The 57671-nt window shown below is 55.3% G+C and carries 52 protein-coding genes (2 of these 52 cut by a window edge); 25 read left to right on the top strand and 27 right to left on the bottom strand.

Features of this window, described 5'->3' with window-relative positions:
• From L881_RS0110715 to proP, 5 genes are all read left to right on the top strand, one after another.
• Positions 1-367, top strand: partial view of a GMC family oxidoreductase gene (locus tag L881_RS0110715; protein WP_025733694.1) — the 3' portion only. Its footprint begins 1400 nt before the window's first position; the window shows 367 of its 1767 coding nt (coding positions 1401-1767); its start codon lies off the left edge, out of view; it ends in the stop codon at positions 365-367.
• Entirely contained in the window at positions 364-1620 is a 1257-nt protein-coding gene (locus L881_RS0110710; RefSeq protein ID WP_025733693.1) for a cytochrome c, read from the top strand. The genes L881_RS0110715 and L881_RS0110710 overlap by 4 nt, the downstream gene beginning before the upstream one ends.
• Before the next feature lie 275 nt (positions 1621-1895).
• A complete protein-coding gene (gene purE, locus L881_RS0110705) occupies positions 1896-2387 on the top strand; it encodes a 5-(carboxyamino)imidazole ribonucleotide mutase (RefSeq protein WP_025733692.1) in 492 nt (163 codons plus the stop codon).
• Between the two features lie 223 nt (positions 2388-2610).
• Entirely contained in the window at positions 2611-3708 is a 1098-nt protein-coding gene (locus L881_RS0110700; protein ID WP_025733691.1) for a 5-(carboxyamino)imidazole ribonucleotide synthase, read from the top strand.
• A 140-nt stretch (positions 3709-3848) separates the two neighbouring features.
• Positions 3849-5420, top strand: coding sequence for a glycine betaine/L-proline transporter ProP (proP, locus tag L881_RS0110695; RefSeq protein WP_211238917.1), 1572 nt, complete (start codon positions 3849-3851; stop codon positions 5418-5420).
• A 150-nt stretch (positions 5421-5570) separates the two neighbouring features.
• Here proP and L881_RS0110690 read toward each other — a convergent pair whose 3' ends face one another.
• The 3 genes from L881_RS0110690 to L881_RS0110680 form a co-directional block, all read right to left on the bottom strand.
• Positions 5571-5822: a hypothetical protein gene (locus L881_RS0110690; RefSeq protein WP_025733689.1), complete on the bottom strand. Its 252-nt coding sequence runs from the start codon at positions 5820-5822 to the stop codon at positions 5571-5573.
• Positions 5822-6016, bottom strand: a complete 195-nt coding sequence (locus L881_RS0110685) for a hypothetical protein (protein ID WP_025733688.1) — start codon at positions 6014-6016, stop codon at positions 5822-5824. Before L881_RS0110685 ends, L881_RS0110690 begins: the two co-directional genes overlap by 1 nt.
• Before the next feature lie 311 nt (positions 6017-6327).
• Complete coding sequence (locus L881_RS0110680; protein WP_025733687.1) at positions 6328-6834, bottom strand: GNAT family N-acetyltransferase; 507 nt, start codon at positions 6832-6834, stop codon at positions 6328-6330.
• A gap of 63 nt (positions 6835-6897) precedes the next feature.
• Here L881_RS0110680 and cysE point away from each other — a divergent pair, with 63 nt between their 5' ends.
• Positions 6898-7674 carry a serine O-acetyltransferase gene (cysE, locus tag L881_RS0110675; RefSeq protein WP_025733686.1) on the top strand — a complete coding sequence of 259 codons (777 nt, stop codon included), beginning with the start codon at positions 6898-6900 and terminating at the stop codon, positions 7672-7674.
• 98 nt (positions 7675-7772) lie between these two features.
• On the opposite strand, the gene L881_RS0110670 is transcribed toward cysE, so the two are convergent.
• Positions 7773-8762 (bottom strand): aldo/keto reductase, encoded by a 990-nt coding sequence (locus L881_RS0110670; protein WP_025733685.1) that lies wholly within the window; start codon positions 8760-8762, stop codon positions 7773-7775.
• A 208-nt stretch (positions 8763-8970) separates the two neighbouring features.
• Here L881_RS0110670 and L881_RS0110665 point away from each other — a divergent pair, with 208 nt between their 5' ends.
• On the top strand, positions 8971-9258 hold the full coding sequence (locus L881_RS0110665) for a YciI family protein (protein WP_025733684.1): 288 nt from the start codon (positions 8971-8973) through the stop codon (positions 9256-9258).
• Positions 9259-9536: 278 nt separating this feature from the next.
• Complete coding sequence (yddG, locus tag L881_RS0110660; RefSeq protein ID WP_025733683.1) at positions 9537-10487, top strand: aromatic amino acid DMT transporter YddG; 951 nt, start codon at positions 9537-9539, stop codon at positions 10485-10487.
• 68 nt (positions 10488-10555) lie between these two features.
• Here yddG and L881_RS0110655 read toward each other — a convergent pair whose 3' ends face one another.
• From L881_RS0110655 to L881_RS0110640, 4 genes are all read right to left on the bottom strand, one after another.
• A complete protein-coding gene (locus L881_RS0110655) occupies positions 10556-10879 on the bottom strand; it encodes a diacylglycerol kinase (RefSeq protein ID WP_245587967.1) in 324 nt (107 codons plus the stop codon).
• Between the two features lie 64 nt (positions 10880-10943).
• Positions 10944-11687 (bottom strand): aspartyl/asparaginyl beta-hydroxylase domain-containing protein, encoded by a 744-nt coding sequence (locus L881_RS0110650; protein ID WP_025733681.1) that lies wholly within the window; start codon positions 11685-11687, stop codon positions 10944-10946.
• A 51-nt stretch (positions 11688-11738) separates the two neighbouring features.
• A complete protein-coding gene (locus L881_RS0110645; protein ID WP_025733680.1) occupies positions 11739-12464 on the bottom strand; it encodes a nucleoside/nucleotide kinase family protein in 726 nt (241 codons plus the stop codon).
• 71 nt (positions 12465-12535) lie between these two features.
• Complete coding sequence (locus tag L881_RS0110640) at positions 12536-13270, bottom strand: nucleoside/nucleotide kinase family protein (RefSeq protein WP_025733679.1); 735 nt, start codon at positions 13268-13270, stop codon at positions 12536-12538.
• Between the two features lie 178 nt (positions 13271-13448).
• Here L881_RS0110640 and L881_RS0110635 point away from each other — a divergent pair, with 178 nt between their 5' ends.
• Positions 13449-14192: a nucleoside/nucleotide kinase family protein gene (locus L881_RS0110635; RefSeq protein WP_025733678.1), complete on the top strand. Its 744-nt coding sequence runs from the start codon at positions 13449-13451 to the stop codon at positions 14190-14192.
• A 20-nt stretch (positions 14193-14212) separates the two neighbouring features.
• Complete coding sequence (locus tag L881_RS0110630; protein WP_211238916.1) at positions 14213-15373, top strand: hypothetical protein; 1161 nt, start codon at positions 14213-14215, stop codon at positions 15371-15373.
• Positions 15374-15396: 23 nt separating this feature from the next.
• Here the strand turns inward: L881_RS0110630 and L881_RS0110625 are convergent, their stop codons facing one another.
• From L881_RS0110625 to L881_RS0110605, 5 genes are all read right to left on the bottom strand, one after another.
• Positions 15397-16239 carry a hypothetical protein gene (locus tag L881_RS0110625; protein ID WP_025733676.1) on the bottom strand — a complete coding sequence of 281 codons (843 nt, stop codon included), beginning with the start codon at positions 16237-16239 and terminating at the stop codon, positions 15397-15399.
• Positions 16240-16465: 226 nt separating this feature from the next.
• Positions 16466-17650 (bottom strand): serine palmitoyltransferase, encoded by a 1185-nt coding sequence (spt, locus tag L881_RS0110620; RefSeq protein WP_025733675.1) that lies wholly within the window; start codon positions 17648-17650, stop codon positions 16466-16468.
• Positions 17647-17901 carry an acyl carrier protein gene (locus L881_RS0110615; RefSeq protein ID WP_025733674.1) on the bottom strand — a complete coding sequence of 85 codons (255 nt, stop codon included), beginning with the start codon at positions 17899-17901 and terminating at the stop codon, positions 17647-17649. The genes spt and L881_RS0110615 overlap by 4 nt, the downstream gene beginning before the upstream one ends.
• Positions 17898-18881, bottom strand: a complete 984-nt coding sequence (locus L881_RS0110610) for an NAD-dependent epimerase/dehydratase family protein (RefSeq protein WP_025733673.1) — start codon at positions 18879-18881, stop codon at positions 17898-17900. Before L881_RS0110610 ends, L881_RS0110615 begins: the two co-directional genes overlap by 4 nt.
• Positions 18882-18921: 40 nt before the next feature.
• Positions 18922-20700: a fatty acyl-AMP ligase gene (locus L881_RS0110605; protein WP_025733672.1), complete on the bottom strand. Its 1779-nt coding sequence runs from the start codon at positions 20698-20700 to the stop codon at positions 18922-18924.
• Positions 20701-21483: 783 nt separating this feature from the next.
• Here L881_RS0110605 and lptF point away from each other — a divergent pair.
• Positions 21484-22548, top strand: coding sequence for an LPS export ABC transporter permease LptF (gene lptF / locus L881_RS0110600; protein ID WP_025733671.1), 1065 nt, complete (start codon positions 21484-21486; stop codon positions 22546-22548).
• Positions 22548-23615 carry an LPS export ABC transporter permease LptG gene (lptG, locus tag L881_RS0110595; protein WP_025733670.1) on the top strand — a complete coding sequence of 356 codons (1068 nt, stop codon included), beginning with the start codon at positions 22548-22550 and terminating at the stop codon, positions 23613-23615. The genes lptF and lptG overlap by 1 nt, the downstream gene beginning before the upstream one ends.
• 213 nt (positions 23616-23828) lie before the next feature.
• On the opposite strand, the gene L881_RS0110590 is transcribed toward lptG, so the two are convergent.
• Positions 23829-24986: an FUSC family protein gene (locus tag L881_RS0110590; protein WP_025733669.1), complete on the bottom strand. Its 1158-nt coding sequence runs from the start codon at positions 24984-24986 to the stop codon at positions 23829-23831.
• Positions 24986-26047 (bottom strand): HlyD family secretion protein, encoded by a 1062-nt coding sequence (locus tag L881_RS0110585; RefSeq protein WP_025733668.1) that lies wholly within the window; start codon positions 26045-26047, stop codon positions 24986-24988. Before L881_RS0110585 ends, L881_RS0110590 begins: the two co-directional genes overlap by 1 nt.
• 153 nt (positions 26048-26200) lie before the next feature.
• On the opposite strand from L881_RS0110585, the gene L881_RS0110580 reads away from it, so the two are divergent.
• The gene (locus L881_RS0110580; RefSeq protein ID WP_025733667.1) at positions 26201-27118 is read left to right on the top strand and encodes a LysR substrate-binding domain-containing protein; all 918 of its coding nucleotides are present in this window, start codon (positions 26201-26203) and stop codon (positions 27116-27118) included.
• Positions 27119-27822: 704 nt separating this feature from the next.
• Here the strand turns inward: L881_RS0110580 and L881_RS13470 are convergent.
• Complete coding sequence (locus L881_RS13470; RefSeq protein WP_156926551.1) at positions 27823-28212, bottom strand: hypothetical protein; 390 nt, start codon at positions 28210-28212, stop codon at positions 27823-27825.
• 372 nt (positions 28213-28584) lie between these two features.
• Between L881_RS13470 and eco the strand changes: the two genes are divergently transcribed.
• Positions 28585-29097 carry a serine protease inhibitor ecotin gene (gene eco, locus L881_RS0110565; protein WP_025733665.1) on the top strand — a complete coding sequence of 171 codons (513 nt, stop codon included), beginning with the start codon at positions 28585-28587 and terminating at the stop codon, positions 29095-29097.
• A 17-nt stretch (positions 29098-29114) separates the two neighbouring features.
• Here the strand turns inward: eco and L881_RS0110560 are convergent, their stop codons facing one another.
• From L881_RS0110560 to L881_RS0110550, 3 genes are all read right to left on the bottom strand, one after another.
• Positions 29115-29678 (bottom strand): hypothetical protein, encoded by a 564-nt coding sequence (locus L881_RS0110560; RefSeq protein ID WP_034579315.1) that lies wholly within the window; start codon positions 29676-29678, stop codon positions 29115-29117.
• A 42-nt stretch (positions 29679-29720) separates the two neighbouring features.
• Entirely contained in the window at positions 29721-30611 is an 891-nt protein-coding gene (locus L881_RS0110555; RefSeq protein ID WP_156926550.1) for a hypothetical protein, read from the bottom strand.
• Positions 30612-31297: 686 nt separating this feature from the next.
• Positions 31298-32191, bottom strand: coding sequence for a LysR family transcriptional regulator (locus tag L881_RS0110550; RefSeq protein WP_025733662.1), 894 nt, complete (start codon positions 32189-32191; stop codon positions 31298-31300).
• 147 nt (positions 32192-32338) lie between these two features.
• Here L881_RS0110550 and L881_RS0110545 point away from each other — a divergent pair, with 147 nt between their 5' ends.
• A complete protein-coding gene (locus L881_RS0110545) occupies positions 32339-33412 on the top strand; it encodes an alkene reductase (protein WP_025733661.1) in 1074 nt (357 codons plus the stop codon).
• 178 nt (positions 33413-33590) lie between these two features.
• Here L881_RS0110545 and L881_RS0110540 read toward each other — a convergent pair whose 3' ends face one another.
• Both L881_RS0110540 and L881_RS0110535 read right to left on the bottom strand, forming a co-directional pair.
• Positions 33591-35090 carry a glycoside hydrolase family 32 protein gene (locus tag L881_RS0110540; RefSeq protein ID WP_025733660.1) on the bottom strand — a complete coding sequence of 500 codons (1500 nt, stop codon included), beginning with the start codon at positions 35088-35090 and terminating at the stop codon, positions 33591-33593.
• A gap of 42 nt (positions 35091-35132) precedes the next feature.
• A complete protein-coding gene (locus tag L881_RS0110535; RefSeq protein ID WP_025733659.1) occupies positions 35133-36413 on the bottom strand; it encodes an oligosaccharide MFS transporter in 1281 nt (426 codons plus the stop codon).
• 211 nt (positions 36414-36624) lie between these two features.
• On the opposite strand from L881_RS0110535, the gene L881_RS0110530 reads away from it, so the two are divergent.
• Positions 36625-37635, top strand: a complete 1011-nt coding sequence (locus L881_RS0110530) for a LacI family DNA-binding transcriptional regulator (RefSeq protein ID WP_025733658.1) — start codon at positions 36625-36627, stop codon at positions 37633-37635.
• A gap of 272 nt (positions 37636-37907) precedes the next feature.
• Here L881_RS0110530 and L881_RS0110525 read toward each other — a convergent pair whose 3' ends face one another.
• Positions 37908-39218: a GntP family permease gene (locus tag L881_RS0110525; RefSeq protein WP_025733657.1), complete on the bottom strand. Its 1311-nt coding sequence runs from the start codon at positions 39216-39218 to the stop codon at positions 37908-37910.
• 438 nt (positions 39219-39656) lie between these two features.
• Here L881_RS0110525 and L881_RS0110515 point away from each other — a divergent pair, with 438 nt between their 5' ends.
• From L881_RS0110515 to L881_RS0110505, 3 genes are all read left to right on the top strand, one after another.
• The gene (locus L881_RS0110515; RefSeq protein ID WP_025733655.1) at positions 39657-40823 is read left to right on the top strand and encodes an iron-containing alcohol dehydrogenase; all 1167 of its coding nucleotides are present in this window, start codon (positions 39657-39659) and stop codon (positions 40821-40823) included.
• Positions 40824-40864: 41 nt separating this feature from the next.
• Positions 40865-42361, top strand: coding sequence for a CoA-acylating methylmalonate-semialdehyde dehydrogenase (locus L881_RS0110510; RefSeq protein ID WP_025733654.1), 1497 nt, complete (start codon positions 40865-40867; stop codon positions 42359-42361).
• Positions 42362-42445: 84 nt separating this feature from the next.
• Positions 42446-43300 carry an IclR family transcriptional regulator gene (locus tag L881_RS0110505; protein WP_025733653.1) on the top strand — a complete coding sequence of 285 codons (855 nt, stop codon included), beginning with the start codon at positions 42446-42448 and terminating at the stop codon, positions 43298-43300.
• Between the two features lie 141 nt (positions 43301-43441).
• On the opposite strand, the gene L881_RS0110500 is transcribed toward L881_RS0110505, so the two are convergent.
• Complete coding sequence (locus L881_RS0110500) at positions 43442-44308, bottom strand: AraC family transcriptional regulator (protein ID WP_025733652.1); 867 nt, start codon at positions 44306-44308, stop codon at positions 43442-43444.
• A 376-nt stretch (positions 44309-44684) separates the two neighbouring features.
• On the opposite strand from L881_RS0110500, the gene L881_RS0110495 reads away from it, so the two are divergent.
• Both L881_RS0110495 and L881_RS0110490 read left to right on the top strand, forming a co-directional pair.
• Entirely contained in the window at positions 44685-45959 is a 1275-nt protein-coding gene (locus L881_RS0110495; RefSeq protein ID WP_051464878.1) for an oligosaccharide MFS transporter, read from the top strand.
• A gap of 39 nt (positions 45960-45998) precedes the next feature.
• Positions 45999-48128, top strand: coding sequence for an alpha-galactosidase (locus tag L881_RS0110490; protein WP_025733650.1), 2130 nt, complete (start codon positions 45999-46001; stop codon positions 48126-48128).
• Between the two features lie 231 nt (positions 48129-48359).
• On the opposite strand, the gene L881_RS0110485 is transcribed toward L881_RS0110490, so the two are convergent.
• Entirely contained in the window at positions 48360-49460 is a 1101-nt protein-coding gene (locus L881_RS0110485) for an alpha/beta hydrolase (RefSeq protein ID WP_025733649.1), read from the bottom strand.
• A gap of 67 nt (positions 49461-49527) precedes the next feature.
• Positions 49528-50649 carry an MFS transporter gene (locus L881_RS0110480; protein ID WP_211238915.1) on the bottom strand — a complete coding sequence of 374 codons (1122 nt, stop codon included), beginning with the start codon at positions 50647-50649 and terminating at the stop codon, positions 49528-49530.
• A 352-nt stretch (positions 50650-51001) separates the two neighbouring features.
• On the opposite strand from L881_RS0110480, the gene L881_RS0110475 reads away from it, so the two are divergent.
• Positions 51002-51907 (top strand): AraC family transcriptional regulator, encoded by a 906-nt coding sequence (locus L881_RS0110475; RefSeq protein ID WP_051464871.1) that lies wholly within the window; start codon positions 51002-51004, stop codon positions 51905-51907.
• Between the two features lie 126 nt (positions 51908-52033).
• On the opposite strand, the gene L881_RS0110470 is transcribed toward L881_RS0110475, so the two are convergent.
• Positions 52034-52534 (bottom strand): Lrp/AsnC family transcriptional regulator, encoded by a 501-nt coding sequence (locus tag L881_RS0110470; RefSeq protein ID WP_025733646.1) that lies wholly within the window; start codon positions 52532-52534, stop codon positions 52034-52036.
• Positions 52535-52621: 87 nt separating this feature from the next.
• Between L881_RS0110470 and L881_RS0110465 the strand changes: the two genes are divergently transcribed.
• From L881_RS0110465 to guaD, 3 genes are all read left to right on the top strand, one after another.
• Positions 52622-53716 (top strand): alkene reductase, encoded by a 1095-nt coding sequence (locus tag L881_RS0110465; RefSeq protein WP_025733645.1) that lies wholly within the window; start codon positions 52622-52624, stop codon positions 53714-53716.
• A 213-nt stretch (positions 53717-53929) separates the two neighbouring features.
• Positions 53930-55090: an MFS transporter gene (locus L881_RS0110460; RefSeq protein WP_025733644.1), complete on the top strand. Its 1161-nt coding sequence runs from the start codon at positions 53930-53932 to the stop codon at positions 55088-55090.
• 363 nt (positions 55091-55453) lie between these two features.
• The gene (gene guaD, locus L881_RS0110450) at positions 55454-56767 is read left to right on the top strand and encodes a guanine deaminase (protein ID WP_025733643.1); all 1314 of its coding nucleotides are present in this window, start codon (positions 55454-55456) and stop codon (positions 56765-56767) included.
• A gap of 451 nt (positions 56768-57218) precedes the next feature.
• Here guaD and L881_RS0110445 read toward each other — a convergent pair whose 3' ends face one another.
• Positions 57219-57671, bottom strand: the end of a protein-coding gene (locus tag L881_RS0110445; protein ID WP_025733642.1) for a D-mannose isomerase. Its footprint extends 810 nt past the window's final position; the window shows 453 of its 1263 coding nt (coding positions 811-1263); its start codon lies beyond the right edge, outside the window — the gene reads right to left on this strand; it ends in the stop codon at positions 57219-57221.

The following is a 57671-nucleotide window of genomic DNA, read 5'->3' as shown; positions in this document are numbered from 1 at the left end:
GACCTTCGACTTCCCCGATAACGACATGCGCATGGCGCAGTATGTCACCGACAAGATCGGCGAAATCGGTGAGCGCATGGGCGCTGATCAGGTAGTAAAAACACCGCGTACTCGTCCGTGGAACAACCTGAGCTATCAGTCTTCGCACATGACCGGCGGATTCCTGATGGGCAGCGACCCCAGCACCAGCTCCGTCAACAAGCACTTGCAGACCTGGGGTATTCCCAACCTGTTCGTGGTGGGCGCTTCCGCTGCGCCGCAAAACCCCGGCTTCAACCCTACCGGCACGGTAGGCGCGCTGGCCTATAAAGCCGCCGATGCGATTCGCCGTCTTTACTTGAAAAACCCGGGAGAGATGATCGGATGAACAAACTGCTGATGACTCTACTGGGCGGCTCCCTGGCGCTCACCGCAGCCACCTCGGCAAGCGCTGCCGGTAGCGAAGATGGCTACGGTATCTCGACCGATTACGATACCGTACAAAAAGGCCGCTATATCGCGACTCTGGGCGACTGTGCTGCCTGTCACACCAAGGAAGGTGGCAAGCCTCTGGCGGGGGGCGTGGCGCTCGCTACGCCGTTCGGCAAGCTGGTCGCTCCCAACATCACGCCGGACAAGGCGACCGGTATTGGCAACTGGAACTTCCAGCAGTTCAAGAGCGCCATGACGGAAGGCAAGGCACCGGTAGGCCACCTGTATGGCGCGATGCCCTACACCGCCTATACCAAGGTGAGCGATGAAGATCTGCGCGCCATGTGGTCGTATCTGCACACGGTCGAGCCGGTTGAAAACGATATTGTTGCCAACCAGCTACCGTTCCCGTTCAACATCCGCATGTCGCTGATTGGCTGGAACCTGATCAACTTCAATCAGGGCGAATTCAAACCCGATCCCAAAAAATCAGACGAGTGGAATCGCGGCGCCTACATTGTGGAAGGTCTTGGTCACTGCGGCACCTGCCATACGCCGAAAAACCTGATTGGCGGCGACAAGAACAGTCAGTTCCTCAAGGCCAGCGTGCTTGAAAACTGGACCGTGCCGGATATCTCCCCCGATAACCACAAGGGTATTGGTGAGTGGTCAAAACAGGATCTGGTCGATTACCTGAGAGATGGCAAGAACAAGTTTGACATCGCGTCAGGCCCGATGGCGGAAGAGGTCACCAACTCCTCGCAATACTGGACCGAGAAGGATTTGCAGGCGGTTGCTACCTACCTGAAGGAAGGCAGCGACGGTGATCATCAGACCACACCGCCCGAGCCGATTGCCAGCGACGACAACCGCATGCAGCCAGGTGGACAGATCTACGCGGATCGTTGCGCAGGCTGCCACACACCGGATGGCAAGGGTGTTGAAGGACTATTCCCGCGTCTGGCGAACAATTCGCTGATGCGTCAGGATGATCCCACTTCACTGATCCGTGTGGTACTGGCCGGTTCACGCGCAGGGTCCACCGATGCAGCGCCTACTGGCCCGTCGATGCCTGCCTTTGGCTGGAACATGAGCGATGAGCAGATCGCTAATGTACTGACCTTTGTGCGCAATAGCTGGGGCAACGCAGCCAATGCCGTCTCACCTTCCGACGTAGCGAAACTTCGCGACTCAATGAAGAATGACTGACGCCATTCCCCGCTAGCTCTCCAGGCGCCCTGAGGTGATACCTCGGGGCGCTTGCGTTTATAGGGAGTAGTCGTATGAAAACGGGGGGTGTAACCCGCCAGTGGTGCGTGAAGTTATCGCAATTCAGGTGGTAAACTAGCGGATTCCCTGGCCTGGCAGCCGTCAACCAGCCCGCTCCGCCATACGCGGCATTCAGGGCTACGGCTGCGGGGCCATCAGTGCATGCACACACCACCCGCCCCATACAGGGCACTCTGACTATCAGTGGAGCAACGATGAGTGTACGAGTAGGCATTATCATGGGTTCCAGCTCCGACTGGGACACCATGCACCACACCGCCAGCACGCTGGAACAGCTCGGCATAGAGCATGAAGTGCGGGTGGTGTCAGCACACCGCACTCCTGATCTGCTGTTTGAATACGCAGAACAGGCCGCTGACCGAGGGCTTCAGGTCATCATCGCAGGGGCCGGTGGTGCAGCGCATCTGCCAGGCATGTGTGCGGCCAAGACCTGGCTGCCGGTGCTGGGCGTGCCGGTAAAATCCAGTACGCTGTCGGGGGTCGATTCCCTGCTTTCGATTGTGCAGATGCCTGCTGGCGTGCCGACCGCTACCCTCGCAATTGGCCGCGCAGGCGCGATTAACGCTGCACTGCTGGCAGCTTCCATACTGGCAACCACTGACAGCGACGTGCGCACAGCTCTGCAAACCTTCCGCGAGCAGCAAACCCAGCGCGTACTGAACAATCCTGATCCGCGTACTGCCTGAGAGCCTGCTCAACGTCTCGCGAACTAACGCTATGCAAGGCAAAAACAGGCGAGGACGCGGCATTTATGCGCTGTAAATGAGCACTCCGAGCCTGTTTTTAACGCAGTAGAGCCAACGCGCAGCAGACTTTGAAAGGCTCTGAGCGTCGCGCACTCGATTGACGATTCACATGAAAGCACTCACCAGTGCGTAACCGCCGTTTATCAACAACAGGAGCAGAGCGATGCATATTGGTATCGTGGGCGCAGGGCAGCTAGGCCAAATGATGGCGCAAGCGGGCGCTCCGCTGAATATCGAATTTACCTTCCTTGATCCCGCCAAAGCCCCCTGTGCCGCCCCCTACGGCAGGCTGCTCACCGCCGACTGGGACGATGCCGATGCTCTGCATGCGCTGATCGAACGTGCGGATGCGATCACCTTCGAGTTCGAGAACGTTTCGCCGCGTGCCTTGGAGCAGCTCAGCAGCCATCGTCCCGCCTTCCCCCCGTCCAACGCACTGGAGACCTCGCGAGATCGCCTGCTGGAGAAGTCTCTTTTTGCATCGCTGGATATTCCGCTGCCGCCCATCGCTCGCATTGATAGCCAGAATGATCTGGAAGAGGCTGTTGCCAGGGTCGGGCTACCGGCGGTGCTTAAAACGCGCACGTTAGGCTATGACGGCAAGGGCCAGAAAGTGCTGCGCCACGAGCAGGATATTGCGGGAACGTTCGAAGAGCTGGGTGGCGTGCCGCTGATTCTGGAAGGCTTCGTCGATTTCGATCATGAGGTTTCTGTTATTGCGGTACGCGGACGCGATGGCGAGACGCGCTTCTGGGACATCAGCGAGAACGAACATCGCTCCGGCATTCTGCACTGCGCTATTCCCCGTCAGCAGCACCCTTGCCGTCAGGACGCCTTCCGCTATGCCGGTCAGGTCATGGATGCTCTTGATTACGTCGGTGTCATGGCGTTCGAGTTTTTTGTCACGGCCAATGGCCTGATCGCCAATGAAATTGCGCCGCGCGTACACAACTCCGGCCACTGGAGCATCGAAGGGGCGCAAACCAGCCAATTCGAAAACCATGTGCGCGCCGTGGCGGGATTACCGCTGGGCACCACCGATCTGCTCACGCCGTGCGCAATGCTGAACATCATTGGCGCCATGCCCCCTGCCGAGACGTTGCTGGCCCTTCCCGGCGTGCGTCTGCATGACTACAACAAGGCACCTCGACCCGGGCGCAAGATCGGCCATGTAACGGTGCTCGCCGACAGTGATGAGGAGCTTCAGCAGCGCATTACCCAGGTTGAAAACGCTCTGATCAATGATCTTGGCATATCCTGAGTGACCACTAACCTGACAGGAAGCGCGTGGTTGAGCGCCGCCTGCTTCCTTATGAAATCCTTATATTAAGCTGTTATACTAAAGCGCTTGCCCTGACTCTCTCCCCTTTGCAAGGGATAACCAGCATAAGGAGTGACTAAATGAGTTCAAGCGCGTCATTGGATGACAGCAAGAACATGCATAAAAAGCGCCGCCGCAAGAAGCGGTTGCGTCTTGAAGATATCACCGTTATTGATAGTCCCACGCTGAAGCGTGCGGTCGCCGCTGCGGCGCTAGGAAATGCCATGGAATGGTATGATTTCGGCGTCTACGCGTATCTCGCCGTCGTTATTGGTGATGTTTTCTTTACTGGCGCTGACCCTACCATTCGCCAGCTGGCTACTTTCGGTGCCTTCACCGTCGCCTTCCTGATCCGCCCCATTGGTGGCATGGTATTCGGGCCGCTGGGCGACAAGGTTGGCCGCAAGAAGATTCTTGCCCTGACCATGATCATGATGTCGGCCAGTACCTTCTGTATCGGCCTGATCCCGAGCTACGATTCAATTGGCGTCTGGGCTCCCATCCTGCTGCTGCTGGCCCGCCTGGTACAGGGCTTCTCTACCGGCGGTGAATACGGCGGCGCAGCGACCTTTATCGCGGAATACTCCCCCGACCGCAAACGCGGTCTGATGGGTAGCTGGCTCGAATTCGGTACTACCAGCGGTTATTTCCTTGGCGCGGCCATTGTCAGCATTCTGACAACACTGCTGCCTACCGGCGATCTACATTCGTGGGGCTGGCGTATTCCGTTCTTCGTCGCAGGGCCGCTCGGCATCATCGGTCTGTATATGCGTAGCAGGCTTGAAGAAACACCCGCTTTCCAGGATCAGTCCGAACAGGCTGCCTCCGAGCCGACGCAGAAGAACGAATTCGTCAACATGGTAACCGGTCACTGGAAGCCGCTGCTGGTCTGCATTGGACTGGTACTGGTGTTCAACGTTACCGACTACATGCTGCTGTCGTACATGCCTACTTATCTGTCGGCAAACCTCAATTACAGCCAAAGCCACGGTACTTATCTGGTGCTGGTCGTGATGCTGGTAATGCTGGTGATGCAGCCGATCGTCGGTGCGTTGAGCGACAAGATAGGTCGCAAGCCCATTATTCTGTTCGGCAGCATGGCCGCCCTGCTCCTGTCAGTGCCTGAGCTATGGTTGATCCAAAGCGGCAATGAAGCGTTCATTCTTATCGGTCTGATCATGATGGGCCTGACACTGAACTGCTTCACGGGCACCATGCCTTCGACACTGCCTGCACTGTTCCCCACCGCGATTCGTTATGGCGCGCTCGCCATTGCGTTTAACGTGTCGGTATCGCTGTTTGGTGGTACTACGCCTCTGGTGACCAGCTGGCTGATCAGCGCAAGCGGCAACCTCTATATGCCAGCCTTCTATCTGATGCTGGCCGGTGTCATCGGTGCCATCACTATTCTGTGCACCCGTGAAACCGCAGGCAAACGCCTGATCGGCTCCAAACCGGCTGCGGCAGACAAGGCGGAAGCCAAGGAGCTGCTGGCCGAGCACCATGAGACCATCGAAGAACAGGTTGAGGACATCAGCAGCGAAATCGAACGCCTGGAAGTTCGTCGTGACAATCTGATCTACGAACACCCTGAGCTTTATAAGCAGCAACAGGCTGAAGAGCAACAGCAGGCTGAGAAAGGCAAAGAGTAGTCAATGTTGCCACTTGTCTCGGTTCGCTGAGATGATACGTAAAAAGCCGAGGGCATACGCCTTCGGCTTTTTTATGTGTGCTAGCAAGGACACACCCTGTGCAGATTGATTAGGCTTCGCGAAAGCGCTATGCGGGAAGCTGCCTTCCCTCTATCGAGCAGGCTTGCACTGAATGGAGGACTGCCACTCAAGAAAGTCGCGATCCATCCACAACACCTGATAGCCATAAGGGCAGAGCGCCTGAGAAATACGATCAAGATTACCCGGGCTATTGGCCCGCACCGAATGCACGTCAGCGTGTGCCGCAAACTTGCCGTTCGATTGATCGAGCGATGCGCAGCCAGCACTCAGGCATAGCAATGTGACGGTAGCTCCCGTGCCCAACCGCTTCAGTATTCCCATCAGTACTGCTCATGATCCTTATCGCTTGGTTTCGGGCGGTTGCGAAGCAGACTATGCGCGATATAGCAGGCCATGCCCACTACTCCAAATGACAGCACAAAACGCGGCAACCAGTGAAGTTCGATAAAGCCTTGAAGCAACAGGCTGGCGATGGCGGCAACCAGCGCAACCGCGATGTAACGCTTCTCTCTCACGAGGTTCTCCCCCTGCTATTGATACGCCCAAGCATATCCCAGAAACGTCATTGTGCCACCGTTTTTGATCAAGAGTGGCCGACCTCTCGTACCTCACCTGCCATTTGTGCTGGCATGGTGAGATTTATATCGACGCCTGACCCTACAATTGAAGCGCGGATATATCTGCATGATGTAGAAGAAGCGCTATCCACTGCCCCCGCAGAAGTCTGCTCAACGAGAGCCTCCTGCGAGCGCTTCGAGCACCAGAAGTGAACAGACAAAAAAAGCGACCCGAAGATCGCTTCATTCCTGCGCAACCAGGCTCGCCGCTACTGTTCTTCCAGCATGAGTTGAAGAAAGACCAGATCCAGCCAGCGCCCAAACTTGGTACCCACTTCCGGCAGCATTCCTGTCTGCTTGAATCCCAGCCGCTCGTGCAGCGCGATTGAAGCGTGGTTGCTGGCATCAATACCGGCCACCATTATGTGCAGGCCCTGAGCCTGCGCGCGCTCAATCAAGGCCCGCATCAACTGCTTACCGATACCGCCACCGCGAGCGTCACGGTGAACGTACACCGAATGTTCCACAGTAAAACGGTAGCCATCGAACGCCCGCCACGCGCCATAGGTCGCATAGCCCACCGTCTGCTGCTGCTCATTCACAGCGACCAGCACTGGAAACCCTTGCTGTTCATGCTCGTACAGCCAGCGCAAGCGGTTGGCTTCATCGACCTGCTGGTCATTCCATATCGCGGTGGTATTAGCTACCGCGTCATTATATATCTCGGTAATGGTGGCGATGTCGGACGCGTTGGCGGCCCTGATAGTGGTGGTCATATCGTTGCTCTCTTCCACGGGTTATGCTGAATGATATTCCTATTATGCGGCGCGAGAGCAGCGATGTCCTTTTCCAATAATACTGATGTTTTATGGCAGCAAATACGTGCTGAAGCGCTGGCGCCCCTGGAGCAGGAGCCGCTGCTCACACCACTCATGCTGAGTGCCATCGTTGACCGCCATTCGCTCCCCGAGGCTCTGGCACACCGCCTTGCTCATCGACTGGCGGCTGCGGACTTTCCGGCAGCGCCACTGCTCGACCTCTTCTCTCGGCTACTCACTGACCACCCTGACATCGTTGGCGCTCTCGCCAGTGATATTAATGCGGTACTGGAGCGCGATCCTGCTGTCCATCAGGCAAGTGAAGTACTGCTCTACATGAAGGGCGTCCATGCGCTTACTACCCATCGCTTCGCACATGCGCTATGGAAACAAAGACGTCATCACCTGGCACGCTACCTACAGCATCGCTCCTCCGAGGTTTTTCAAACCGACATTCATCCAGCGGCGTGTCTGGGCTGCGGAATTTTTGTGGATCATGCGACCGGTGTAGTGATTGGCGAAACTGCCGTGATCGAGGACGATGTTACGCTCCTGCATAGTGTTACCCTGGGAGGGACTGGTGCACATACAGGGGATCGCCATCCGAAGGTGCGCCGAGGAGCATTTATCGGCGCCGATGCCAAGCTCCTGGGGAATATCGAGATTGGCGAAGCAGCACGCATTGGTGCAGGCTCGGTGGTATTGACAGAGATACCACCCCACGCGACTGCCGTTGGCATTCCTGCCAAGATCGTCAGCCGCGATACCGGCGATACACCTCATCACAGCGGCCGCTAGCACCGTGAAGCTAGCCATGCCTGAATTCGAGAAAGTATCCACTGCCTAAACCAAAATTAGTATGCCCGCACAGTGGCAGTTAAGGCAGATGGCTCTATTTAACGCCCCGTCGCTTTCATCAAGTCATCAGGATAACGCGCGCCCTCGATAGGAATGGCATCGGCGAGCCGAGTAATTTCTTCAACTTCACTGGCACTTAACTCCAGCGCCGCCGCGCCCAGATTCTCTTCCAGGCGGTGCAGTTTGGTGGTTCCCGGAATGGGCACTATCCAAGGCTTCTGTGCCAACAGCCACGCCAGTGCGATTTGTGCAGAAGTCGCTTGCTTGCTGTCGGCGATACGCTTGAGCAGGTCGAGCAGCGCCTGATTGCTCTGCATCGCTTCGGCGGTAAAGCGCGGCAGGCGACTGCGGAAATCACTGCTATCGAACGGTTGGCTGCCGGACAGAGCGCCGGTCAAAAATCCGCGCCCCAGCGGGCTATAGGGTACCAACCCAATGTTCAACTCTTCGCAGGCTGCCAGAATACCGTTGTGCTCGATATCTCGCGTCCATAGCGAATATTCGTTCTGAAGAGCGGTTACTGGCTGAACGGCATGGGCGCGACGCAAGGTTTCAACGCTCGGCTCCGACATACCGAAAAACCTGGCCTTGCCCTCGTCGATAAGCTGTTTGACCATGCCCGCGACTTCTTCAATCGGCACGTCGGGATCTACGCGATGCTGATACAGCAAATCAATCTGTTCGATACCCAAACGCTGCAAGGATGCCTCAACTACCTCCCTGATATGCTCGGGGCGACTGTTTACTCCTACTGAAGCACCGTCTTCTATACGAAAACCGAATTTGGTCGCAATCGTGACCTGATCTCGCACGGGTGCAAGCGCTTCGCCGACCAGCTTCTCATTGGTAAAAGGCCCATAGACTTCGGCGGTATCGAAAAAGGTGACGCCCCGATCAACGGCTGCGCGCAGCAGACGATTGGCTTCATCGCTGGAAAGAGCACTGCCGTAGCTGCTGTTGAGTCCCATGCAGCCATAACCAAGTGCAGATACTTCAAGCCCCTGCTGGCCTAACTGACGTTGTTGCATCACGTTGCCCTCTCGATTAGCTGATATTCACTACCACCATAACGGCTCTCGCGGATAGCGAATAGTGACAATATTGCAGCGACTGATCGCCACCTTCCCTATTGCTTGTTCAGCTTAATGCCATCAATGAGTTGCCTGAGCCGCACGATTACCGCTACCGTTAGCAGCAACGTCGATTGTCATTCAGCCAATAACGAGGGAGACGCTTATGTATGTCATAGAACTGACCTTCACCTGCCCTGTTGATGAAGTACAGCCACAGGTAGTGCCGCACCTTAACTATCTTGATGAACACTATGCGAAGCAGCATTTTATTGCGTCAGGAGCCAAGAACCCGCGCGATGGCGGCATTATCCTTGCTAATGGCAAGCTCTCTCGTGACGAGCTGGATGCCATTATCAGCGAAGATCCTTTCTACAAGCACAAAATGGCGGACTACCGCGTCATCGAATTTGTGGTGGATAAATATGATCCCGCCATCGAGTCGCTTCTGTAAGGAATTCCCCCCACTGCCGCTGCTCAGCAAAAGATAACCGCAGCGGCGGTGCCCCTTCTCAGCCGATGTGTGACCAGCAAGCGTTATAAAAACGTTCCCATCGTTTGAGACGCTGCCGAAAATAGCGACTACTACGAATGCAGTACGCCTTTCCACGAGAAACGGCGCTTCCACGCATTGGGGACGCCAGGGCAACGTGATACCTTTTACTACGGCATGAGGCATGGCCCCTCTCCCATCCGAAATAATTGATAACGTTTCAGCGGCAGGTAATTTTGATGAATCAGAGCACGCGATATACCGCGATTGGGCTATGTGCAGTGCTGCTGTGGAGCCTGCTGGTGGGACTCCTCAGGGTAGTGGCCGACGAATGGGGGGTTGTCGGTGGTGCTGCGCTGGTTTACACCGTGGCATCCGCGCTGCTGTGGGTGATTGCCAGGCCGCCTGCGCTCACGCAGTTTCCACGCCGCTATCTAGTCGTAGGGTGCGCACTTTTTGTATGTTATGAGCTGTGTTTGTCGCTTTCGATTGGTTACGCCAATAACAGCCGGGAAGCCATTGAAGCGGGAATGATCAATTATCTGTGGCCGGCGGTTACCATGGTCATGGCGGTAATCTTCAATAAACAGCGTGCCAGCCTTTTGATGCTGCCAGGTATCGGGCTTGCCTTGCTGGGTGTCTTCCAGGTACTGGGAGGCGATCATGGCCTCAGCATCACCACTCTGTTCGCTCATTTGCAAAGTAACCCTACCAGCTACCTGCTGGCCCTCGCGGGCGTTTTCATCTGGTCAACCTACTGCACCATCACCGTACGAATGTCAGGAGGCGCCAATGGCATTACGCTCTTTTTCAGCGCTACCGCTATTGTGCTATGGGCAGGATTTTTACTGGGAAACAGTAGTTTCAATGCGGTCACGCTCCATGGCATAGGCTACCTGCTGGCCGCAGGCGCTGCGCTGGGGCTTGGCTATGGCGCGTGGAATCTGGGCATGCTGCGTGGCAATATCACGCTGTTGGCGGGAGCGTCGTACTTCATTCCGGTTATCTCAGCGCTGCTGGCGGCAATTATGCTCAGCGCATCGCTAACCGCGGCCTTCTGGCAAGGGGCAGGACTGGTCGTGCTCGGGTCAATTCTGTGCTGGGTATCGACCCGCCAGGGGCAGCGACGCATGGCAAAACGCCACTCCTCTGAGGAGAGCATCGCCGCTTATTCCGAAGAAAAGCAGTAGCGTACCCTGCGGTGCTTTAGTGCCCTGCGGTGTTTTAGTGCTAGAACGTTGTCGCAACCGCAATGCCGCTAAATCAAGCGCATGACAATAAAGCTGCCCCACACCAATAGCGTAATCGCAATGCTGATCATTACCGCACCAGCCGCCAGATCCTTGGCACGGCCCGACAGTTCATGATGCTCGCTGCCAATACGATCCACCACGGCCTCGACAGCGGAGTTGAACAGCTCGCAGACCATTAGCTGCAACACGCTAATGACCAGAATCAGCCACTCGACCACGCCGTGTGCCAGCCAAAAGGAAGCGATAAAAAGCGGCACAAACAGCACCACTTCCAGACGAAAAGCCTCTTCGAAGCGCCATCCGTCGCGCAAGCCGTAGCATGAATACATAAATGCGCGCCTAAGGCGCGCAATACCTGAATAATTCTGTTTCATAGCATTCCGATACCAACCATCAGTGACGGTTGCGATTTTTGTTCCACGCAGCCACGTTCTTGATCGGCTGCTTAACGAAGGGGCTGGCGGCAATCAGGGCAAACAGAATGCGGTTGACCACAGTGCCCACCTTATCCATCGGGCGGTCGATATCGAGGAAGAGCACGGCACGATATTCATCGGTATCGTTGCGAACTTCATGCTCGTAGAAGTCGTCGAACAGTACCACCTTGCCCTCTTCCCAGTGCAGATACTCGTTATCAACACGCAGCCACACCTTGTCAGCCTGCTCAGGCACTTTCAGGCCAAGGTGCGCACGCACCACTGCTCGGGTAGGGCCACGGTGCGGCTCGATATGGTAGTGCGGCTTGAGAATGGAAAACATCGCTGTACGCATGCCCGGCAGCTTGTCGAGGATCGCAGCGGTATTGGGGCAGATGGCACAGTTGTCATCCACCCGCTGGCCATAGACGTAAAAGCCAAAGGTTTTCCAGTTATCGCCCTTGGAGATACGCTTCTGATCCGGCGATAGCTGGTGGAACGCAGGAATATCTTCAGGATGCTCAAGCAGGTGATCAAGCTCCTTGCGGATTTCCGGATAGGCAGCCTCAAGCTCGGGCACCCAGTCAAATATGTTGTTATCAAGTCGTGGCGTGGTCGGCACCAGCGAATGACGAGTCTGGAATTCACCGTTCCAGCGCAGAAAGCGCTTGCCCAGCTTGACCAGCCACTCGCGCCAGAAAGGACGTTTGCGTTCACTCATGATATCCCCCTGTTTTATCTACTTGCTGTTCTCACCGCTCCAGTCAATGATCTAGCAGGAGCTGGCTTTATTATGATCGCTCAGCGCAAAGCGGTGAATCGCCTCAAGCGCTCCCGCGACAACATCGTCATAGGATGCACGCGCATCGAGATCAATGATACGCGCTCCATTGTAATTCAATTGAGACATCACCGAGATCTTTTCCTGCAACTCTTCAGCATCATGATCGGGTTTGCGCGCGCTGGCGGTTTCCAGATCAATATCAAGACGAATAATCAGGCTGGGCTGAATCTTCTCAAGCTGCTGATAAATGTGGTGCTCGCGCTCCGCCATACGGCGCTTCCAGCCCGGCGAGACGCGCTGGATACCGATGCCAGGGCCATCAAACCGAAAGCCTTCGATCTGCGCCTGCGGATAGCGGTCGGCAATCACCAGCGTGCCACTTTCAGCAAGACGACACACTTTGCGCAGATTACCGGCGCGCCATTTGGAAAAGCCGTACATCACCAGCACCGCAAGCCAGGAAGGCTGCCGCGTGCGGAGGTTTTGCACCTTGGCGGTCTTGGCGGCCAAACGCCGCTCCAGCCAGGTGCCTATCAGAGGCAATTTCTTGATCTTGTCGCCCGACTCGCCGGAAACCAGCCCCAGATAGCGCCACTCGGTGGGGCGCTCCTGCTGCAAGCGCGCCACCAAATCGTGGGTCAGAGTAGACTTCCCCGTGCCATCGCACCCCACTACCGCCACCAGCCCGTTTACCACTGTGCAATGGTCAGTCATCTGTCGTGGTCGCGAAGAGGGTGGCTCAGGCTCGGTAGTAGCGGCTGCTAAAGCAGAAACAGTTTTATCATTCATACGCTTGAAGAAGTAGAGATGGCGCAACGGGGGTCGAGCCTGGCGATGGCTTCCAGAGATACCTGCAACACTTCCTGCGCAGGTCTGCGGCCATCAATATCAAGGATGGGCGCACCGTTAAAGGTGAGCGTCGGAATCACATCCAGCTTTTGGCGCAAGGCTTCCCTCTTGTGGTCGGGTTTACGCTGATGCGCCGTGTCGATATCCACATTGAGGCGGATCAATAATGCAGGAAGGTGGCCCGCCATCCATTGATAAAGCGTCTGCTCATGGCGGCGCAGCATGGCGACCCACCAATTGCCCCCTTCGGTTTTCGACAATTGCGGCCCATCAAAACGGAAGCCGGCCACCTCGGCCTGCGGATAGCGATCGGCAATGATGAGTGTGCCGCGCCGCGCCTTGCGCAGCATCCGCTTGAACTTGAACAGACGCCAGCGCGACAGCAGATAAATGACCAGCGCAGTGACATTGCCCGGCGGCGTGCTCGGTTTCTCGTGCACGCTATCGGATTTTTTCAGCAGATAACGACCAAAGGGGCCACCGATCACGGGCAGCTCCTGAATCCACTCGCCAATACGCCCTGATGACTGGCCCAGATAAACAAATTCTGCGGCGCACTTGTGCGCTAACTGTTTTTCCAGCGCGGCGGTCAGCGTCGACTTTCCCGAGCCATCACAACCGGTTACGGCGATGACACCCGGCACGCAAGAAGGAGACTTCGCAGCACTCATAGCAACTCAATATAGTTCTAGAAACGTCAAATACGCAGCAAACCACGCTCATTTGAGGTAAGCGCGGTACAATAAGCAGCAATTCATCATGGCCTTCAACGTTTAACCTCCAATATCGCTGAAAGTTCCTTAATGATATATTTCTTAGTTGAAACTTAATAGCACGGTGACAGAATCAATGCATTCCTCAATCGCGCCCATCATTGCCGTGATCGGCTGCGATGGCTCGGGTAAATCGACCGTCTGCGAACACCTCACTTCATGGATTGAGGGATTCGGCCCCGCTCAGCAGGTCCATCTGGGCAAGCAGTCGGGTAACGTCGGACGGGCTATCGCACAATGGCCCATTGTTGGCGGCTTTCTGCACAGAAAAATCGACAGCAAAAGCAAAAAAGCCAACACCAGCATGGATAAGCGCAAGCTCCCTGATCTGCTCCCTGCTCTTGTCATGAGCGCCTTCACCATACGCCGCTTGCGCCGCTTCAAGCGCATGCTCAAGCTGCGTGAAGAAGGCAATATCATCGTGGCGGACCGTTACCCGCAAACGGCCATTGACGGTGCCTACGATGGCCCGCGCTTCCCGCGCAGCGACGAAGGCAGTGCCATTGTACGCGCCCTGGCGCGCCATGAGCGTAAAGCCTTCGACTGGATGACCAGTGTACGCCCTACCCTGGTAGTACGCCTGAACGTTGATCTTGATGTCGCCTGCGCCCGCAAGCCTGACCACCAGCGCGCAGCCCTGGCACGCAAGATTGAGGTTACCCCCCAGCTCAGCTATAAAGGCGCTCCCATTGCTGACATTGATACCAATCAGGCGCTTGATAAAGTGCTGGCTGATGTCGAAGAAGCAGTCACAAAGGTCATGGAAGCGCAGGGCTATCACCTGCATGATAACACCTCTGCAAACCGGAAAACGGCCTAACTATCTACATGGAGTCTCCTTTGAGCGATAACGCCCCCTTGCGAATAACCCCTGTGGATGGCAAAGCCGATCTCAAGACGTTCATTACGTTGCCCAGCCGTCTATTCAATCGCGATCCTGCCTGGGTAGCGCCGCTTGCGCTTGAGCGTCGCCTGCACCTGACCCCCAAAACCAATCCGTGGTTCGAGCATGCCGACTTTCAGGCATGGATCGCGTGGCGCGGCAATACACCGGTCGGCAGAATCTCGGCCCAGGTCGATCGTCTGGCGCTGGAGACGCATCAGGATGCGACCGGTTTCTTCGGTATGCTTGACGCTGAAGATTCCCGGGAAACCTTCGCAGCACTGCTCACCACCGCTGAACAGTGGCTTGCCGAGCGCGGCATCCAGCGCGTTCGCGGCCCCTTCAGCCTGTCGATCAATGATGAAGTCGGCCTGCTGATCGACGGCTTTGATACCCCGCCGATGTTCATGATGGGCCATACCGCGCCTTACAGCGGGCCTGCCGTTGAAGAGTGCGGTTACACCAAGGCGATGGATCTGCTCGCTTATATTGTCGATACCAGCGAATTCAAGACCCCCAGGGTGGTGCAGTGGCTGCTTGGCAAGGCCACGGGCGAGATCAACGTTCGCCCGATGAACTTCAAGAAATTCGATGAAGAGCTTGTGACGGTACGTGAAATCTTCAACGATGCCTGGTCGGATAACTGGAGCTTTGTGCCGTTTACCGATGAGGAGTTCAACGATCTGGGCAAAACGCTGAAAATGCTGCTGTCGCCGGATCTGATTCAGATTGTCGAAGTGGATGGCGAAGCGGCCGCCTTTATTGTGGCGCTGCCCAACCTGAACGAAGTCATCAAGGATTTCAACGGCGGCCTGCTGCCCTTCAACTGGGCGAAGCTGCTGTGGAAACTCAAGGTGAAATTCCCGACGACGGCAAGGGTACCGCTGATGGGCGTGCGCAAGAAGCACCACAACACGCTCGGCCCCGCGCTATCCTTTCTGGCCATTGAAGCCGTTAAACAGCAGCTCGTTGATCGTGGTGTCAGAAAAATCGAGATGTCATGGATTCTCGAAACCAACAACGGCGTGCGCGGCATTATCGAATCAATCGGCGGTGAGGTGTACAAGACCTACCGCGTGTATGAAAAGACACTGTCCACGCCAGCCATTAACGCCTAACCCGCTATTACCGTCGAGCCGCGCTAGTCGCGGCTCATCGCTCCCACCAGCTGCTCAAGACGCCAGCGCACATCTTCACTGAGCGACTCGTTATCGTCATACGCGCGCTCTCCCTTCAGCGTCGCCTCGATAATTTCATCATGACGATCCCCCATCAAACCGTTGATGGCGGCCATAAACCGCGACATGCGCCTTGCCACCTCATTGTCAGGATAGAGCGTGCGGAAGGTGTCGTAATAGGCGACCTGCTGGCTCACAATCTTGCGGGTATCGTGGAAGCGCTTGCCATCAAGCACCGGTGATGCAATCGAGGGCGCAAGGCTTTGGAAACAGCGCTGACGGTAGTCGCAAATGGCGCTGGCACTATCAAGCGGCAAGCGGCAGGCATCACGCCGCATCAACGCCCAGACCGGCGGCAGCAGTAGCTGGCGTATCTTGCGAATACAGCGGTCCAGCTCAGCCTGATGCCCACCGCGAAACGCATCCTGCAGCTTGCCCATCATCACCGTAGTGCGATGCAACCGCCAGCCACATTCATGATTCTTGCTGAACAGGCGCTGGGCGAAACGCAGATGCTTGAACTTGGCCCGTATCGCTTTGAAACGCCGGCGCTCATCGGGCGTCAGGTCGCCGTGCTGCTTCAACGACATCACCAGTTCCAGCAGCGCACGGCGCGATACTCCATCGAGCCAGAGCTGCAAACACAGCGAGTAACACTGACGAATCTGTTGATCATTGGCACACAGCAGCGCGCCGCTGTCAGGCAATGACACCTGCTCATCAACCACATCATCGACTTCGATGGCGGCGAATAGCTGCTCAAGCGTATGCTGCGGAAAGTGTTGCCACCGGGACTCGGCACTCATCGAGAGGCTCCGTAGGCTAAAAGGCGTAAGTACGTATGACGCAACATGCACGTGGCTGCTGCTGTTATATAAAACACAGGGGAATGACTCTCACGGCTCATACAAGCACGTGACCAGATATCAACCGCGGAGTTCTCAACGCCAGCGCTGACAGGATCATCATGATCAGGCACGCAACCAGCAAAAAGAGGCGGTAGGGACACATAATTCCCTACCGCATATGGCGCTAGCTGTTACGGCTGCGCCACTCACCAAACGCATTGCAGAGCGCATCGATTTGCGCCGCCGAGTGAGCTGCACTGACGCTGCAGCGTAGCAGTGACTCCGAACCCGGCGTAGCGGGCGGCACCATCAGGTTAACGTAGACCCCGGCCTTCAACAGGTAATCCCACATGCTGAGCGCTTCGGACTTATCGCCGATCACCACCGCCACTACCGCGTTAACCGGCGCTCCCAGCGTGAAGCCGAAGGATTTCAGGCCATCGTGCAGACGCGTGGCGTTGTTGTGCAACCGTTTGCGCAGGTCGCTGCCCTTATCAAGCAGCTTGAGCGCCGCTCGCGTTGCCGCGATGGTGGCGGGCGGAAGGGATGCGGTGAATACGTAAGGGCGACTGGCATAGCGCAGTACCGCCATGTTATCGCTGCTGCTAACACAGAAGCCGCCAGTATTACCCAGGCTTTTACTGAAGGTACCGACGATAAAATCGACCTCATCAAGGACGTCAGCTTCTTCTACAACACCGCGGCCGCGCTCGCCCAGCACACCCAGTGAATGCGCTTCATCCACTATCAGTCGGGCGCCAAATTCATTTTTGACGCGCACAAATTCTTTCAGCGGCGCGCGATCGCCCAGCATGCTGTATACGCCTTCGACCACGATCAGCGCATCAGCGGCAGCCTCGCCCAATCTACGCAGGCGTTTAGCCAGATCTTCATAATCGTTGTGGCGGAAGCGTATAACGCTGGCACCACTTAGCTGGCATCCATCGTAAATACTGGCATGGCTATCTGCATCAATGAAGACGGTGTCACCCGGCCCAGCGATGGAGGAAATAGTGCCCAGATTCGCCTGATAGCCGGTAGAGAAGACAATAGCATCGCTTTTTTCATAAAAGGCTGCCAACTCTCTCTCAAGCTCGCGATGGCATGCGTAACTGCCATTCGCCATTCGCGAGCCGGTGGTACCGGTACCCTGTTCCTCAAGAGCCTTCTTCGCCGCTGCCACACAATCGGGGTGAAAGGTCAGCCCCAAATAGTTGTTGGTACCGGCCAGGATGGTAGGACGCCCTTGAATGATGCCACCGGTAGGCGACACGATCTCTTCGATCTCTACCGCAAACGGATCTACACCAAACTCAACCAGCTCCTGGTGAGCAGCTTCTATACTTGCCAGACGCTGATTGCTTTTCATGAATGACCGCTCATCAACTGCTCGATCTGGTTAGCCAGGTCTCCTACCGTTTTGATATCGGCCATTGCATTGACCGGGATAGAGATATCGAAGGCATCCTCAAGTTCCAGCAGCATGTTCATTACCTGCATCGAATCAAGCGCCAGCTCACCCGTAAGTTCGGTATCTTCGGTAATCTGCTCGACGCCCTTGTCTTTGACCAGCGGCGTTAGCACCTTGATGATCTCTGTCACAATATCTTGATGGTTCATTGCACGTTTCCAGAAGCATGGGAAGGAGAAAGTTGAAGCGTTTTGGCAAGTCCAGCCGCAAAGCGGACCTGCGGGCTCCACTCAAAGGTATGGCGGAAGGGAGTGCTATCGCATACCCAATCATTGTGAGTAAGCTCGCCCACCTTGCCTGGTGACAGCATGGGGGCGTAGCGAAACAGGCGAGCAGCCGCCAGATTGCCGGCCGCAATACCTTTGAGCAGGGCTACCGGCACATGTACCTGTCGAATTGGCCTGGAGCGCTGACATACCTGGGACACCGTCTCGATAAGAGTGTTCCAATCATAACCGCCAGACTGACCATCATCGACTTCATAAATATCACCGCTACGGCGGGTATCACCGCCCAGCCAGGCCAGCATGGCAGCGACCAGATCATCGACATAAATCAGCGAAAGACGGCCAGCGCCACTGCCCGGTATTAGCGCCCAGCCACGCTGCATGCTGCGGAAAAGCGGCAACATTTCACGGTCGCCGGGGCCATAGACCGCCGGAGGGCGCAGCGCGATCCAATCCAGCGTATCGGTAAACCGCACCAGCACCTGCTCGCCCTCGCGCTTGCTCGCCGCGTAGTGGGAGAGCTGCGGCTCGCGTGCCGCCAGCGATGACAGCGACAACAGACTCTGACAGTTGGCACGTTGGCAGGCTTCTGCCACTGCCTGCACGCCCGCCACATTCACGGCATCAAAATCCGCACGGGAAGCACCACGTACCGCGCCCGCGCAATGAATCACCGCAGCGGCGCCATCCAGCAGGGCATCCAACGCCTGCGCATCATCAAGGCTGCCAGCAACCCACTCCAGATCGTTGCTCGCCGCATATTCACGCCCCGGTCGGGGGCGATACAGTGCGCGCGTGCGATACCCCGCCTGCGCCAGCCGCTTGATCAGCGTCGATCCGATAAAGCCGGTGGCCCCTGTCAAGGCCACCAACTGACGTGTGTCGTGGTTCGCTTCGATCATACCTGATGGATCGCCATTCCATATCTATCGCAAGGCATTGCTAGACTGCGCGACGTACACCGTCAGCGCCTTTATCACCGTTCTTTTCTGCTTCGCGACGCTTCAGATAACCAACGCGCGTGCCGGAGCGCGACAGCTTGCCAGAAGATGTACGCGGCAGCGTGTGACGCGGCACCAGCTCCACCAGACAGGTGATGCCAAGCTCTTCATACACTTCGCGACGCAGCGACTGCACCAGTTCGGTACGCTCACTCTCTTCGAGATTATTGCACTGCACTACCACCACTGCCTGTTCACTGCCTTGTTCAGTCACGATCCCGAAGGCTGACGCATCACGGGAGCGGATATTGGGCTGGCGTTCGGCAATGGCTTCGATATCCTGCGGCCAGATATTACGGCCATTGATAATAATCATGTCCTTGTGACGCCCGGTCACGACGATTTCACCGTCGCTGAGATAACCGATATCACCGGTATCGTACCAACCGTCTGCTGACAGCACTTCCGCCGTTGCTTCAGGACGCTCGAAGTAGCCCGTCATCATGCTTGGCCCGCGAATCAGGATACGCCCGACCCCGAGTTCAGCCAATGCAGTGCCTTGCTCGTCAACAATCTTGACTTCATGGTCGGGAATCGGCTTGCCGCAGCGCACAAAGCCGCGCCCGGTGCCTGCATCCACGAATTTGACCTTGAGCTCTTCTGTCAGCTCATCAGGGTCGATCCAATCGACCTCATACGGTTTGTCTCTGGGAGCGAAGCTGACCGCCAGGGCATTTTCCGCCATACCGTAGGAAGGAATAAATGCCTCGGGCTTGAAGCCACACGAAGCAAATACCGAACAAAAGCGATCAAGTACCGCCGGGCTGATCGGCTCCGCTCCAACACCTGCAACACGCCACTTCGAAAAGTCGTACCCTTCGACATCCGCCGGACGCACGCGCTGGGCACACAGCTCGTAACCGAAGGGAGGGCCGTAGGTCACGGTCGCCTTGTTGGTGCTGATAAGCTCCAGCCAGCGGCGCGGGCGCATGGCAAATTCGCGCGTATCAATGAAATCAACCGAACGCTGGCTTGAGACAACGGTAAGAAGACAACCTATCAGCCCCATGTCGTGATAAAACGGCAGCCATGAAACGAAACGATCATCTTCGTTCATGCCGACACCGTACATCGACGAGCCATACATGTTGGCGCTCAGCGCACGCTCGGTCACCATGGCGGCCTTGGGGAATCCGGTACTGCCGGAGGTGAACTGCATATAGGCAGTTTCATCGGGGCCGGTAGGTGACAGCGCTGCATCGCTGAGAGGCAGTTCGCGGAAGGCTGCGGGCGTACCACAGAAGGCGATATCAACGCCCTGCACCGCTTCTTCAGCGAAGCCGATAAATTCGTTGGAAGCAACGACGATGGATGCCCCTGCGCCTTTCAACATGCCGCGCATTTTCTCAACGTAAGCAGCATGCCCTCCCAGGTTAACCGTGGCAGGCAGCGCTACCGGCACTAAACCGATGTACTGACAGGCAAAGAAGAAGCGCAGGAAGTCAGGCGTGGTTTCTCCCACAATGGCAACCCGCGCACCACGCGGCAGCTCCAGCGACAGCAATCGCTGCGCCAGTTGCTGTGCATCGGTACGCAGCTCTGAATACGGCAATACCGTATCGAGCTTGCCACGCACATAAAAATTGGCACCAGTGACACCTTTAGCGGCGTAGTCAAGCGCTTCCGCGAGTGTCGCAAAATCAGAGCGACGCAAGGGAAGCGTGTTACGAGTGGGTGTCACCGATTGGGCGGGTGACACGCAAAACGCTTCAGAACTCATTTGTTCAGCAATGCCTTCTCAAAACGATGGCATGGCTCTCTTGCGCTACTGGAAACCAGAGTCGACATGCCTTTATGATAAAATTGTGAAAGTAGAAAACCGGGCATCAAAATCACCCTACCACGTTGAACGTCAACTCTTTGTGAACTATTCAGTTAGGGCGATGGGATAGTGATGGCAACTGGGATCTACTGGGCTCAATTGGCCTATTATAATGCAAGCAGGGGGTAACCCCCCAATTTTAGCCTACAATTACACGGCACCTTATGCTCCCGCTCCTGACCGCGCGATAGCTTTTACGGAAAGCATGGGCATAACAACCGGCGTAACCACTCCTGTTGCTGCTGGCTTTCTCCATCTTTCCATGCCTCGGCGATCACCGTTCTTCAATGGTATCGCGATGCGCCCAGCCTTTTCATCAGGCCATTCGCGCCTCGCTCGAACAACGTTTTGTCGAGGGCATTACCACACGCGAGTTTCATTGTGGGCTTTAAGAAAACGATCATTTTCGCATATTTGCCGAAAAATGGAATGCCCCTCCCCCCGCTCTACCGGCCACCATGCGCAAACCATTCACAATTCATGGTGTGAATGAGACACAAGCCATGGCACTTCTGTATCATTGCGTTGTCTTGAAAAAGGCCATGTTAATTTTTCGCGCTGAATGCGCGGGCCACAGTACCCAGCACGCACTTCGCCGTTAACGCTACACCGCTGATACGGCTTGTATTGCGTCAGGCCACGCGCAACCACACGCATCATGAGACAGTACAGGATACCAATTTGATCATCTTTCGTTATTTGGTCCGCGAGATCCTGATCACCATGCTGGCGGTAACAGCCGTGCTGGTGCTGGTGGTGGTCGGCAGTCAGTTTATCCGCTTCTTTTCAGACGCAGCCGATGGTGATTTCCCCATCACCCTGGTAGGCAACATGATGCTCTATCAGTTGCCCAGCTTTATGCAGCTGATTTTGCCGATGGCCTTTTTCCTCGGCTTCCTGATGGCATTCGGGCAGCTTTATCTCAATAGTGAAATGACCGTACTGCAAGCGTGCGGCTACAGCCCTAAGCGGCTGTTCAAAATCGCGCTGTGGCCGTGTCTGCTCACTGCATTGATCGTCGGGCTGTGCTCGCTATGGCTCACCCCTGCCGGTATGTCCGGCAATACCCGTATGCTCAACGAACAGGCTTCGCGGCTTGATTTCAGCGTCCTCACGCCCGGTCGCTTCCAGGAAATTGGACAGGGGCGAACGGTCTATGCCGCCAGCCTGGGTGATCGCCACAGCACGCTGCACAATGTCTTTATCAGTGAAGAGCACAATGGACGGCGCGTTATATCTCGCGCTGAAACCGGCTATCAGTACACCTCCCCCACCAACGCGCGCTATCTACAGTTGGCAAATGGCTACCGGTACGAGGTAACACCAGGCAGTGCCAGCGCCGATCAGATGCAGTTCTCGACCTATTCGTCGCTGCTCAAGGCAAACCCTGCCAGCATTGATGACGATGATCTCTCCATGGTATCGACAGCCGAGCTTATCGCGATGGATAACCATCAGGGCTACGGTGAGCTTCAGTTTCGAATCAGCATCATTCTGATGCTCCCGATTCTGGCGCTGCTCGGTATTTCATTATCGAAGGTGAATCCGCGTCAGGGCCGCTTCGCCACCCTGCTGCCGGCGCTGATTCTGCATGTCATCTATATTCTTTCGCTGATTACCGCCAACAATATGATCCAGGCGGGTCGACTATCGCCGTGGGTCGGTATGTGGCCTATCCACCTTGTTTATCTGCTGCTTGGCTGGTGGCTGTTCCGTCGCACCTTCGGCCGTCAGGGAGCCCGTTAATGTTCAGTCGTTTTGATCGCTATATTGCACGCAATGTATTTACCGCGATGCTCGTCACGGAAGTGGCGCTGGTGGCGCTGAATCTGGCGATTGTCTTTATCGACAAGCTGGATGGTATGGAAGGCAACTACGGGGTCTTCGAATCCTTCGTCTATCAGTGCCTGCGACTGCCATGGCGTCTGTATGAATTCGCTCCGCTTGCGGTATTGCTGGGCGGACTGATCGGACTGGGCAACATGGCGGCCAGTAATGAGCTGACCGCCATGCGCGCCGCAGGTGCGTCGATCACCCGACTGACGCTAGCCGCATTGAAGCCAATGCTGGTGGTCAGCGTTATCGTCATGGCAATGGGTCAGTGGCTAGTGCCCAACGCGGAGCAGCTCGCGCAGTCCTATAAATCCGAGAAGCAGCAAAGCAGCGATGTTGCTTCTATCAGCGGCGGCGCCTGGGAGATCGACGGCGATACCTTCTTCAATTTCGGCGGTATTCGGCTCGATAACTCGCTGGTGGGCATTGAGCGCCTCGAATTTGACGGCAGCAAGCTGCGCTCCATCAGCTATGGCGCGCGCGGCGAATGGGATGCCGACAAGCAGAGCTGGCATATCGAAGATATCCAGACCACAAGCTTCCATGACGATCACACCACGGCGGAGCATCAGGATTCCGCCGAGTGGAAAACACGCTTCGATCCGGAATTTATCAGTCAGCTGATTCTGGACCTGGATACCCATTCGATCAGCGGCCTGTGGCAGCTAGCCCACTATCAGGACGCTCAGGGCGTGAGCAGTAACTCTGCCTGGCTCTATTTCTGGCAGAAGATCCTGCAACCGTTCTCGTTTATCAGCCTCATGCTGGTGGCTGCATCCTCGGTGTTCGGCCCGCTGCGTTCCAAAAGTGCAGGCACTCGTATCTTCATCGGCATTATCGTGGCGCTGTGCGTGAAGTACCTACAGGATCTGCTCGCCCCTGCGTCGCTGCTGTTTGGGTTTCCACCGCTATGGGCGGTGCTTATTCCCATATTGCTATGCGTAGCGGCGGGGATGTACCTATTCAGGCGCAACGGCTAGGCGTCACGAGCGTTTCTCTCCCCCGTTACCGTCCAGCCTGACCGGAATAACCTTCTGGAAGGGCTGGACTTCTCCTCAAAAGCGCGTCTTGTACGTTCTCTCTGCTCTCTACCCGTAGCTCACTTGAGCAGCAGGTATAGCGAACCGCGACGAAAGCTCTGCTACGCTGCAACCCTCGGATTCCTGCCCTTCAATCTTCGTGCTTCTTCATGCCTATGTCTGGGAATGAACGCCATGGCGCGCTCGGTACCTGGCCAATGACCACTCCACCGGCCAGCACTCCAGAATGCAGTAAACGCTAACAGCCCCAAAGATGATCCCGACCAGACGGTCCAGCCCCAGCGAAATACTCGTCGCCGGTGCCCCCATCTGAATGTAGGTCGTCATGAAGGCGAGCGCGAACTGCGTGCCCACATAATTGATCTTCGCCTCGCCATGCTCGATTTGTGAGCCAATCAGAATACCTGCCGTCAGCACCAGCGGCGTTACCAGTGCATTCTGCTCGAAAAGGCCCAGCATCAGCATGCCGAAGGCACTTCCCAATATGCACCCCGCCAGACGGTGCGCCATACGGGTATGAACCACCCGATGAGCACTTTTGTAGACGTTATCGGAGGTTGTCATCATCACCACAAAGGTGGTCGTTAACTGCTGCGTCAGATTGGTGTCGTGATTCAGATTGGCGAAGCTGGCAATCAGCGGTTGCAGCGCCACGACAATTCCCACTCTGGTGGCATAACCGACCAGTATCCAGTGCTGCGTGAGCCACGCTTCGTTGAACAGGAATTTCGCTCTGAAAGGATGACCGCTGGTGGACTGACAGGTAATTCTGGCGGGCTGGGCACCGGCACGAATGGCCGCAATCAACAGGCAGGCACCAGTGCCAATGACAATCTCGGCTACCCGAGTTTCAGCAAAATTGAACACATCATCAGGTGAAGTCAGCCCATAAGCCATCACCATGCTGGTCGTTAAAAAGAAGAACAGCCACGCATAGGAGTAACGGCTAAAGAAACAGTGCATGAAGGTGAGCCAGGCGACCACAAAGATAAACGCCATCATCACTATCGGGTAATCCGCCGATAATGCAGCCCCCACCAGCCCCAGCAAAGCGCCCAGCACAGTCCCCAAAACACGATGGGCACCGCGTTTGAACGACACGCCGATATCGGTACGCATGACCATGAAGCCGCTGAAACCGGCCCACACCAGATCATCAAGCTGAAGCAGCGTAGCGACGCCGATAGCCATCACTACCGAGGCACAGCGCCATAAGGCAAACTGAAAACGTTCTTCCCTGACACTGAATGAGCGCAGCTCCTGATGAAAGGCAGCGGGCGTATCGCGCAGCTCTTTCCATATCGTTTTCATCAGTAAAACGCCACCACACGGGCATCGGACCCCGCCACGGCATGAGGCGGAAGTTGATCGAAGGTCAAACGGACGGGGATACGCCGTGACAGCCTGATCCAATCCACGCTTGGATCAACATAGGGCACCAGTTTCTCCCGATGCCGCTCACGGGAAATGGCGTAGGAGATGCCTTGAACATGCGCCTTGTAAAAATGCCAGGGGTCAGCATCCACCCATACCCACACCGTCTGACCCGGTGAAAAGTGGCGTACAAAGTACTCCTTGTAGTTAGCCATCACCCGCCAGTTCCCCTGAGAGACCTCCGCCATCACGCTATCGTGGGATTCTGCGGTATCGCCCTCTTCAAGCGTCATATGTGTGATAACGCCATCCTGAGCCGCATACAGACGGGTACGGCTCAATCGCCACTGCGCCCGCCCTAGGCTCGCCTGCGCCGAAGTCAACTGCGCCTGATGCAACTTGAGCGTTCCTTCAGCCTCATCCAGATCGGCCCTGCTGGAGGAAGCCGCTGCTGCTGCCTGCTGCTGGACAGCGCGCTGCTGATCTAGCTGTTGCGTTGCATAAGCCCCGCGCTGCCACAGGTTCTGGGCACGGGTCAGGTTATGATTCGCCAGCGTAAGTTCGGCCTGATCGCTGGTGTGGTGACTTCGCGCACTTTCAATGGCTGCCTTATCGACGGCTACCTGCGCTCGCGCACTTTCAAGCGCGCCTTTGGCACTCTCGACCTGCAAACGGTACTCGGAATCATCCAGCGTAAAGAGCAGATCACCGCGCTTCACCTGCTGGTTATCCTGTACGTAAACGTGATCAACCTTGCCGGTAACCTCGGGAGCCACCTCAACAACATTGGCATCAACATAAGCGTCTGATGTATAGGCAATAAAGTAGCTTCCGCCCCATAACAGCAGCAGGAAGACCACAATGATCGTAATAAAGCGAATAACCTGAAAACGGTAACTACGCGCAATGGCCGTTTGCTCCCGCGCGGCATCGGCAGCGGCCTGCTGCTCCGAGGTTGACTTCTGATCCTGCGAGGCTTGTTTGGATTCGGTGCTCACACCACCCACCTTCTGAATTTATCAATTACGCACTTCGCGGTTCGTGATAAACACGGAAAGTACGGCAAGGGCGGTTATGGTGATTGAGCCTTCTTAACAAATAAAATAATATCTTTTTGATTATTGATAACATTTTCTGATTAAATATAAAAAATGCCTTTAGAATCAAGAGCGCTGCGCTATTTCGTGATACTCGCTGAAGAACTTCATTTTGGCCGCGCAGCCGCCCGCCTGAATATCGTGCAGCCCGCACTCTCCGCCCAGATCAAGACACTGGAAACGTCGCTGGGCACGGTACTGCTCCACCGCAGTCGGCGGCATGTCGAGCTAACCGCGGCGGGAGAACGCTTTCTCATTGAAGCGCGCCGCGCCGTGACGCAACTCGATCATGCAGAAGAAGTCGGCAGGCAGGTAGCGCTGGGCAGAGCGGGAGTGCTTAATATCGGTTTCGTCGGCTCAGCCCCCTTTGCCAAATGCCTGCCCTGGGTGATTTCCCGCTTTCGTCACACCTGGCCCGATGTCGAGCTGTCGCTGCAAGAGCAGAATGCCGACGATCAGATGCAGCACCTGCACGAGAGAACCCTTGATGTAGGCTTCGTCAGGCTGCCGCTGCCCGGCTCACTGGAAGGGCTGCAACTGCTCAAGCGAGTGCGCGAATCCATTATGGTTGCAGTGCCTGTCACTCATCCGCTGGCAAACGCACCGCAATTGAGGCCGAGCGATCTGGTCAACGAAACCTTCGTAGCGGCAATGTCCCATGAAAGTGCCGGCTGGGCGGCCACCCTGCGCCAAATCGGTATTGATAGCGGCGGCACCTCGCCTCGCATCATTCAATCATCGCCGCACCTGGCTACCGTGGTCAGTCTGGTAAATGCAGGGTTAGGCATCGCGCTGGTGCCCGACTCGCTGCATTCCCTCGATTTCGACAATGTTCGTTATATCCCGCTGGAAGGCGATCGCTACAGCTCTGATGTAGCAGTCCTTATGCGCGAGGAGCCTTCCACGCCGCTGATCGCCAACTTCCTTACCATTCTTGACCAGTTCGACACTCACAGCACGGAAGGTGTGTAGAAAAAGGGAAGTCATGTAAATACGACCCTCTTAATCGTAATCAGTTAATAACTTGCTTATACATAAAGATAAATTACGAGCACGGTTATAAACATAACAATCCAGGATACCGATTATCAGGAAACATTATGAAGATAACGATAATCGTGCTGGACATACGATTCAAACCTATGCATACGGAAACTATATTTAACATATATTTACAAATAAATAAACCAGTATCTATTTCTCTCAAAGCCGATGAAACATCCCACGAGCAATCCCTCATATCCATGTCAGGAGTGCTCGTGTCTACTTTTGAATAATGACATGATGAAGTATAATGTGGCTCTACCTTGCTCCCATAAATAATACCAGACTCGCCCATACGTGCTTCAATATTCTGGTCATAGGGAAGTTCAATACGATATATTGCGCTCGGCGGCAATCAGGAAAGCACACATCCAGTAGAGGAGATGGATAAGATACCGAAGGCGAATATTGATAGCATTCAAACTGTCATCAATGTTTCAACAGGTTTATTTTTGTGAATATATGCAAACGGCATAACTGATAAAGCCACTAACTGGATGGCTCTGATGCGCCCTCAAGCGTGAAGGCATAACCAGGAATGTCAAAAAAATTAAATAATACTTATTTTATCTTGAGAGTTAATTTTATGGCCTGTATTTCAAGGGGAATTATTTTTATTTCGCTCCTTTTAATTACATCGGTAGTTCAAGCACAGAGTTATCAATGGCAAGAGCAGCGGCGACAAGAACAGTGGCAAGAACATCAGCAACGGCGGCAAGAGCAGTGGCAGGAGCGGCAGAGGCTGCGACAAGAGCGGCAACGACAGCAGCAAGAGCGGCAAAGGCAACGACTAGAGCAACAGCAGCAGCGACGGCAAGCGCATTGGCAACGTCAACAAGAGCATCAACAGCGGCGGCAGGAGCAGTGGCAACGACGGCAAGAACACCAACAGTGGCGTCGACAAGAGCATTGGCAACGAGAGCAAGAACATTGGCAACGTCGCCAGGAAAAACATGAGCGGCGGCGGCAATTATTGAATGATATCTATCAAAGTTTGCGGCCATATTAAGAGCATGGCTCACCCAACGTTAAGTCAATGTTAAGACATGTTCGATGTAATGAGATAATCTCTCACCATCATCACACCCTGTGGCAGTAATACTGCCACAGGGTGTTACATGTATAACCATCGCCATGAACATAGCGGTACTGGCCAGCACTGCCCACCACTTCTACTTCCATAGCCAAAATAATCAGGGCCATAGAGTATTCAGCCCCCGAATGATGGCATTTTTTGTCAATCCCTTACCTTATGACGCTAGATTTAGACATAGCCCCATCAGCAACATTGGGGGGCAAAACGAGAGGTAGCCATAGATTTATTGCCCCAATGATTGCGATAATAAGCCTTCGCAATGCGTCAGGCATTACCTGTTTAGGCCGAGGAAATTCATATGAAACGTTACTTGTTTACCTTGCCCCTACTGCTGGGAGCCACCATGAGTCACGCTGCTGATACCAGCATGTATCCAGCCCCTGCCAAGGGCGAACGTGTGCACGTTATCGAAGTGCCGAAACAGGCTAACGAGAGCGATATGAAGGTGGAAGTGATGCCTGGCAAGCGTCTGAAGGTTGACTGCAACCGGCAGATGCTCAGCGGCTCCAGCGAGCAGCATGATGTGGAGGGCTGGGGATATTCGTACTATCGCGTTTCAAACCTTGAAAAAGGCGGTTCTACGCTGATGGCGTGCCCGGAAGGGTCCGAGAAGCAGCGTTTTGTCGCTGCGCATCACGCGAGCTTTAGCGTCGCCTATAACAGTCAGCTACCGATCGTGGTTTATGCACCTGCCGACGTGGATGTTCGCTATCGCGTGTGGAAGGCAGAACCCAATTGGCACAATAGCGCTGGTAAAAAGCAATTACCGAAAAGTGCTGCCAAACAGCAGAGCACTACCAGCGATCACTGATGGTTGAATAACTCATACTACCGGGCGATCTGATGGAGGGCATCCTGCTCAGGGTGCTCCTCAGCATCGCCCCCTTTTTTGTCTTTCTTTTTAGCGGTGCGCCGCTCGGCTTCCCGCAGCTTTTGATATTGCGCTTCGTTGAGATCAGGGCGCGCCGTTTTCCAGTAGGTATAGGAAGTAAACGGCATAAAGACAATGCTGAGATAGAGCGGCACTACCAGATTGGTATAGTGCGACAGCCACCACGCCAGCAGCGAGATAATCGCTCCGCCAATAACGCCCACCGCAATGTAATGGCGCGAGCTGTTCCAGCGGCAGACAAACATCATGAAATTAAGCGGCACGCACAGCACTACCAGAGCAATGGCCGTCACAAAAGCCACAAGACAGCTTAATAGTGCCGATGCCAACACACCCCACAGAAGACCAACCAGCAGGATGAAAATGCTGTCGGTAGGCTTGTAGATGAAGCCGAGCATTGATTGCGTAAGCGGATAGAACTGGGTCACAAAGGTGATGATCAATGAAATATCAATGATCCTCAGCCAAGCATCAATATAGCCCAACATCACGCGCTTCATGACCCGCCCCCGCTGCCGTACAGAGTTACGCTACCAAATCCTTCATTCCCCTACCTTACCACCTGCCACCACCCGAATGCGTGGTTTCTCGCGTGCAGCACTGGGCGCAGGCAGTTCCTTCTCAGGCTCAGGTGCCATTACCTCATCGAAGGGATGGAGAGAGTGCGGCAGTGCGTCTTCATCTTCGGAGACGATCTGCACCCAATCCGTCACGTCATCTTCATCCGACGTTTTGTTTGTCTCAACCCAGGGCGCTACTTCATGCCGAGTTGCCGTCAGGGTCATTTCCGGCATGGAAGGCTCATCGGGCAGTTCAGCGCTAATGGGGGCAGCCAGCGATTCGTCCGGCCCCTCCTGCTCAATGTCAGCGGCTACCTTGCCTAATGACGGTTCGCGCTCGCTCTTATCTACTGAGCGTGCGTCATGCTGAGCAGGGGGCGTTGATATCGGAACACCGACATCATCATCAGCGTCGCTGGCAGAAGCACCAATATAAGGCTCCTCGCCCTTTGCCGTCACAAAGCGCTCCCGTGGCGCTGACCACACCGCAGGTTCGTGACGTGCCGCCTTCGCTTGAGCCGGTGAAGGAGTGGCGCGCCGAGCACGCTCGCGCTCCTTCGGCGGGGCACGGCGACTTCTTTCATCATTACGTTCTGCACTGGTACGTCTGGCGGCCAGCCAGTGCGTTTTACCGAACAGCGCCAGGAGGTCGCGATAGCAGCGGCTCAACCCTAGCGCCGCCAGCAGCGCAACCACCAGACTGAACAGGGCCATGACATAGCCTGCACCGTTGTGTTCGGTGGTTTCGATCACCACACCCAGCACTATCAGAAGGGCGAAGATCGCAAGCACCGCAACACAAAACAGCCCCGCGGCAGCGCGCAGTTTGCTGTAGGAAGGAGCGCTTGAATCGTTGTTGGAAGACTCTTTCACGTACGAACCTGTTGAGTTGCGAAAATCGGCAAGCAGAGTGTACCAGTAGATATTAGCGAAGGCTTGATCTGAACGCATTTACCGCGCGCTCGGCACAGCGCTGACAAAAGCATCCGGAGTAAATGACAGGAAGGTGTCGTCGGCAAATGTTTTTCATGTCCATTTATCATCCTGGACATTCCACGCGATATCGGCGGCTTAGCGCCGGTTTATGCCGCGAGCTGAAGCTGTCATCTACGCTGGTCACTGCCTGAATCGGCGTTCCCCACACAAAAAAACCCCGGCGTTGAAGCCGGGGTGAACAGGGATTACTGCAAGGGAACTTATCTACTCTGACGATGGAGGCGCGCTATAGTTCCCGCTGTTGCGAAAAAATTTTGCCGCGAGTGCAACATCACTACCGCACCGGTACTTACCCCACCACTGCTGACAGTCGCGAGCGGCATGGCTGTCGTTACAGCGCCGTCACCGCGATGATCAAAACCGCATCAGCCTCACAAGCATGGCGACAGCTACGCGACGCAGAAGAATAGCGACATCGCGCCTCCTTCCATGCGCAGGGACGTTGTTCTTCCTTCTTCCCGCTAATATCCATCCAAGAGCCTGCTAACGCCACGCTCCCCCTCCAACAATCGCTACAAAGTGCCTATAGAAAGCTCATGAAAAGTCATTGGCAACAGAAGCGATTACTCTCTCATCGGATTAAGCTGATCCACCAGAAACAGGATGAATGCCGCCACTCGTCGCGAAGGCTGTTTCCCCCCAGGATATACCGCGTATAGATTGGTATCTTCATGGGAAAACGCATCGAGCGCCGTTTCCAGCCGTCCATTTTCCAGCTCTTCCCTGATATCAATGCTGGAGAGCAGCACCACACCGGCCCCTGCCATCGCCCAGTTTTCCAGCGCACTGCCGTCATTGACCGAGCGATCTCCCGACACGCGCACCGTGGTATCGCGACCATCTATTCGAAAACGCCAATGGCTCATCGGCGAACCGGGACGTGCCAGCACAATACAGTTGTAATTGACCAGCTCACGCGGATGCGCCGGCTTGCCATGGCGCTGCCAGAAGGCTGGCGATGCACAGACGCAGCGCTTGCCCGGCATCAGCAGGCGCGCCGTCAGGGTAGAATCCTTCAATGGCCCCATGCGCAGTGCCACATCCTGCCGCTCGGCTACCAAATCCATATTCGAGTCGCTTAACTGAAGCGCTACCCGCACGTCGGGGTACTCTTTCATAAAGAGATCAATCAACGGTGTGAGCCGATTACGGCCAAAATCGTTGGTCGCCGTCACGCGCAGCTCGCCCTGTACCTTGCCCTTGTCGGAAACGCCATCCAGCACATCGGTCACGTCCGTCAGAATGCGCCGGCATTCGGCCAGAAACAGCTCCCCTTCCTGGGTAAACGATAGCCGCCGCGTGGTACGCACAATCAGCGTCGCCCCTACGCGCTCCTCCAGCGTTTTCAAGGACTGAGTGACGGTTGCCGGAGAGATGGCATTGGCCCGCGCCACTGCCGAAAGGCTGCCCCGCTCCGCAATATCCACAAACAGTCGCAGCAAATTCAGTTGATCCATTATTTAACACAGCTAAAAAGTGGTTTTATATTTCAGGCAATTATTCATTCGAAAAATAGTGCTAAAGTCGAATTCATGCAATCCAGAGGCCGCGAAATGGCGTGCCTCTTTCGCTTTATCATGACTTATCAAAGGCAGGAGACTGATATGACAGACCTGTTCGACCCTATCGAGATTGGCTCCATTCATGCAGCCAACCGCATTGTGATGGCGCCGCTTACCCGTGCGCGTGCTACCCGCGACCATGTACCGACGCCGATCATGGTGGAATACTACAAACAGCGCGCCGAAGCTGGGCTGATTATCTCCGAAGCAACCGGCATCTCGCGTGAAGGACTCGGTTGGCCCTGGGCGCCGGGCATCTGGAGCGACGAGCAGGTCGAGGCGTGGAAGCCTATTACGCAGGCCGTCCACGAGGCAGGTGGCAAGATTGTCTGCCAGCTATGGCATATGGGCCGCCAGGTGCACTCCAGCGTCACCGGCCAGCAGCCCGTTGCTCCTTCGGCCATCGCCGCGCCGGGCCAGATTCATATTTATGAAGGCAAGGCGGATCACGAAGTACCGCGTGAGCTGGAAGCCGCAGAAATTCCACGTCTGCTGGATGACTACGAGAATGCCGCGCGCAATGCGCTGAAGGCTGGCTTTGACGGCGTGCAGATTCACGCTGCCAACGGCTACCTGATTGATGAATTTCTGAAAGACAGCACCAACAAGCGTACCGACAGCTATGGCGGCTCGCCGGAAAACCGTATTCGTCTGCTGCGTGAAGTAACCGAGCGCGTGATCTCAGTAGTCGGCAAGGAGCGTACCGGCGTGCGCCTGACGCCCACCGGTGACACGGTAGGCTGCGTTGATAGCGATCCGGAAGCGGTATTTATTCCCGCCGTGGAAACACTGCAAGCGCTGGATATCGCCTTCCTTGAAATGCGTGAGCCTGGCCCGGATGGCACCTTCGGCAAAACCGATCAGCCCAAGCTGTCGCCCAAAATCCGTCAGGTTTTCCATAAACCGCTGGGGCTTAATCAGGACTATACCCTTGAGGAAGCCCAGCAGGTGGTGCAAAGCGGTGGAGCCGACTTTATTGCCTTTGGCCGTCGCTTCATCTCCAACCCCGACCTGGTGACTCGCTTCAAGGAAGGGCTACCGCTGGCCGACGACAACATCAGCACCTGGTATAGCCAAACCAAAGAGGGCTATATCGACTACCCCACGGCACGTTAATCGCTCCCTATAGCCGTGAAAAAAATGACGCCGGCCAGTGTTTAAGCGCTGGCCGGCGTTATTTTCATGGGAGCTATTGCCCTTCCTGCCGCGTACTATTTCTCCTCATCATTCATTGACGAGCAGTGGCACTATTGGCCTGGCAGCAGAACAGCCTTTATGTCACGCCCGAAGCATCTCAGCTATTCCAGATGCTGCCGAGCTGATGCACGGTCACGGCATCAACGGTGGCTGCACCGGATTCTGCACGCAGGATAACGGAACGCGCTCCTTCGACAGGGAAGACGAAGGAAGTCACCGACGCCTGACCGTTATTGAGAAAGACCTCCACCGAGCCTTTATCAATCAGCACGCGCAATTCAAGCCTTCCTTCCGCAGAACAGGGCGCGGCTCGATAGCCACGATCGCCATTGAGGGCATTGCCGCGATCGACCACGACACGCTGCATCTGATCATCATACGCGACCAACACGCCATCGCCGCCCTCGGCCTGACCTATCCACAGCCCGATCCGCTCGGCACTGCTCTCGGCAAGGTTAATGCTGAGTTCAATTTCGCAGGGCTGACACTCCTGAACAATCACGCGCCCCTGGTTGGCATCCAGCGTGATAGCGCCCGCTTCTACCGTGTCAGTACGCAGTTGAGTGAATTCGTCGATGGGAGCGTTATAAAGATGCAGGTCATCATCAAGGCGTAGCTCGCGCGGCACCGTCAACTGGCCGCACCAGCCATCTTCAGTCTGAGTTGGGAGAACCATATCAAACGCCCCCATCCAGCCAAACAGAATGCGGCGACCATCGGGAGCTTCAAAGGTTTGCGGCGCGTAAAACTGATGGCCCCAATCGAGCGGCTGAAACGCGGTGAGCGGCGTGAAACCTTGTCCCGGCGCCCAATCTCCCACTACATAGCCCGCGTTATGGCCGTTGCGGCCTGTAAAGCCTTCCTTCGGCAGCCCCATAGGGCAGCAGAGCAGCACCCACTTATCGCCAAGCGGGAACATGTCAGGACACTCCAGCATGAATACGCCAGGCTCAGGCGCCTGAAAGAGCACACGATCAAACTGCCACTCGGTCAGATTGCTGGAGACATACAGCCACACCTCGCCACGCTGCTCAAGCGAGCTAATGCCTACCACCATCCACCAGCGCTCATCCTGATACCACACCTTGGGATCGCGGAAATGCTGAACTCCCTCAGGGCACTCAATCACCGTGCCACGCTTCTCGAAGGTGCAGCCATCTTGCGATACCGCCAGACACTGTACCTGAAGGTTGCCGTCATCTTCGTTATAGCCGTTACGCCAGCGATGACCGGTGTAGAAGGCGTAGAGCAGACCATCCGGCCCTTCTACTGCCGAGCCTGAAAAGACACCATCACGGTCTTCTTCCCGGTCAGGTGCCAATGCAATGGGATGGCGCTGCCAATGCACCAGATCCTGGCTCGACACATGCCCCCAGTGCATAGGCCCCCATTGGCTGCTGTAAGGGTGGTGCTGAAAATAGGTCTGATAGCGCCCATTGAAGAACGACAGCCCGTTGGGATCATTGATCCAGCCCGCCGCCGCTGCAATGTGGAAGTGCGGATACCAGCGTGACTTGCGTGTTTCCGCCAAAGCATTATTGGCAAGCTGTGCCCGCTCAAGCTGGGCAGCGTGATACGTTTGGTCGTTGGCTGACATGAAAGCCCCCTCTAACGTTGATGAATTCGGAAGAATATCGCTTCAGGAAGAAAGCGCACTGTTATCAGACGCATGCGACAAGTGCTGCTTGTCCCCTTTCAGGAAGCACAGCCCGTAAATGCCCGCCAGAAGCACAATACCGGCGATCAGATAGAAGGTCGGCTGGTAGCCAATGTCATCGCGCAGCGCCCCAAGTACCGGAGAAAGCAGAATATTGCCGACCTGAGAAGAGAGCTGGAATCCCACCATATACAAGGTGACAGACAGCACTGGATTAAAGTGCAGCGTGAAGTAGCGGAAAATGGGCAGTACACACAGCGCCACTTCAGGCGCATGAAGGAGCTTCACCAGTGAAATCAGCATCGGATCGGTGAAGAAGGCGCATCCGGCAATGCGCAAAAACATCACCAGTATGCCCAGCATCAGCGCCGGCTTGACGCCGATCCTGTGCATGAGCAGTGGCACCAGACCCAGCATGACGGCTTCCAGACAGACCTGTACCGAGTTCAGGATCGCGTACATGCGCTGCCCACGAGCGGGAGAGTCAAACAGATGCGTATAAAAGTCGGGGAACATCTGCTGATCGAACACTGTGTAGAAGGTCCACGACATCAATACGAAGATGACCATGGTCAACATGGGACGGCAGCACAAGCCGCGGATAATGTCCTTGAGGCCGGGAGTTTCCTGAGTGGTGCCGTGCATCCCCGCTGGTTCCACCGGGCTTCTCCACATAATATTCGCCACCAGGCAGCAGACACCAAGCAGCGACCCGCACCAGAAATTCAGTGCAGGATCGTAGGTAAACAGAAAACCGGCCAGCAGCGCAGCAATTGCATAGCCCACCGAACCCCACATACGCACCTGACCATACTCATCCCCATGCGCACGCGCAAAACGCTCCGAGAAGGCTTCAAACAGACCGGCGGCAGCAATGAACCCCGCTGCCAGCACCCATGCTCCGAGGATCACCCCGAGCATAAAGGAGGAACCACCGGCCATCAGCAGAGGCTGATAGACCCAGATCACAAAGGGCGCGACAAGGCTCATTAACACGCTGGCAAAGATGACCAGGTGACGTTTCATTTGCAGCTTGTCCTGCACGATGCCGTACACCAGCATGATGAGCAGCGTTGCGGCAGCGTTGGCAGAATAGACAATGCCTACCTGGTGACCGTTCAGCCCCAGTCCTGACTCCGGTGACGTGAGCCAGATTTGAAAAAATGACCACCAGACGCCCCATGACGCAAAAAACAGCAGCAGGGTCGTGGAGTTATGCAGATAGGCTGGGCGTTTTAAGTGTGTAAGGAAAGCGGATGACATAACGACTCCAAAAGATGAAGCGACACATGAAATCGTTGCCTAAACCATTTAGGTAAATCGATTTACCAGAGCAGATTATCAGGAGAAGCAAGCGCTGTAGTTAGCTATTTGGTCGTAAGCCCCCTAGCATATAAAGGCCCCGATAACAGACACCGTCATCGTCAGTGCTTCGTCCAGGTAGATTTGGTGGGAATCAAAAAGGAACCAGCCAGTGCAAAGGAAAGCGAGCCAGGCCGATGTTGCCCGTTTGGCAGGAGTATCAGTCACCACGGTCAACCTGGTGCTTAATCAGAGTCGTTCCGCACGCATCAGCGCAGCTACCGCCCAGCGGGTACAGGCTGCCGCTCAGCAGTTGGGCTACTCCACCGACGCCATCGGTCGAATGCTGCGCACCGGAGAGAGTCGCTCGCTCGGCTTTGTCTCCAACAATGTCACTACCACGCGCTACGCCTCGCTCATGATCAGCGGTGTGCTGAATGCAGCGGAGCAGCAGGGCTATACGGTGCTCATTGCCGAAGCCGAGAGTCACCAATTGCAGCGTACTCTTGCATCGTTGCAGGAGCGGCGCGTCGATGGCTTGCTGTTTGGCTTTATGCAGGCACGCCAGGTGGATATTCCCGACCTTAAACAACAGCGCGCGGTGCTTATCAACGGGGTCAGCAATGGGCTACCTAGCCTGCTGCCTGATGAATATGCCGCCGGCGTCAACGCCATTGAGTGCCTGTTAGCGCACAATCACCAGCGCATCGGCGTGATCGGACGCAACCACAAGGCGAAGGACCCTTACCACTCCGTTACCATCGAGAGCCGCTTTGCAGGCATTGATGACGCCATGCGCAACGCAGGGCTGTGTTTGGCGGGGGAAGTTCACGGTGACGAATGGGAGCCATCACTCGGCTACCAGGGCACGCTGACACTGCTCGATAGCGGTGCCGATATCACCGCACTGCTGGTTGCCAATGACAGGATTGCCTTCGGCGCCTACCGTGCCCTTCACGAGCGAGGTCTTCGCGTCGCCGATGATATCAGCATCATCTCGTTTGACGACGAACCGCTGGCGGGATACATGCACCCCACTCTCACCACCCTGCAACTGCCCTATTACGAGATGGGCAAGCTGGCGGTCGAAAGGCTGCTGAGCATGGACTCAGCCCCCTCTCACGCAACCTGCCAACGTGTCGCCATGCCACTGATCGAAAGAGAGTCAGTCAGGCGACTGTAGGGGAGGTTGGGGGTTTTGGAGGAAGAAATACAGCGACATGGTTAGACAGAATCGGGGCTACCTCGCTTCATAGGGTCATATTGAGACAGCTTGAGCCAATCCCGATCAGCCGGAATTGGCTCTGTTCCTTATAGCCTTGTGCTGGAGAACCATCAGGTGGAGCATGATTTCCTATGCGTGAAATGACGGCCCTTCATTTACCTATGGATGCTCATTTACGCTGAGCTCCAGAGTCTTCCCACACTCAGCCCCTGGCATCATCGTATCAAGCACTACATTCCCAACAGGAATAATCCGACCGCCAACACCACGCCAAGCAGCGGAATGGCTACCGTCAGGGCAGCAAATGCTGGGTAAGCCTGCTTGTGGGTTTCACCGGCAATGGCACGAATAATCGTCACCACATAGCCGCTGTGAGGCAGCGAATCCAGCGCACCTGAAGAGATTGCTGCAACCCGATGCAGCTCCTGCGGATTCACCCCTATGCTCAGATAGTGCGGCGCCAGCAGCGGCAGCGCAATTGCCTGGCCTCCTGAAGCCGAACCAGTGATCCCCGCAATCACGCAGATCGCCAGAGCACTTCCGATCAATGGATTACCCGGCAAATGAGTCATCCAGGTTACCGCAGTATCAAAAGCAGGTGTGGCTTTAGCAACTCCGCCGAAGCCAACCACAGCACAGGTGTTGGCAATAGCGATCAGAGCACCGAGTGCACCGCCTGAGAATGCGCTCCCCATATTGGTGAAATGACGCAAGTTAATCACGCATATCCCGATAACGCCTCCCAGCAGCGCAATCATAAGCGCAGACTTACCAAACTGCTCATGAAAGAAGAAGGTGATCACCAGCACGACCAGCAGCGGCAGCATGCTGATTAACGGATGCGGCAGCGAAGCGCGTTGCTCGTTATCATCATCCTCGCGAGCATGGAATGTCTCCCCCTTGGCTACAGCGCGCTTGATCATCCAGTTCAGCCAGAGCTGACCGGAAATCACCATGAATATCGCCACAACCAGACTCACCCCCCACGCTGCATAAGGTGAGGTGCCCAAATATTCGATCGGGATCCAATTCTGAATTTCGGGAGAGCCAGCCGAAGTCATCGTGAAGGTACCCACCCCAAAGCCGAGAGCTGCAGGAATGAAGCGACGAGGCAGCCCAGCCTCCCTGAAAAGCCCTACTGCCATTGGATAAACCGAAAAAGAGACGATAAACATGCTCACGCCACCATAGGTGAGCACTGCACAGGCGATAACCACCGCCAGCGGGGCATTTTTCATGCCGATATGCCCAACGATCCAGTGAGCAATGCTCTCGGCTGCCCCACTGTCCTGCATAAGCTTGCCGAAGATAGCCCCCAGCAAAAACATGAAGAACCAGTCGGCAAAGAAGCCTGTGAAGCCGTCCATGTACTGACTGACATATGACCCCGTCCCACCCTCGGCGCCGGGGAGCAAAGGCAGCCCACTGAGCATAGCCATTAAAAGTGCTGACACAGGGGCTGCGATTAGCAAATCAACGCCACGCATGGTCAGGAATATCAGTAGCGCCAGGCCTCCCACAAGGCCAATCAGACTCAACATGTCATCTCCTCAAATGATGCTCTGAAGGTCGTTCGACAGCCGCTAGACACCTTGAAATAGTCTCGGTAGTACCGGCAGTCACTACCTGGATCAATACAGATTGCATACGTTGCGCTACCAGGATCTCAGCGAAATCTTCGGTCACGGTATTTAGAAACGGCATCGGAAGGGTGAACCTGGCGTTATCAATCAACATATCCGTCATACTGCCCCTCCCTCATCCAGCAGATATCCTCTACGCCAGACAGACCCTAGACATTGCTCCAAAAATATCAAAAACGATATGTTTTATATCGGTATAGTCTATTTCACATCCATACGACAAAAGGATTTATTATCCTAAAGGTGTAAAAAACTCATCTTTTACTGCTTTGGTCTGATTTAATCAAAAATAAAAATAATACATTTTGTATCGAAATACAGATCAAGGAGGTAGACATGCCTGTGCAAGTAATTCTTCCACGCATCATGCATGTGGGTGCAGACGCTAGCCATAAGGTAGGTGAGGTGCTGGCCCAGCTGGGCTGTTCCCGCCCATTACTGGTAACCGACAAGATAATGGTCAAGCTTGGCTATGCTTCCGCTATACAGGACGTATTGGCGCAATCGGGTATTTCCTGTGAGGTATTCGACGACACCGTACCAGAACCCACCGATACCTCGATCACCGCAGGTGTCGAGAAAGTGCGCAGCGGCAATTATGACTCCGTCATCGCATTAGGTGGCGGTAGCCCGATTGATAGTGCCAAGGCAATTGCCATCCTTGGCAAGCATGGCGGTGTCATGCGTGATTACAAGTTTCCCCGCCAAGTAAACGAAGCAGGGCTGCCTATCATCGCCATTCCGACAACGGCTGGCACCGGGTCGGAATGTACCCGCTTCACTATTATTACTGATGAAGCCAACGACGAAAAAATGCTCTGCTCTGGGCTTGGCTTCATGCCGATAGCGGCATTGGTAGATTACAACCTCACCATCAGCGTTCCTGCCCGCACCACCGCGGACACCGGCATTGATGCGCTTACCCATGCAATGGAGGCCTATGTCAGCCAAAAGGCCAGCCCCTACAGCGATAGCCAGGCAGTTGCTGCCATGCGCCTGATTGGCCCCAATTTACGCCGTGCCTACCACGATGGTAGTGATCAGACTGCCCGCGAAGCAATGATGCTGGGCTCGACGCTCGCCGGTATCGCCTTTTCCAATGCATCCGTGGCCTTGGTGCACGGTATGAGCCGACCCATTGGGGCGTTTTTCCATGTGCCCCATGGGCTTTCCAACGCAATGCTATTACCTGCTGTCACCCAGTGGTCGTTGCCTGCTGCCCATTCGCGCTACGCAGATTGCGCCCGCTTCATTGGCACTGCCGATGCGCATGACGACGACGATACTGCCACGAAAAAACTCATCGCTTTTCTCTACGAAATCAATGATGAGCTACAGGTACCAACGCTTGAGGCATTTGGTGCTGAACACGAGCGCTTCTTCTCGCTGCTCCCAACAATGGCTGAACAAGCGCTGGCATCTGGCTCGCCGGGTAACAACCCCCGTGTTCCCAATGCTGACGAGATCATCGACATTTATCGCTCACTGTGGGCACAAAACTGACAAGAGGCCAACACATGACATCCCCAAACTCTGCCAACGACCTGCCAATCACTGGGCACCTGATCAACGGTCAACCTGTTGAAGATGCCGTTCGCGTGCAGGATGTATGGAATCCTTCTCTGGGAGCGGTAGGCAGCCGGGTAGCCATCGCTAGCAAGGAGACGGTAGAAGATGCGATTGCTGCTGCACAGGCTGCATTCCCTGCCTGGCGTGCAACGCCGCCCGCCAAACGTGCCCGTATCATGTTCCGTTACCGGGAGCTGCTGGAAGCCAACTCCGACAGGATCTGCGAGCTGATAGGACAAGAGCATGGCAAGATTTCCCACGATGCGGCAGGTGAATTGCAACGCGGTATCGAGAACGTAGAATTTGCCTGTGGAGCACCACAGATACTCAAGAGCGAATATAGCCGCAACGCTGGGCCTGGTATTGATTCATGGAGCGAGTTTCAGCCTCTTGGCGTGGTCGCTGGTATCACCCCCTTCAACTTCCCGGCCATGGTTCCCTTATGGATGTTTCCGTTGGCTCTGGTGTGCGGCAATACCTTCGTACTCAAGCCATCCGAGCGCGACCCTGGGGCCACCATGCTGATTGCCGAACTACTTCAGCAGGCTGGCCTGCCCGACGGTGTTTTCAACCTTGTTAATGGCGACAAGGAAGCCGTAGATACATTGCTTACAGACTCACGTGTACAGGCAGTCAGCTTTGTTGGCTCTACGCCCATTGCGGAATATGTCTATACCACCGCTACGGCACATGGCAAACGTTGCCAGGCACTGGGCGGTGCGAAGAACCACGCTATTGTAATGCCCGATGCGGATCTGGATAACGCCGTCAGCTCACTGCTGGGTGCAGCCTTCGGCTCCTCCGGTGAGCGCTGCATGGCGCTATCTGTCGCCGTTGCCGTAGGTGATGATATTGCAGACAAGCTGATTACTGGCCTGACCAAAGCCATGAAGAATCTTAAGGTCGGCGCATTCAGCGACAGCAACAACGACTTTGGCCCGGTAATCACCGCCCAGCATCGCGACAAGGTCGTTGGATTTATCGATAGCGCAGAGAAACAGGGTGCCACCATCGTTGTTGATGGCCGAACACCCTCCGTTGAAGACTATCAGGACGGCTTCTACGTGGGAGGCACCCTGATAGACAACGTCACAACTTCCATGGACAGCTATACCAGTGAAATCTTCGGCCCTGTACTGCAAGTCTTGCGGGTTTCCACCATGCAGGAGGCGATGGATATCATCGACGCACATGAATATGGCAACGGCACCTGTATTTATACCCGCGATGGTGAGGCTGCCCGCTACTTCAGTGACCATATCAAGGTCGGCATGGTAGGCATCAACGTACCTCTTCCAGTACCAGTGGCCTACCATAGCTTTGGCGGCTGGAAACGCTCACTCTTCGGTGACCTTTCTGCCTACGGCCCAGACGGTGTTCGCTTTTATACCCGCCGCAAAACGATCACCCAACGCTGGCCCTCTGCTGGTGTTCGTGAAGGTGTCCAGTTCTCAATGCCTACATTCGATTAATGATTCAGCATAGCTGACAGACTACCGGCGCCATTCTTCCCTTGAAGCAGTTATACAGGGAGGAATGGCTGTCGTTTGCATGTCATGCGGAAAATCATCCTCTATACTGAGGGCTATATAAGCTTATTTTTGCTGGATGTATCGCCGGTGACACAGTCAACTTCTTCGCATAATTCTCCTAGAACCAAAGGTTCGGCTGTCGAGCGTACCCTCGCTATTATTACCCTGGTAGCCGAGTCATCACTCCCGCCTTCGCCTGCCGATATCTCTTTCCAACTGGAAATCCCCAAGCCAACGGTGCATCGACTTCTTCAGCAACTGGAAGCTGAAGGATATGTTCAGCTCAACATGCGAGGGCAGATAGAACCTGGAGAGCGCATGATGATCATGGCGAGAGGAGTGCTCCATTCCAGTCGTTACAAGGCTCTACGTCAGTCTATTTTGCGCCGGCTTGCCGATGAGGTAGATGAAACGTGCGGTATATCGCTCGCCGATGGACTGGAGATGATCTATTACGATCGTGTTCAGGCAAATTGGCCACTCAGAATTCATCTGCCCATCGGTAGTCATTCGCCCATCTGGTGTACCGCCAGTGGCAAGCTATACCTAAGTACCCTTCCGCAGGAGCAGCGCAGACGCATTATTGAAAACCTGCCACTACAACGGATGACTCATCGCACCATTACCGATCCTGCTGCGCTAGAAGCCGAGACTCAAATCATTGCCCGGACAGAACTGGGAATTGATGACGAAGAATTTATAGCAGGAATGGTCGCAATATCCGTGCCGATCAAGGATGCTCAAGGAAGGTGCTATGCCTTTCTTTATATACACGCCCCCACGCTACGCAAAAGCATTGATGACTTGCGTGCATGCGAACCGGCTATGCGTTGTGCCGCCACAGAGTTGGGCGAACTGATTGACCTGGCCATCTTGTAGTGTTCCCCCGTCGATATTGACGGGGCTTTTGGACACGTCTCACCTTATGGGTAGCCCAACTTTGCTTTTTATTTATGCCAAGAGCATGCCCAAAAAAATATCTCTATAAAACTGATCATTTTGACCAAACTATCGCCTCCCCTACACAAACCCGTACTCATTTTCGACAATCGCGTGTGTCGCTGGGTTCAGGCGGCGCCATTCCGAGGGGGAGACGCCTACATGCTCCTTGAATACCCGGGAGAAATAGAGCTGGTCGTTATACCCTACCGAGCAGGCGATATATTTGATGGGTAGGCTACCTTCCTGTAGCAGATTTTTGGCGATACCCATCCTGAACTCCAGCAAATAGCGCTTGGGGCCCATTTCTACTTCGCTATGAAAAAGTCGGGTGAGATAACTGCGTTTCACGCCACAGTGTTCGGCTATATCCGCTGTTCCGATAGCTTCCCCGAAGCGCGCTTCGATGAACTGGATCGCTTTTCTGACATAGATGTTTTTATATTTATCGCTACCTGTATGGGCTGCGCTCTCGGCGCCATTGTTATTCGTCATGCTATCAAATAACAGGCATGTCAATCCCATCAATTTGAGAACGTTGCCTATACCCTCGGCGACAATGTTACTTAACAGCTCTTTTATTTCCTTCCAGCCGTCATCCTTGCTGGCTTGCCATATCGGTGTCGTTCGGCTGAGGCCCAACAATTCGAGCGTTCTTTCGGCAATCAGGCCGTCCACCTCTATCCACATATACTCCCATGGATAGCGATGATCGGCGGTGTAGGTGGTGATCTGATAGGGCGCAATATAAAAGACCGTGCCTGCCTCAAGCGCCCAATCCCCCTCGCTGGAGTGCAGGGTTCCCTTCCCCGAGATGACAAAGTGCAACAGGTAGTGGCGTCTAATGGCCGGCCCGAAGCTATGGGAAGGCTGGCAGGCTTCGTGACCATAGCGGTAAATATTGAGACCGAAATTTACCATATGCTCAGGAAGTACATATTTTTCCATCACGTCACCTCATTCGCGCTCATTAATGCAGGCGTTACTACACCCGGGAATCGGCAGTCAACACACCATTCAAGAGATTGAAAACGCCAATTAATCGGCTTTTCAGCCCAATAATTAACCTTTGGTATTATAGACTTTGGATTAACAATACCATGGTCTCTTGCTCTCTATTTATCCATATCTGGGACACGAATGTCCATATCTGAACTATCACATTCACGCTAATATCCATCGTTATTAACGTGAATATCACGATCTGGTATCAAGTTATATGCAGCTTATAAGCAGTTAACTGATTCATTATATTGGACAACCAGTAACTATTAACGGTTTACCCGTATTAGCTATCTGATCCATGGATTTAGAGGTTGATATCGTGCCCAGTCATATTCCTGTTAACCGTCATCGCGTCAGTAGATATTTCAAGTATGGCCTGCTGTTCTTTCTGTACTATTTTATTGTTGGCGGCACGGTGCCTTTTCTTGCGATCTGGCTACGTGACGTTATTCATCTCAGTGGCGGTGAAATCGGGTTGATGTTTGGTGCTCAGGCTGTGGCAGCGATGCTTTTCCAGCCGTTGTTCGGAGTGATTACGGACCGTCTTGATAACCGTAAGCATCTGATCTGGGGCCTGTTTATCATGCTGGTGCTGTTCGCTCCCTTCATGAACTTCATCTACGCCCCGCTCTTGGAGAAAAGCGTTCTGTTGGGCGCGCTGATTGGCGGCATCTACCTTGGGACCATTTTTCTCGCCGGCGCAGGCACCCTTGAAGCGTGGATAGAGAAGGCGTGCCGCGCCAACCAGTTACAATATGGCCGAGTGCGCATGTTTGGCGGTGTCGGTTTTGGCACGGCGGCTGCCGTCTCCGGTCTATTAATCAGCGACTCCCCGCAGCTTATCTTCTGGCTCGGCTCGGGGTGCGCCATTGTGCTGGCACTTCTCTTTCTATGGGTAAATCCTGATTCAGCGGTCGAAGCGCCTCCCGAACGGGCGGGCAAATCGGCGCCGGTCTCCTACGCGACCATTCGCGCGCTGTTCAGGGATCGCCGCTTCTGGGCATTAATCATATATGTAGTGGGCGTGGCGTGCTTTTATGAAGTCTTCGAGCAGCAGTTCGTCAACTACTTCCGCAGTTTCTTTGCCGATCCCCAGCAAGGCAGCCGTGTCTTCGGCTTTGTTACCACGCTCACCGAATTTTCGGTAGCGGGCGCCATGTTCTTTATTCCGCTGCTGCTCAAGCGCATTGGTGGCAAGAAGGCGCTACTGTTCGCTGGCGTGGTCATGACAGTGCGTATCCTCGGTTCATCATTGGCTGACTCGGTAGAAATGCTGGTGGTGCTCAAACTGCTTCACGCCATTGAAGTGCCGCTGATTTTCATCGGCATGTTCAAATATATCGAGGATGTATTCGACACACGCCTCTCCGCCACGATCTATATGGTGGGCTTCGTCTTCACACGCGGCGTGGGCGTCACTCTGTTCTCATCGCCCATCGGCTACCTGTATGACCACTTCGGTTTTCAGGACGCTTACCTGGCGATGGGCCTCATCGTACTGCTGTTCACCATTATTGCTGCCTTCACCCTGAACTCCGGCAACCATCGGGATCACTCCCCTCGGCATCCTCGGCGGCCAGTCGTCGCGGTATAAGGCACGGTCACTTCTCCCACCCTCCCAGCAGGAGCTGTTATGCAGAACCACATCGTAAAACTGGACGGCGGCGATACCACCGTCATTGTCATTGTCAGAGTTAGCCCCCATGCGGAGATCCTTTATTGGGGCAGCCGCCTGGCAGAAGTCGATCCCGATTTCATTGATACGCTCACCTACCCGGTGCCCAACGGACGGATCGACGTTACGGCACCGCTGACCCTCTCTCCCGAGCAGGGGCGCGGCATGTTTTCAAGCCCGGGGCTTGAAGGCCACCGTCGCGGTCAGGACTGGGCACCCATTTTTACGGCGACCTCGCATCAGCACCATGAAGATGATGGGCGTCTACTGATTCACTGCGTTGACGACATCGCTAAATTGACCCTCGACGTTGAACTCAGACTCGATCCTGACAGTGGTGTGCTCGGTTGCCGTCACCACCTGGGCAATCAGGGAGAAGCGTCCTACTCGCTCCAGCGTTTTGCCGTGACGCTGCCTCTGCCTGACAGGGCGGCGGAGTTAATGGCATTTCACGGGCGCTGGCTGCAGGAGTTTCAGACCCATCGTCTGGCTATTCCTTATGGCGGATATCTCCAGGAGAGCAGGCGCGGGCGTCACCATGAATACTTCCCGGCCATGATCGCTGGCACTCCTCATTTTACGGAGACCAGAGGCGAAGTATGGGGAGCGCATCTGGCGTGGAGTGGCGATCATCGGATTCGTATTGATACGAAAAGTGACGGCCGCCGCTTCCTTCAGGCCGAAGCGCTGTACCAGGCGGGCGAAATCGAGATCGCTGGTGACGCTACCCACGCCACGCCGTGGCTATACGCAAGCTACGGTGCCGAGGGCTTGAATGCCATGAGTGAGCGCCTGCACCGCTTCGTGCGCGCCGAGCTATTGCAGTTCCCGGTCGAGACTCAGCGCCCCGTGCAGCTGAATATCTGGGAAGGTGTCTATTTTGACCATGATCCTGCGTACATCATGCGCATGGCAGAAGCCGCTCAACGGCTAGGCATTGAGCGCTTCATTGTGGATGACGGCTGGTTCCGTGGACGTGCTGATGACCATGCGGGGCTGGGCGACTGGTACCTGGACGAGACCAAATATCCGCAAGGCTTAACCCCCGTGGTGGAGCATGTTCATCGCCTGGGCATGCAGTTCGGGCTTTGGTTTGAGCCTGAAATGGTCAATCCCGATTCGGATCTGTTCCGCGCGCACCCTGACTGGGTACTCGGGCTGGCGGGCTATGATCAGCCTACTGGCCGCCACCAGTACGCCCTCGATTTATGTAACCCCGAGGTCTTCGACTACCTGCTTGAACGGCTCGATACGCTGCTGGCGGAGTATTCGATCGACTATGTGAAGTGGGACATGAACCGTGATCTGATACAGGCCAGCCATCTGGGGCAGGCGTCCTCCCACGCCCAGACCGAGCGCCTTTATGCGCTGTTCGGGGAGCTGCGCAAACGTCATCCCGCGACCGAGTTTGAATCCTGTGCATCGGGCGGCGGCAGAATTGATTACGGCATTTTACGCTATGTTCAGCGTTTCTGGGCTTCCGACAGCAATGACGCGCTGGAGCGCCAGCATATTCAGCGCGGCATGAGCTACTTCTTCCCACCTGAAGTGATGGGCGCACATGTGGGTGCCGAACGCTGCCATTCCAGCCTGCGTCGCCACGACCTTGGATTCAGGGCATTAACCGCCCTGCCTGGGCATATGGGCGCCGAGCTTGATCCGCTGACGCTATCGGAGCAGCAATTTGAGCAGCTACGCCACTACATCTCCCTGCACAAGGAGTGGCGCGCCCTGCTTCATAGTGGACGGAGTGTTCGGCTGGAAACCGCCGATGCTGATCGCCTACAGGCTCAGGCGGTCATTGGCGACGAAGCGGCCATCGTAATTGTCGCGCAACTGGCGACACCAAGCTGGGCCATGAATGAAGCGCTGCGTATTCCCTACCTTCACCCCAGCAAGCGCTATCGCGTTACCGTACTCGACCGCCCCGAAGCTGCCCGCGACGGTAGCCACACCATGCGCTATCAGGTGCCATGGATGGCTCAGGAGAGTATCGAAGCAACCGGCGCATGGCTTTCAGAGGCGGGGCTAAGGCTCCCGCAGATGGACCCCGAAAGCGCGCTACTGATCAAGCTGGAAGCTATCTGACGCGCAGGCCGCGCATGATAACGGCTAACCTGGAGGGAGCTGGAGACCTCCATTAGCGCGGTGAAGCAAGAATTCGCTGCTAGCCTGGCTCCCCACGGCCTATAGTTGCTGTGCTCGGCAACTCACGATCATCCCCTGGCGGAGAAACCAGAGGGGTGATCGTGATCCCGTCTATATGCCGCGAACCTGGGAGCATTCCTTCCTGTAAGCCTCTCTGCCTCTCTCTATGACTCAAGCCAGGTGCTGATTGAAAAATTCCGTTAGCTTAGCAAATGGAATGATATCAACCTGATCGTATAGATCCGTATGAACCGCACCGGGAATAATCATGAGTTCCTTCGGCTCTCTTGCTGCGGCGTAGGCAGTTTCACTGAAGTAGCGTGAATGAGCCTTTTCACCATGCACAAAGAGAGTTGGCCGTGGTGAAATTTCGCTTATATATGTCAGGATCGGCATATTCATGAACGGCAGAGGCGTCGTTACCGTCCACGCATTACCGGAATTGACCGCCCGTGGATGATAGCCGCGCGGAGTCATGTAGTAGTCGTGATAATCGACCAGAAACTGCGCTTCTCCACCTTCCAGTTTGTTGTAAGGCGGCTGGTAGCTGGGCGTACCGTTTTCCGCATCCTGCCAGCGCTGTTGGCTCAATTGCTCCAGGGTGTGCGTGCGCTGCTCCGGCGTGACGCTATCGTTGTATCCCTTGGACATAAGACGTGTCATGTCATACATGGTACTGGCGACCACCGCCTTGATGCGTTTATCCACGGCAGCGGCGCTGAGCGCCATTCCACCCCAGCCGCAAATACCAATAATGCCGATCCGTTCACGATCAACATTGGATTGCAGGCCAAGGAAATCCACCGCGGCACTGAAGTCCTCAACGTTAATGTCGGGTGAAGCAATATTGCGCGGCTCCCCGCCACTTTCCCCCGTATATGAAGGATCAAATGCCAGTGTCAGAAAACCGTGCTCCGCCATCGTTTGTGCATACAAGCCCGAAGACTGCTCCTTCACTGCTCCAAAGGGGCCACTCACGGCAAGCGCTGCCAGCTTGCCGTGGGCATGTTTTGGTTGGTACAAATCAGCGGCCAGGGTAAGGCCATAGCGGTTTTTGAAGGTAACCTTGCGATGATTCACCTTATCGCTTTTCGGAAATGTCTTGTCCCATGTTGACCCCAGCGTTACTTGCGGCTGCGCAGATGCCGAGCGTGAAGCAAACACCCCCACGCCTGCGGCAGCAATGCCTGAAGCAGTTAACTTCAGCAAGTGGCGGCGCGGCACATTGGCGCGTTCCTGGGTGGCGGTGATGTGATCGCTGTATTTGTCCATGATGTCCTTCTCTCCCTACCCCATTGATGGTGTGAAAAAGCGCTATATCCCATGCCGAAAACCACTTTTACGCTGGCCTCAGTAACTTCCTGCCAGAACCAATCGTGACCAGTGCCAGGGCCAGCAGCACGATGCTGCCCGTGAAGGCGACAGGAATGCCGCCGATGTCCATTAATTTTCCGCCCAGGGCAGAGCCCACCAAAATGGCACCTTGTATCGCTGCCACCATCAGGCTACCGGCCGCTTCTGGCTGATCCCTGACGTTCTGCGACATCCAGCCCATCCACCCGATGGAGAGCGCTGTATTCATGGCTCCCCATGCCATCAGCAGCACCGCAACCAGCCAAATCGACATATCGGGCCACAGCAGGCATAAGGTCACGATCCCCATCACGGAAGGCACCAGCCTCACCAAACCGAGTACATGGCGTTTGGCCATGCGTCCGCCCAGCGAGCTGCCAATGAATCCTGCACAGCCCAGCGCCAGGAACATCAGCGATACCTGCCCCACTTGAAGCCCTGCATGAGTCTCAAGATATGGCCGAAGGTAGGTAAACATGGTGAAGGCGCCGGCGAAGGTGAACGACATGCCCACTATGCCGTACAGGAAGTAGCGGCGCGTCAGTACCGCTAGCAAAGTGCGCGGCTGTACCCGTTCGTTTGAAGGCAGCGACGGCAAGGCCACCATGAGCCAGATCAGGTTAATCACAACAATCGGCACCAGCGCCCAAAACACGCCACGCCACCCGATCATGCCGCCCAGGAAGCTGCCAAGGGGCGCAGCAAAGGCCGCCGCCATGGCCTGCCCCATATACATGATCCCGAGTGCCTTGTTCACTTTTTCATGCGGCACCAGGCGCATCAGCACCGAAGTCGCCAATGCCCAGAAGCCGCCAATGCAAATTCCCAATAGAGCACGGGCGATCATCAGCACGGTGAAATCAGGTGCAACTGCTGTTATTACCAAAGAAATCAGCATGCACAGCGTCAGGCTAACGAGCACCACCTTGCGATTGATGCGGCCCACCACCGTGGACACCATCAGCCCTGCAATCATGGCGAAAAAGCCACTGATGGAAATGGCTTGTCCTGTCATGCCTGCTGAGGCGTGCAGGCCTTCGGCGATGGGTGTCAGTAAACTGACCGGCATGAATTCAGACGCAATCAACATTGCGACGCACAGCGTCATGGAGAATACCGCTCCCCACGCGCGCGAGATTGAAGAGCTATCTAAGTGATTGGAGCGTTGGTGCGACATGGCAGAAGGTACATCCTCCGTGAGTAACGCTGCCCTGCACTCTCAACCCCACCGACGCTGGGAGCTTGAGGAAGACGCAGAGGGCACGCTGCAATTGACATTGAGCCGATACGTTCCCACGCTCACCCTGAAAAACGATACAACGATTCAGCGGCTTTATTGCCTAATTCTGCAAAGGAGTGTTTTTTCGACCGTGACAGGGAAATAATTCCACTCTGCATAAAGCACTTGATGCCATCAGCACATTACCCATTCATATTGTTATTCATGGTTCATAACAGCAATGAGCGAACACGAAAAAGAGCAGATGTTACGTGGTGAAATATCCCGCGCCATCGCACATATAACGCCGGGTGAGGAGGACCGCTCAACACCAGTTGAGGGGCTGAATCTGTTTAGGCGAGAATCGCCCAGTGAAGCGTGCCCATGCCTGTATCAGCCGGGCATTGTGCTGGTAACCCAGGGCGCAAAACAGATGCTGATTGATCAGCAAGGTTACCGGTATGATCAGCACCATTTTCTTGTGACGGCACTGGATCTTCCTGCCAGTACCCAGGTGCTGAGCGCTACCCCAAATGAACCCTGTCTGGGCCTATCCCTTCATCTTGATAGAGGCATGATTACAGAGCTGATGGCGCACATGGGGCCCCCCAGGAATGTCATAAAGGATAGGACCAGTGTGGCGACAGGCAAGGTATCGACTGTGCTGCTGGAGCCGTTGGCACGCCTGCTGGCGCTGCTGAAGGAGCCACACAGCACGCCCCTGTTGGCACCATTGATCATCAAGGAAATCCACTATCGGCTCTTAACCAGTGATATTGCTCCTTGCCTCTGGCAAATTGCCTCGGTAGGCAGCATGAGTCACCGTATCGCTGAAGTGATTGGCTGGTTAAAGCAGCACTACGCTGAACGGATCAGCATTGAGCAGCTCGCCAATGAGATGCAGATGAGTACCTCAAGCCTGCATCACCATTTTCGTCAGCTCACCGGCATAAGCCCTTTGCAGTATCAAAAGAGATTGCGCATCAACGCCGCCAGGTTGCTGATGATTAATGAACACCTCGATGCAGCGACGGCGTCCTATCAGGTGGGGTATGAAAGTCCGTCACAATTCAGTCGCGAATATAAGCAATTATTTGGCCTTCCCCCGCGACAGGATATTAAATCAGCGAAGCCCTCTTCTGTTTAACCGAAGGGGAAGATTAAATTATTAAAAATATGTGAGAGCACTACTTTCCTGCATGATATTGCCGCTCACTATCACTGCCCGACGTATTTCAGGAGAGGGCTTCTTGCAAGGCTTTTTATCGCGGCGTTATACAGACGGTACAGAAGGAAGAGGGCCATGCTCCATAAAGGTCGAAAGCACGATATAACTTCTCACGGCTCTCACGCCGTCCACCTGCTGAATCTCCATCAGGAAGGCTTCGAGTGACTCGGTATCCTGCGCACGCAGCTTGATAATCACACTGCTATCGCCAGCGATGGTGTGAAATTCTTCCACATCTGCCCGTTGAGAGACATGCAGCAGTTCCCGCGTGGCATTTAACGTGCTGGTATCCACCATCACGAAGGTGAGCAGGGTACGTCCCAGCTTGCATCCATCAATAAGCGCTACGGTTGCCCGTATAACGCCATCACGCTTGAGCCGCTTTACGCGCTCGTGCGTGGCCGGCGCAGAAAGACTGACCATCTCGCCGAGCCTGGCATAGCTGACCGAACCATCTTCTGCCAACCGACTTAATATTTTTAGGTCGATCACATCCAATTCAACGGCGTGTCCGCTTTTTAGCCGAATATTATCTTTTTCTTTCATATCATTCTTTAAAAATGGGGATTTTCAGTACAATATAATGAAATTAACCATTTATGCAAAATATTGTTGGACGAGTAGACGCATTATATGGCATCTCTTTTCGCACCTTATCAGATGGGGAATATTACCCTCGGCAACCGGTTTGTCATGGCGCCCATGACGCGGGCCAGAAGGCCAGACTACGTCGCCAATGAAGAGACGGCTCTTTACTATCGCCAGCGCGCGACCGCCGGTTTGATCGTCTCGGAGGGCACCACAATCTCTCCTGAAGCCCAGGGCAATATTGATGTGCCCGGTATTTGGACGGAGGAACAGATCGCTGGCTGGAGAAAGGTCACAGAGGCTGTGCATCAGGAAGGTGGCAAGATCTTCGCTCAGCTATGGCACGTTGGTCGCGTCTCACACACTTCATTGCAGCCCGATGGTAAGGCGCCGGTCAGCGCTTCCGATATACCCGCCACCGGCAAGGGCAAGCCCTATGTCCATAGGGAGGATGGCCGTGCGGGATTTGCGGATGCCTCCACGCCACGCCCTCTGGCAACCGACGAGGTAGCTCGGGTCGTCAAGGATTATGCCCACGCCGCGCACAATGCAATAAAGGCGGGGTTTGATGGCGTGGAGCTGCACTCTGCCAACGGCTATCTGCTTGAGCAGTTTCTCAACCCAAAAATAAACACTCGCACCGATCAGTATGGCGGCTCATTGGAGAACCGTGCGCGTTTCACGCTGGAGGTGGTGGATGCGCTGATTGAGGCCATTGGCAAGGCCCGCGTCGGGATTCGCCTGTCGCCATTCAATCAGCAATTTGACATGCCCCCTTATGCTGAAAATGCCGATACCTATCTGTATCTGGCGCAGGAGCTGACCAAGCGGGAAGTCGTGTACGTTCATCTGAACGATAACTGGGCGGCGGGACATTCCGTTATCAGTGATGACTTCGTAGGGAAATTTCGCGCCCTCTATCCAGGCACCCTTATGCTGGCGGGCGCTCAAACTCTTGAACGCGCTCAGCGTCAGGTAGACGAGGGGCTGATTGATTTACCGGCCTTTGGTCAGCCCTTTATAGCCAACCCCGATCTGGTCGAGCGGTTTCGCCAAGGGGCAGAGCTGAATACTCCTGATCGCGACACCTATTATGGCGGTGGCACGCGCGGATATACGGACTACCCCACCCTCTCATAACACGTCAGCATAAAAATTCGGGTATCCGGAAAATACTGTAGGTTTCCAGAAAATTCACCACTGGAGAGATAAAAAGGGGGAAAGAAGCGAGCGATGGCGATTTATAATACGCGATTGCCCGCTTCTTTCTGCTCTCTCCGATGGTGGTTAGCAACCTTATTACGCGATATAGCGAACGCTATAGCTGCATCACATGATTAACAGGAGAACAGGGTGCCTATTTCTCTTTGGGCATTGGCCATAGGGGCATTCGGGATAGGACTGACTGAATTTATCGTCCCCGGAATCTTGCCAAATATTTCCCATACCTTTGGTATTTCAATCGCAAGCGCGGGAAGTGTCGCCACCGCCTATGCGTTGGGTGTCTTTGTCGGCGCGCCGGTAGTAGCCATCTGCGCCCTGGCGCTGCGTTTGCCAAGGAAAACAGTGCTGCTGCTGGGGGCCGGTATCTTTACCCTCGGCAACCTGATTACTGGGCTGGCGCCCAATTTGGGAGTGACGTTACTCGGGCGCGTTATCACCGCATTGAACCACGGAGCCTTCTTTGGGGTCGGTTCGATGGTCGCCGCTGCGCTTGTGGCACCTCACATGAAGGCCAGAGCCATTGCCTTCATGTTTGGCGGCATGGCAATGGCTAACGTGGCGGGCGTGCCGATAACCACCTGGTTATCACAGCTGATGGGCTGGCAAAATGTTTACCTGTTGATCGCCTTTATAGGGCTAATCACATTACTGGGCGTATTTAAGCTGATCCCCGATATGAAACAATCAACAGGGGATGAACACCTGGGGCGCGAACTCAAGGCGTTCATTGATCCGCAGGTGCTATTGGCAATGGGGATTACCATTCTTGGCCCCGGCGCCTTCTTTACCTGTATTACCTATATTGCTCCCATGGCAACACACTTGGCCCACTACTCGGCGCACAGCATCGCATTTTTGATGCTGCTGTTCGGTATCGGCATTTTTGTGGGTAATATCATGGGCGGTCGCTATGCGGATAAATCCCTGTTTGCCACCTTGTTCGTAACCCTGTTTCTGCAAAGCGTAAGCCTTTTCACTCTCTGGATGTTCGTTGAAAGCAAGGCCGTGGTGGCTATAGGTGTCGTGCTGATGGCGGGGTTCGGGTTTGCCACCGTTTCTCCCATCCAGAAGCTGGTGATGGAGCGTGCTCAGGCGGCGGGAGGTGGCTCGCTGGCGGCATCGGTCAATATTGGCATGTTCAACCTGGGGAATGCTCTGGGAGCATGGATCGGCGGGCTGACCATCAGTATGGGCATCGGTCTCGCCAGCCCTGCGTTGGCAGGCGCCATTATCTCTCTGTTGGCCCTGCTACTGGCGATCTGGGCATACAAGACAGAGCGCAAGGCATAAACAAGACATCACGAAGGAAACCTGCTCAAACCTTGCAAAACAGCCAGCAGGGGAGTAATTACAATGGCGGGGCAAGCGTCTGATAGCGATATGAACAACAACATGAATAACAGACGTTACCCTCTGCTGGCAGCAAACGAGCTGCTGCCATGCGCCCAAAAGCCAGTGGCGCCCTGAAGCGACTTCACACTCGCCTACATATACGTCGCACGCTGGCTGATCCCATTTGCGTATCACAGAGGAAGGTGAGCAAGTCGCCGTGCGACGGCACTGGCTCGCCAAGGCTTTTGTGTGATGTCTTCTTCCCACCCGAGCCGATCACTCAAGTGATCGCTGGCTCCCCATCAGAGCAGGAACATTGACATGACCACTACTCACCGACTGCTGCGTGGCGCTATTTTTACCTGCACCGACGACCCCGGCGAGGAGAACATACCGCTGCCGGACACCACCCGCTATTGGGAAGATGGCGCTGTCTGGATCGTCGATGGTCATATTCAGGCAGTGGATGATTACGCTGCGCTGGTCGGCCAGGTGCCTGAGCATACCGAGCACATCGACTATCGCGGCAAGCTGATGATGCCGGGTTTTATCGACAGTCACGTTCACTATGTACAGCTCGACATCATGGCCTCCTATGGCCGTGAACTGCTCGATTGGCTCAATGACTACACCTTCCCGGCAGAGTGCCGTTTCGCTGAAAAGGCGCATGCCGAAGCCGTCGCAGAGCGCTTTCTCGACGAGATGCTGCGTGCCGGCACAACAACAGCGCAGGTGTTCTGCTCCTCCCATCCCGTTTCTGTTGATAGCTTCTTCGCGGCGGCCCAGCGTCGGCGGCTGCGCATGATTGCAGGCAAGGTGCTGATGGATCGCCATGCGCCGCAAGGGCTTATCGACGATACGCTCGGCGGCGTGCGCGACAGTGAAAGGCTGATCGCAGACTGGCATGGCCGCGACCGGCTCAGCTATACGCTGACGCCACGCTTTGCGCCCACTTCAAGCCGCGCTCAGCTCGATGCCGTGGGTGGCGTACTGCGGAACGCACCGGATCTCTACCTGCAAACGCACCTCTCTGAAAATCGCGGCGAGATCGCCTGGGTTGCGGAGCTGTTCCCCGAAAGCCGCGACTACCTCGGTGTGTACGAAGATCATGGGCTGGTCGGCCCGCGCAGCACCTTCGCTCACGGTATTCATCTGGATGATGCCCAGCGTCGTCGCCTGGCCGCCGAAGGTGCCAGTATCGCGTTTTGCCCTACCTCCAACCTCTTTCTCGGCAGCGGTTTGATGGATCGCCTTGCCTGCCGCGACGCCGGGCTGGCAACCTCACTCGCCAGCGACGTAGGCGGCGGTACATCGCTCTCCGGCTTCGCCACGCTCCAGGGGGCCTATAATGTCGGCTCCCTGCTCGGTCAGCCGTTGACGGGCTGGCAAGGGTTCTACCGGCTCACTCTCGGTAACGCTCGCGCGCTGCATCTCGCCGACCACATCGGTAGCCTTGAAGCGGGTCGCGAGGCAGATCTTGTCGTCCTCGATCCAGACGCTACCCCGCTGCTGTCACGCCGACTCTCGCAAACCGAATCCCTCGCCGAACGTCTCTTCGCCATGATGATGCTGGGTGATGATCGCACCGTGGCTGCCACCTGGGCCAACGGCGAGCGGGTGCATCAGCGGGCGTGATACCCCTCGCGCTGCGTGGCACAGCATAGCCAGCGGGGAAGCAGCTTCGACAGGGGTAGAGAAAGGAGAAGCTGCGAGCTGCCACCAAAGCGCCTGAGTAGATAGAAACCCACATCAGCCGTGGGCGCGTTGCCCCTTCATTGGTCCTAATGAAGTGGGCAGCAGCAACCCCGCCAATCAGCGGTGCGATAAGCGCCTGTTCAACATCTCGCAAGCTAGCGCCATGCAAGGAAAATATAGGCAGGGTAAGGAGTTTGCGCGTTGTAAATGAGCAGTCCGCACTTGTTTTTAACGCAGTCGAGCAGGCGCTAAGGCCTTCGTGACAACGCCTCTCCACACCACCTGACAGCAGAGCGGCTGAATCGGCAGGAAAACCGATATCCCAAACACAAAAGTGGCGACCCTATGGCCGCCACTTTCATTCACATTACCCAGCGCGGGCCTGGCACCGTTACAGCGCGCCTTCCGCAATCGCCCGTGCCATGGTCGGCGCGAGCGGTAGTCGCGGCAGCAGCGTGGCCTGGTAGGCGTGATAGAGATCCGCCTTGCCGCTCCAGATTTCGCTGGAGGGGTTGTTATGGCGATCCAGCTCCTGCCACCAGCTACCGCGCTCGCGATCAATCAGGTAACGATCAATGTAATCCCAGAAGGTGCGATACCAGGTATCGTAAGCAGCATCACCGGTACGCTTGAGCAGTGCAGCCGCCGTGGAGACGGCTTCGGCCAGGGTCCAGTGCATGCGTTCATGAACGACGGGCTGGTTCTCCCAGTCATGGGTATAGACGATGCCCGGCTCGCCATCGACATACCATGACAGTTCAGCCGCACGGTGAAACAGCCCCTGTGCATCTTCCAGCAGCCAGCCAGGCACTTGATCACCATGACGCAGCAGACCGCCTTCGAG

Source organism: Carnimonas nigrificans ATCC BAA-78, assembly GCF_000526695.1.
Lineage (GTDB): Bacteria > Pseudomonadota > Gammaproteobacteria > Pseudomonadales > Halomonadaceae > Carnimonas > Carnimonas nigrificans.
Note: the sequence above shows the minus strand (reverse complement) of the source record. Positions and strands in the feature narration are given on the sequence as shown.

Bases quoted from the DNA above. Each gene is read 5' to 3' on its own strand.
- L881_RS0110710 (WP_025733693.1), top strand. From the start codon at position 364: ATGAACAAACTGCTGATGACTCTACTGGGCGGCTCCCTGGCGCTCACC.
- purE (WP_025733692.1), top strand. From the start codon at position 1,896: ATGAGTGTACGAGTAGGCATTATCATGGGTTCCAGCTCCGACTGGGAC.
- L881_RS0110700 (WP_025733691.1), top strand. From the start codon at position 2,611: ATGCATATTGGTATCGTGGGCGCAGGGCAGCTAGGCCAAATGATGGCG.
- proP (WP_211238917.1), top strand. From the start codon at position 3,849: ATGAGTTCAAGCGCGTCATTGGATGACAGCAAGAACATGCATAAAAAG.
- L881_RS0110690 (WP_025733689.1), bottom strand. From the start codon at position 5,822: ATGGGAATACTGAAGCGGTTGGGCACGGGAGCTACCGTCACATTGCTA.
- L881_RS0110680 (WP_025733687.1), bottom strand. From the start codon at position 6,834: ATGACCACCACTATCAGGGCCGCCAACGCGTCCGACATCGCCACCATT.
- cysE (WP_025733686.1), top strand. From the start codon at position 6,898: ATGTCCTTTTCCAATAATACTGATGTTTTATGGCAGCAAATACGTGCT.
- L881_RS0110670 (WP_025733685.1), bottom strand. From the start codon at position 8,762: ATGCAACAACGTCAGTTAGGCCAGCAGGGGCTTGAAGTATCTGCACTT.
- L881_RS0110665 (WP_025733684.1), top strand. From the start codon at position 8,971: ATGTATGTCATAGAACTGACCTTCACCTGCCCTGTTGATGAAGTACAG.
- yddG (WP_025733683.1), top strand. From the start codon at position 9,537: ATGAATCAGAGCACGCGATATACCGCGATTGGGCTATGTGCAGTGCTG.
- L881_RS0110655 (WP_245587967.1), bottom strand. From the start codon at position 10,879: ATGTATTCATGCTACGGCTTGCGCGACGGATGGCGCTTCGAAGAGGCT.
- L881_RS0110650 (WP_025733681.1), bottom strand. From the start codon at position 11,687: ATGAGTGAACGCAAACGTCCTTTCTGGCGCGAGTGGCTGGTCAAGCTG.
- L881_RS0110645 (WP_025733680.1), bottom strand. From the start codon at position 12,464: ATGACTGACCATTGCACAGTGGTAAACGGGCTGGTGGCGGTAGTGGGG.
- L881_RS0110640 (WP_025733679.1), bottom strand. From the start codon at position 13,270: ATGAGTGCTGCGAAGTCTCCTTCTTGCGTGCCGGGTGTCATCGCCGTA.
- L881_RS0110635 (WP_025733678.1), top strand. From the start codon at position 13,449: ATGCATTCCTCAATCGCGCCCATCATTGCCGTGATCGGCTGCGATGGC.
- L881_RS0110625 (WP_025733676.1), bottom strand. From the start codon at position 16,239: ATGAGTGCCGAGTCCCGGTGGCAACACTTTCCGCAGCATACGCTTGAG.
- spt (WP_025733675.1), bottom strand. From the start codon at position 17,650: ATGAAAAGCAATCAGCGTCTGGCAAGTATAGAAGCTGCTCACCAGGAG.
- L881_RS0110615 (WP_025733674.1), bottom strand. From the start codon at position 17,901: ATGAACCATCAAGATATTGTGACAGAGATCATCAAGGTGCTAACGCCG.
- L881_RS0110610 (WP_025733673.1), bottom strand. From the start codon at position 18,881: ATGATCGAAGCGAACCACGACACACGTCAGTTGGTGGCCTTGACAGGG.
- L881_RS0110605 (WP_025733672.1), bottom strand. From the start codon at position 20,700: ATGAGTTCTGAAGCGTTTTGCGTGTCACCCGCCCAATCGGTGACACCC.
- lptG (WP_025733670.1), top strand. From the start codon at position 22,548: ATGTTCAGTCGTTTTGATCGCTATATTGCACGCAATGTATTTACCGCG.
- L881_RS0110590 (WP_025733669.1), bottom strand. From the start codon at position 24,986: ATGAAAACGATATGGAAAGAGCTGCGCGATACGCCCGCTGCCTTTCAT.
- L881_RS0110580 (WP_025733667.1), top strand. From the start codon at position 26,201: ATGCCTTTAGAATCAAGAGCGCTGCGCTATTTCGTGATACTCGCTGAA.
- eco (WP_025733665.1), top strand. From the start codon at position 28,585: ATGAAACGTTACTTGTTTACCTTGCCCCTACTGCTGGGAGCCACCATG.
- L881_RS0110560 (WP_034579315.1), bottom strand. From the start codon at position 29,678: ATGAAGCGCGTGATGTTGGGCTATATTGATGCTTGGCTGAGGATCATT.
- L881_RS0110550 (WP_025733662.1), bottom strand. From the start codon at position 32,191: ATGGATCAACTGAATTTGCTGCGACTGTTTGTGGATATTGCGGAGCGG.
- L881_RS0110545 (WP_025733661.1), top strand. From the start codon at position 32,339: ATGACAGACCTGTTCGACCCTATCGAGATTGGCTCCATTCATGCAGCC.
- L881_RS0110540 (WP_025733660.1), bottom strand. From the start codon at position 35,090: ATGTCAGCCAACGACCAAACGTATCACGCTGCCCAGCTTGAGCGGGCA.
- L881_RS0110535 (WP_025733659.1), bottom strand. From the start codon at position 36,413: ATGTCATCCGCTTTCCTTACACACTTAAAACGCCCAGCCTATCTGCAT.
- L881_RS0110525 (WP_025733657.1), bottom strand. From the start codon at position 39,218: ATGTTGAGTCTGATTGGCCTTGTGGGAGGCCTGGCGCTACTGATATTC.
- L881_RS0110515 (WP_025733655.1), top strand. From the start codon at position 39,657: ATGCCTGTGCAAGTAATTCTTCCACGCATCATGCATGTGGGTGCAGAC.
- L881_RS0110505 (WP_025733653.1), top strand. From the start codon at position 42,446: ATGCGGAAAATCATCCTCTATACTGAGGGCTATATAAGCTTATTTTTG.
- L881_RS0110500 (WP_025733652.1), bottom strand. From the start codon at position 44,308: ATGGAAAAATATGTACTTCCTGAGCATATGGTAAATTTCGGTCTCAAT.
- L881_RS0110490 (WP_025733650.1), top strand. From the start codon at position 45,999: ATGCAGAACCACATCGTAAAACTGGACGGCGGCGATACCACCGTCATT.
- L881_RS0110485 (WP_025733649.1), bottom strand. From the start codon at position 49,460: ATGGACAAATACAGCGATCACATCACCGCCACCCAGGAACGCGCCAAT.
- L881_RS0110480 (WP_211238915.1), bottom strand. From the start codon at position 50,649: ATGACGCTGTGCGTCGCAATGTTGATTGCGTCTGAATTCATGCCGGTC.
- L881_RS0110475 (WP_051464871.1), top strand. From the start codon at position 51,002: ATGAGCGAACACGAAAAAGAGCAGATGTTACGTGGTGAAATATCCCGC.
- L881_RS0110470 (WP_025733646.1), bottom strand. From the start codon at position 52,534: ATGAAAGAAAAAGATAATATTCGGCTAAAAAGCGGACACGCCGTTGAA.
- L881_RS0110465 (WP_025733645.1), top strand. From the start codon at position 52,622: ATGGCATCTCTTTTCGCACCTTATCAGATGGGGAATATTACCCTCGGC.
- guaD (WP_025733643.1), top strand. From the start codon at position 55,454: ATGACCACTACTCACCGACTGCTGCGTGGCGCTATTTTTACCTGCACC.